Source organism: Streptomyces canus (assembly GCF_001514145.1).
Taxonomy (GTDB): Bacteria; Actinomycetota; Actinomycetes; order Streptomycetales; family Streptomycetaceae; genus Streptomyces; species Streptomyces canus.
In genome coordinates this window covers 59293-116963 of record NZ_KQ948670.1, presented here as the reverse complement: position 1 = coordinate 116963, position 57671 = coordinate 59293, and the positions used below count along the sequence as shown (strand labels likewise).

The window sequence follows — 57671 nt, the reverse complement described above, 5'->3', positions numbered from 1 at the left end:
GTTCCTCGGCCACTCTCCGGCGCGCCTCGCTGTCCCGGCTCTGCTCGGCCCGCAGGGCCCGCTCCTCCACGGCCGCCAGGTAGGCCCTCCGGTTCCGCACCGAGTGACCGAGTACGCCGGCCACCAGCGGGAACGCCGCCACCGCTCCCACCCTGCTCGCGTCCTTCCAGGACAGAGCCCCGAACAGCGGGGTCGAGGCGACCAGCAGCGCCACGGAGATGAGCGCCACCGCGCTCACCGCGCGCCGTTCGGTGCGCGCGGTGAGCGCATAGGAGTAGGCGGTGATCACGGCGGGAGCCGCGATGAGCGGGCTCAACAGGAGGCCCAGGAACGGCGCCAGCACGCCGCTCGCGGTCGTGACCGCCATGGCGGCCAGGGGCGCCCGGTGCCGAACCGGCAGCACGGCACACGACACCACGGCGATGACATAGGCGACGGCGGACGGCGGTGACAGCGTGCTGCCGTCGTCCTTCACCACGCCGCCGAGCAGACAGAGCGCGAACGCCGTCGCCGTGATCGCTCCCTCCCGCCACCACGTGCCGCGTGGTCGCGGGTCACCGCCCCCTGTGTTCGTCATGGCCGGGTCAGTCCCGCCCGACGGGGAGCCGCCGCACCGCCGCGTCCGACTCGGCCGCGGAGGCCGGGACATGCCTGCTCAGTGCCTCACCCTCGATATCCACATTCGGCAGCACACGGTTCAGGATACGAGGCAGCCACCAGGCCCGGTGACCGAGCAGAGCCAGGACCGCGGGGGCGATCGCCATCCGGACCACGAAGGCGTCGAAGGCGACGGCGGCGGCCAGGCCGACGCCCATCGTCTGGATGGTCGGGCTGCTCATTCCGACGAATCCGGCGAACACGCTGATCATGATGATCGCCGCCGCGGCCACCACGCGTCCGCTGTGCCGGAACCCGCTGACGATCGCCTCGCCGGGAGACGCGCCGTGGATGTAGGCCTCCCGCATCCGGGTGAGGAGGAAGACCTCGTAGTCCATGGCGAGGCCGAACACGATGCCGATGATGAGGATCGGCATCAGCGACATGACCGGGCCGGTCTGTTCGATGCCGAGCAGGTCCGCCGCCCAGCCCCACTGGAAGACGGCGACGAGGACGCCGAACGCGGCACCCACCGACAGCAGGAAACCGAGCGCGGCCTTGACCGGGACCAGCACTGAGCGGAAGACCACCGTCAGCAGGAGCACCGCCAGGCCGATGACCACGGTCAGATAGGGGACGAGGGCGTCGGACATCGCTTCGGAGATGTCGATGTTCATCGCGGTGGTACCCGTCACCAGGACGGCGGCGCCCGTGTCGGCCTCTACACCCGGGACCGCGTCCCGGATCGCGTGCACCAGGTCCTTCGTCTCGCCGCTGTTCGGCGCGGTCCGGGGAACGGCGGTGAGGACGGCCGTGTCCTTGGTCCGGCTGAGCACGGGATCACCTACCGACGCGACCCCGTCCACTCCGCCCACGGTCTTGACGACCAGGTCCGTCGTGGCCCGGGTGTCTTCGGACGCCGACATGTCCACAACCACGGTCAACGGGCCGTTGAAGCCGGGGCCGAAGCCTTCCGACAGCAGGTCGTAGGCACGGCGCTGGGTGGTCTGCACCGACTTGGACTCGTCGCCGGGCAGCCCGAGTTCGAGGCTCAGCGCCGGGAGCGCGACGGCACCGAGGCCGAGTCCGGAGATCATCAGCACGGCCACCGGCCGGCGCAGCACGAACCGCGCCCAGCGGGTGCCGAGACCGGGCCGGCCGGCCGTGGTGGGCACCGGGTGCGAACGCTCGCTTCCCGGCCGGGTGGCCTTGCGGATACGGCGGGACAGCACCCGCCGTCCGAAGAAGCCGAACAGCGCGGGGACCAGGGTCAGGGCGACAAGTACGGCCAGAGCCACGGCACCCGCACCGCCCATGCCCATCTTGGTGAGTTCGGGGATTCCGACGACTCCCAGCCCGGCCAGGGCGATGATGACGGTCGCGCCGGCGAAGACGACGGCGGATCCGGCCGTGCCCACCGCCCGGCCGGCGGCCTCCTCCGGCTCGCTGCCCTGGGCGCACTCGTCCCGGAAGCGGGAGGTGATGAAGAGGGCGTAGTCGATGCCGACCGCCAGGCCCAGCATCAACGCCAGGATGGCGACGGTGGACGTCAGACCGAGCGGAACGGCCAGTGCGGAGACCAGACCGAAGGCGATGGCCACGCCCGTGAACGCGGTCAGCAGTGACAGTCCGGCCGCGACCAGCGAACCGAGGGCGAGGACGAGCACCACCGCCGCCACCGCCACGCCGATGAGCTCCGTCGTACCGCCCAGTTCCTCCTCCGCATCCAGGGCCGAGCCGCCGATCTCCACGGTCAGCCCCGCGTCCCGGGCCTGGTTCGCGGCGTCCTCGAGGGCGCTCTTCGTCGACCCGGTCAGGTCGACGGCGTCCGCGGTGTAGGTGATCGTGGAGTAGGCGATGGTGCCGTCCTCGCTGACCGCGCCGGTCGTATAGGGGTCGGTGGTCGACGCGACCTGACGGCCCCCGTCCAGCGAGCCGAGCGCGTCCTCGACGGCCGCCTTGTTCTCCCTGGCCGTCACCCGCTGCCCGTCCGGGGCCCGGAACACCAAGCGGGCCTCGGCGCCCTGGGAGTTGCTCTGGGGGAAGCGTTCGTCCAGCAGGTCGAACGCCTTCTGCGACTCGGTGCCGGGCATGGAGAGGTCCTCTTCCTCCCCGGCCGGCGCCATGGCGGCGGCGGCGACTGCCAGCACCAGGGCACCCAGCCACAGCCCACCCACGAGACGGCGCCGCCGGAAGGCCCACCGTCCGATCCGGTAAAGAAAAGTAGCCACCTGTCGATCACTCCAGACGCCGTTGGGCAGGGGGAATGCGCGGGATCCGCACGCCTCCAACCCTTCCTTCCAGCACCCCGCCGGGCATCGTCCTGCGCCGCCGTCTTCCCCTGGTGCACCCGGACCACCCACTCCCGTGTCCTAGTGCCAACGCACCAGGCCGACTTGAGCGTGGACGGGTCCGCCGGATGTACGTTTCCTCCATGGCCGTTGATCAGGAACTCGTGGACGCCGCCGTCGGTCTGGCCCGCCACCGCTTCCCCGGACAGGACTGGTCCGGGGCCGCCGCACTGCGTCTCGACGACGGAGCGATCCTCACGAGCACCGCCCCGGACGCACCGAACAGTGCTGTGGGCCTTTGCCACGAGACGGGCGCCATCTGTGAGGCCTTCAAGCTGGGGCGGCGCGTGGTGGCGTCCGTGTGCGTCACCGCCGCCGACAAGGATCGCGGGTACTGGATCCTGGCGCCCTGTGGTGTCTGCCAGGAGCGGCTCTTCGCCTACGGCCCGGACGTCGAGGTCGCGGTCCCGGAACCTGCCGACCCACGCCGCTGGCGAACGCTGCGGCTTCGGGACGTCCAGCCCCATTGGTTCGCGCGAGTCTTCCCGGACGATGTCTGGCCTTACGAAGCCCAGGACCCGGAATCCCGGAACTGACCCGTACTTCGGACACGGGACGCCGACGCACCCCCCAACTCGACGCGCACCGCCCCCACTTCAGCTCGATACGTCCGTCAGCATCCGCCACCCCGGCGCGTAGTTCCCGTGCAGCACCAGCGACGCCGCCCCTACCGCGCCCACCGTCTCGCCGATCACGCTCTGTTCGACGGCTACCGCGCGGATCGTACGGGCGACGGACGTGCGGTTGACGGCGGCCTCGACCTCCTCGCGGATGATCGGCTCGATGCCGCGCAGCGCCTCGCCGCCGAGGACGACCCGGCTGACGTCGAGGAGGCTGGCGGCGCCGCGCGCGGCCTCGCCGATACGGCGCGCGGCACGCCGTACGACGTCGCAGGCGTCGGGATCGTCCGCGCGGGCCGCTCGGCGCAGGGCCTTCCAGTCATGGTGCACGGAGTCGGGCGCACCGGTGAGGCCGATGCGGTCGGCGGCGGTCCGGCCGTGCAGCCGCAGCAGGTCGTCGATGATCGCGGCCGGGCTGACATACGGGCCGAGGCAGTCCATCGCACCGCAGTGGCAGACACGGTCCCCGGGCTCCACGGCCATGTGGCCGAACTCGCCGGCGTTGCCCGAATCGCCGTGCAGGACCGTGTTGTTGAGGACGATGCCGGCGCCGACGCCCGTGCCGAGGTAGATGAACAGGAAGCTGCCCGCCCGGTCAGCGCCGCCGATCCAGCGCTCACCGATGGCGGCGGCGGTCGCGTCGTTGTCGAGGGCGACGGGCAGGCCGGTGGCGTCGGCGAACATCTCCGCGAGGGGGACGCGGCCCCAGCCGGGGAAGTTCGGCGGGGAGACCACGGCGCCGGTGCTGCCGTCGAGGGGCCCGGGCGCGGCGATGCCGAGGCCGAGCAGGCGGGTGCGGTCCACGGCGCTGCGGTCGAGAAGGCGCCCGGTGGTGCGCGCGATGCGGTCCACCACGTCGGCCGGGTCGCCCGGGTCGGTGAGCCGCAGCCGTCGGCTGCCGATCACCTCTCCGGCCAGGTCGACCACCACGATGACCGCGGCGTCGGGATCGAGGTGGACGCCGACCGCGCACGCCCCGTCGGCCCGGATGGTCAGCAGGGTGCGGCGCTTGCCGCCGCTGGAGGGGGCCTGGCCGGATTCGGCCACGAGGCCCGCGTCGAGGAGCTTGCGGACGACGTTGGAGACGGTCTGGTTGGTCAGGCCGGTGAGGGCGGCCAGCTCGACCCGGCTCACCTGTCCCGTGGTGCGGATGGCGTCCAGGACGACGGCCTGGTTGTAGCCGCCGACCCGCGGCAGGTTCGTCCCGCTGAGCATCGTCACCTGTCGGTCACCTGATCCCCTCACATCCGCCGCCCCCGGCACTCCCACGGCGAAAGTTTACATACTCGAAGCATTGACTTCATCCATCAAATGGATTTAGCTGACGCCCATCAAATTCCGGCCATCCAGGCCGATCAGCGCAGGGTGGCGCAGAGCATGGGGCGTCGTCCGGGCTGGCGTCCCAGGCCGAAAAACTCGCGGCTTTCCCTCAGGTTTCGCGTCCCGGAGGAACCACTGTGCGCTCGAGAATCGTCACCGCCGCGGCCTTCACCGCCGCCACCGCCCTGGCCGCCACCGGCTGCGGTTCGGGCTCGTCAGGCAGCTCGGCCAAGTCCATCAAGGTCGTCTACTGGCAGAACCTGGACAGCACCAACAAGCTCCAGGCCAACTTCCTCGCCTCGATGGTGAAGGAGTTCACCAAGGCCAACCCGGGCACCAAGGTGACCCTCGTGCCGGTGACCGCCTCCGAGAACGACTACTACACCAAACTCCAGCTCATGATGCGCTCCCCCGCGACCGCGCCCGACCTGGTCTACGAGGACACCGCGCTCATCAACTCCGACATCGCAGGCGGCTACCTCAAGCCGCTGGACACCTATACCGCCAAGTGGGCCGACTGGTCGCAGTACGCCAAGGCCGCCAAGGGCGCGGTGACCGGAGCCTCCGACGGCAAGACCTACGCCGTACCGGACGACACCGACACCCGCGGGATCTGGTACAACAAGCAGCTCCTCCAGAAGGCCGGGATCTCCGTGCCCTGGCAGCCGAAGACCTGGGCCGACGTGATCGCCGCCGCCAAGAAGATCAAGGCGAAGCTGCCCGGCGTCACCCCGCTCAACCTTTACACCGGCCAGGCGGGCGGCGAGGCGTCGTCCATGCAGGGCTTCGAGATGCTCCTGTACGGCACCCCGGCCGGCGACAAGTCCCTCTACGACGCCTCCCAGAAGAAGTGGGTCGTGGGCAGCCAGGGCTTCAAGGACGCGCTGGACTTCGTGCACACCCTCTACAGCCAGGGGCTCGGTCCGGCCAAGGAGCAGGCGCTGGGCGCCAACTTCGGGACCGCCGTGGGCACCGAGCTCATCCCCGAGGGCAAGCTGGCCATCGACATCGACGGCTCCTGGATGCCCAACAACTGGAGTTCCGCGGCGGCCAAGCCGTGGAAGGAGTGGCAGTCGGTGATGGGCACCGCGGCGATGCCGACGCAGAACGGTCAGGCGCCCGGCAGTACGAGCATGTCCGGCGGCTGGGCCTGGTCGATCCCGGCGAAGGCCAAGAACCCCGACCTGGCCTGGAAGTTCCTGTCGACCACACTCCAGACGAAGACCAACGCCGCCAAGTGGAACGCGACCAACGCCAACATCGCGGTGCGCACGGACGTCGCGTCGGACCCGACGTACCTGAACTCGGTCCCGACCAACAAGTTCTTCACGGAGCTGGTCGCCGACACCCACTACCGGCCCGGGCTGCCCGAGTACAACCAGGTCTCGACCGCGATCCAGAAGGCGATGGAGTCCGTGACGACCGGTCAGGCCTCCGTCGACAAGGCCGCCTCGACCTTCGATAACGATGTCAAGGCGGCGGTGGGCGACGACAAGACCGCGGAGGGCACTTCGTGACCACCCTCGCTCCGGCGCCTCACGGGACCGGCGGTCACCCCCGCCGGTCCCGCGGGGCGCCCGCCCCCGCCGTCCGCTCGCTGCTGCGCGGCCTGCCGACGGTCCCGGCCGTGGTCCTGCTGGCGGTGTTCCTGGCCGGTCCGATCGCGTACTGCGTGTACTACGCGTTCACCGACATGCAGCTCACCGGGGCCGCCGGCACCCACTTCGTCGGCGTCGACAACTTCACCAGGGCGTTCAAGGACACCGACTTCCTGAACGCGATGTGGCTGACCCTGCTGTTCGTGGTCGGCTCCGCGGTCATCGGCCAGAACACCCTCGGGCTCGCGCTCGCGGTCCTGATGCAGAAGGCCACCCAGCCGGTACGGGCCCTCGTCAACGGCGTGGTCATCGCCGCGTGGGTGCTGCCCGAGGTGGTCGCCGGCTATCTGATGTACGCCTTCTTCTACGACCAGGGCTCACTCAACTCGCTTCTGGACGCGGCACATCTGCCGGACCAGAACTGGCTTTACACGACGCCGATCCTCGCGGTGTGCCTGGCCAACGTGTGGCGCGGCACCGCCTTCTCGCTGATGGTCTTCACCGCCGCCATCAACGACGTACCGCAGGAGCTGGTGGAGGCCGCCGAAATGGACGGCGCGGGCCCCTGGCAGCGGCTGTGGCGGGTCGTGCTGCCGGTCATCAGGCCCTCGATCCTGACCAACCTGATGCTGATCACGCTTCAGACACTCTCCGTCTTCGGGCTGATCTACACCATGACCCGCGGCGGCCCCGGCAACAAGAGCGAGACACTGCCGATCTTCATGTACCAACAGGCCTTCCAGAACAGCCTGATCGGCTACGGCACCGCCATCGCCCTCGTCCTGCTGGTGGTCGGCGCCCTCTTCTCCGTCGTGTACATCCGGCTGCTGAAACTGGAGGACGACTGATGGCCGCCGTCGCCACTCCCCCCGCCCCGCCCGTCTCGAAGACGGTCCCGGCACCCGCCCCTCGGCGTCCGCGCCGGGTGCGTCCCGGTCGCCTCGCGATCAACCTCGTCCTGATCGCCGTGTCGGTCCTGTACGTCCTGCCGCTGCTGTGGATGGTGCTCGCCTCGGTGAGCGACACCAACTCCTTCCGGCTCAAGTGGCCTTCGGCGCTGACGCTCGACAACTTCGACGCGGTACTCAACGTCGACACCACCTACCGGCCGATGCTCAACAGCCTGCTGCTGTGCGGCTTCGGCACGGCGGTGACCGTGGTGGCGTCGGTCCTGTGCGCCTACCCGCTCTCGCGTTACCGGTCCCGGGTGCGCCGACCGTTCCTGTACACGATCCTGTTCTCCACCGGACTGCCCATCACGGCCGTGATGATCCCCGTGTACAGCATGTTCGTGCAGGTGAACCTGATCGACTCGATGCCGGGCACGACCCTGTTCCTGGCCGCGTCCGCGCTGCCGTTCGGGATCTGGCTGATGAAGAACTTCATGGACGGCGTGCCGATCGTCCTGGAGGAGGCCGCCCGGATCGACGGCGCGAACACCATGCAGGTCCTGTGGCGGGTGGTGCTGCCGCTGATGCGGCCGGGTGTCGTCGTGGTCACCATCTTCACGTTCATCGGCATGTGGGGGAACTTCTTCGTCCCCTTCATCCTGCTGCTGTCCCCGGAGAAACTCCCCGCGTCCGTCAGCGTGTTCACCTTCCTCTCCGCCCACGACCGGACGCAGTACGGGCAGCTGTCGGCGTTCTCGCTCCTCTACTCGCTGCCCGTGGTGATGCTCTACCTGCTGCTGGCCCGCAAACTCGGCGGCGGCTTCGCGCTCGGCGGCGCGCTCAAGGGCTGACCCGGACTCGTTCCCCCCACCTCGTAGTACTCGCACGGAGACGGACACCTGATGCACAACGACCGTGAAGTCACCGAACAGCGGCTGGCCCGCGTGCTCAACGAGCGGATACGCCCGGCCGTCCATGCCCGGTCCGTCCCTCTCCATGTGGAGATCTGGAACGCCCCCGGCGAGCCGGTCCCGGTCCCCGAGGGCCTGGCCGCTCCCTACCGGCCGGCCCGGGTCGGCGACTGGTGGGGTCCCGCCTGGTCCACGAGCTGGTTCAAGGTCAGCGGGACGATCCCGGCCGACTGGGCCGGCGAGACGGTCGAGGCCGTACTGGACCTGGGGTTCGCCACCCACTCCGCAGGCTTCTCCGCCGAAGGGCTGGTCTACCGGCCGGACGGCACCGCGGTAAAGGCCCTCAACCCGCGCAACACCTGGCTTCCGGTGACCGAACGAGCCGCGGGCGGTGAGGAGTTCGCCGCCCACATCGAGGCCGCCGCCAACCCGGTCGTCATGCACACCGCTCCCGGCGAGCTCACCTTCGGCCCCACGTCGGTGGGCGGCCGGGCACCGTGGCTGGGCGACCCGGCCGCGGACCCCGGCGCACCCCTTTACCGGCTACGGCGTCTGGACCTCGCCGTGTTCGACCGGGAGGTCCACGAACTCGTCCAGGACCTGGAGGTGTTGGAACAGCTGATGCCCGAGCTGTCCCCCGACACCCCGCGCCGGTGGCAGATCCTTCGGGCGGTCGAACTCGCCCTCGACAAGATCGACCTGCAGGACATCAGCGGCAGCGCGGCCGCCGCCCGGGCCGTCCTCGCCCCCGTGCTCGCATCGCCCGCGCACGCGAGCGCGCACCGGATCTCGGCGGTGGGGCACGCGCACATCGACACCGCCTGGCTGTGGCCGCTGCGCGAGACCGTGCGCAAGGTGGCCCGGACGGTCTCCAACGTCACCCACCTCATGGACGACCATCCGGAGTTCAAGTTCGTGATGTCCCAGGCGCAGCAACTCGCCTGGCTGAAGGAGCACCGCCCCGAGGTGTACGCACGGGCGCAGGAAAAGGCGAAGACCGGGCAGTTCCTGCCGACCGGCAGCCTGTGGGTGGAGCCCGACACCAACATCAGCGGCGGCGAGGCCCTGGTGCGCCAGTTCGTCCACGGAAAGCGGTTCTTCCTGGAGGAGTTCGGGGTCGAGACCGAGGAGATGTGGCTGCCGGACACCTTCGGCTACAACGCGGCCCTGCCGCAGCTGATGAAGCTGGCCGGGGTGAAGTGGTTCCTGACCCAGAAGATGTCCTGGAACACCACCAACAAGTTCCCGCACCACACGTTCTGGTGGGAAGGCATCGACGGCACCCGGATCTTCAGCCACTTCCCGCCCGTCGACAGCTACAACGGCGACCTGTCCGGCGCCGACGTCGCCCACAGCGTGCGGAACTTCCAGGACAAGGCCGGCGCGAGCCACTCCCTCATCCCCTTCGGCTACGGCGACGGCGGTGGCGGTCCCACGCGGGAGATGCTCGCGCGCGCCGACCGGCTCAGGGACCTGGAGGGCTCGGCGCGCGTCGAGATGGAGGGGCCGGTCGACTTCTTCCGGCGCGCGCACGACGAGTACGAGGCCAACGGCGGCGCACCGGTGTGGTCCGGGGAGCTCTACCTGGAGTTCCATCGCGCCACGCTGACCAGCCAGCTCGCCACCAAGCAGGGCAACAGGCACAGCGAACACCTGCTGCGCGAGGCGGAGTTGTGGGCGGCGACCGCGGCCGTACGGCACGGGCAGCCGTATCCGTACGACGCCCTGGACCGGCTGTGGAAGACGGTGCTGCTCCACCAGTTCCACGACATCCTGCCCGGGACATCGATCGCCTGGGTGCACCGGGAGGCCGAGGAGACGTACGCGGCCGTGGCCCGGGAACTGGAGGAGCTGATCGGCGCCGCTCAGGGGGCGCTGGCCGGGGATCCTGGAGGCCCGGTGGCGGGAGGCACGGTGGTCTTCAACTCCGCGCCGCACTCACGGGGCGGTGTGTCGGCGTTCGGCGCCGGCCCGCGCCCCGAGGCCGTCGCCGTGCCGGTGCCGCCGGTCCCGGACGCGGACGGGTTCGTCCTCGACAACGGTCTGGTGCGCGTCGTGGTGGACGCCCGCGGTCTGATCACCTCCGCCTACGACCACACCGCCGGACGGGAGGCACTGGCTCCCGGGGCGGTCGGCAACCTGCTCCAGTTGCACCAGGACTTCCCCAACCAGTGGGACGCCTGGGACGTCGACGTCTTCTACCGCAACAGCGTGCGCGACCTCACCGATGCCGAGTCCGTCACGGCGACCGCCGACGGTGTCCGGGTGGTCCGGGTCTTCGGCGCGTCGAGGATCGAGCAGACCCTGACGTTGCCGACCGGGTCCCGCGTGCTGGTGATCGACACGGTTGTCGACTGGCACGAGCGGGAGAAGTTCCTCAAGGCGGCCTTCCCGCTGGACGTCCGGGCCGCCCACTCCACCGCCGAGATCCCCTTCGGACATGTCGAGCGGCCCACGCACACCAACACCAGCTGGGACGCGGCCAAGTTCGAGACCTGCGCCCACCGTTTCCTGCACGTCGGCGAGCCCGACTGGGGAGCCGCCCTGGTCAACGACTCCTCGTACGGCCACGACGTCACCCGTGACGTGCGCCCCGACGGCGGTACGACCACCACGGTCCGCCTCTCCCTGCTGCGCGCCGCCCGCTTCCCCGACCCGGACCAGGACCAGGGCACCCACCGGCTCGGGTACGCGCTGGTGATCGGCGCCGATGTCACCGACGCGAGGCGCGAGGGGTACCGCTTCAACCTGCCCGAGCGTGCGGTGCCGGGCAGTGCGACGGTCGCCCCGCTGGTGTCGGTGGACCACGAGGGCGTGATCGTGGAGGCGGTCAAGCTCGCCGACGACCGCAGCGGGGACGTCGTCGTACGGCTCTACGAGTCCCGCGGCACCCGGGCCGCGGCCACACTCACCACCGGCTTCCCGCTGGCCTCTTCCCTGGTGACCGACCTGCTGGAACGCCCCTTGGACGATCCGTCGAGCCACCACCATCTGGTGGACGGTGTCCGGTTGACGCTGCGGCCGTTCCAGATCCTGACACTGCGGTTGCGGCCCGCATCGCGCGACTGAGGCTCGCGCGAGCGCGGGTCAGGTGGCGAGGAGGCCACCGTCCATGTGCAGGTCGTGGGCGTTGACGCCGGTGTTGCGGAGCAGGAACTCGGTGGCGTCGGCGATCTCGGCCATGGTCACCAACCGTCCGATCGGCGTCTGGGCCGAGTGCGGCGGGTCGGGAACGTCCCGCCACTTCGGGCTGTCGCCGATCAGGCCGGGGTGCAGGGCGTTGACGCGGTGGGGGGCCATCTCCACGGCGAGGGTCCGCACCAGGCCGGTGATACCGGCGTTGAAGGTACTGACGATGGTGGAGCCGGGGTACGGGCGTTCCTTGGCGAGCCCGCCGAAGAGAACGACGGAGGCGCCGGGGTTGAAGCGCTCGCGCAGCACACGGACGGTCTCGGCGTAGCCGACGAGCTTCATGGTCACGGCCGCCACCGCATCGGTGACGTTGAACTGCGCCAGCGAGTTCGCCGCCTGGCCGACCGCGGTGATGACGACGTGGTCGACCCCGGTCACGTCGGCCAACGCGGCACCGATCGTCTCCGGTCGGCCGAGGTCGAGGGCCAGCCCTCGCGTGCCGGGGCCGATCCGGGCGGCGGTGTCCTCCGCCCGCGCCTTGTCCCTGCTGGTGACGACGACGTCATCGCCGCGGTCGGCGAAGTGCCGGGCGATCACTTCGCCCAATCCGCCACTGCCGCCTACGACGAGTGTGCTGGTCATATGGTGACCGTCCTTCAGCTGCCGGTTGGGCGTGTACCCAACTCTTAATATCCACTTGGATATTAACCATAGCGGCGCCGGTCCTCGACGCCCGGGCCGGAAGTACAGTGATCACATGGAAGAGGGCGCCGCGAAAGGCCGCGAAGAGCCGGGGGGTCCGCCGCGCAGACGCCGGCGGGACCCCGAGGGACACCGGGCCGCCATCCTGGACGCGGCACGCCACGCCTTCGCCGAGCGCGGTTACGCCCGCACCACCCTCAGGGACATCGCCGGGCGGGCCGGTGTCACGCACGGTCTGATCACCCGTCACTTCTCGTCCAAGGAACGGCTCTTCCTGGCGGCGGTTCCGGGCAATCGTGATCTGGAGCAGTCGGCGGCCGGGGACCCGGCGACACTGCCCGACCGGATCGCCGACGCCTTCGTACGGCGGATGGAGACCGACGCCGTGGGCGACCCGCTCGTCGCCCTCGTACGGGGTGCCGCGTCGGACGAACGCGCTGCCGCCGACCTCCTGTCCGCGATGCAGGAGCGCAGTGCCGCCGTCTACGGGTCCGTGCTCTCCCCGGACGGGACGGCGACGCGGGACGACGACCTGGACGCCCGGGTGGCGCTCGTGGGGTCCTTGATGATCGGAGTCGCCTTCAGCCGGTACATCGCGCGCACCGACCCGCTCGCCTCGATGCCGCCGGAACAACTCACCGCATATCTCACGAGGATGCTGCGGCACATCCTCGTCGACTGAGACCGCCGCACAGGGCCCGAGGTCGCCGTGATGCGCGCGCCGGAACCGGGACGCCGCGTTCTTCGAAACCGATTCGCCCCTGACGCTCGTCCTCCCCACCGACCACACCACGCGGGGCCGATCCACGTCCCGCGCCAAGCAGTTCAGGGGGAAACCGCCATGCCGATCCGCGCCGCCGGATCCACCCGTCCCCGAACGCGCACGGCCGCCGTCGTCACCACGGCCGTGCTCGCCGCGGCCGCGCTCTGGTCCACCGCCACTCCCGCCTCCGCGATCAAGGGTGGCAATCCGGCCACGACGAAGGCCCGGCCATACGCCATGTTGATCGAGTTCGAGGGCAGGCAGTTCTGCGGTGGCACGCTCGTCGCGCCCACGAAGGTGCTCACGGCCGGCCACTGCCTGGAGAGCGCGGGTGACGTGTCCACACTGCGGGTCATCGGCGGCCGCACCCGGGTGGACGGCACAGATGGCACGGTGCGAAAGGTCACCTCGGCCCGGATGGACTCGCGTTACGGCGGGCCCGGTTACGCCTACGACGCCGCGGTCCTCACCCTGGACCGGCCGATGCCGTACCGGACGATCCCGGTGACCGGCTCCAGGGACGGCAAGCTGGTCGCCGAGGGCCGGAAGGCCACCGCGCTCGGCTGGGGACGCACCGGACCCGGCATCAGCGGAACGAGGCTCAAGCAGACCACGCTGGTCCTGTCCCCCGTCGCCGACTGTCAGCCGTACACCGACCCCGAGACCGACCCCGCCACGATGCTGTGCGGCATGCCCCGCCCCGGCACCACCGACAGCATCTGCCCCGGAGACTCCGGCGGGCCGCTGATCAGCGGCGGCAAGGTGGTGGGAATCGTGTCGTCCGGCAACAAGTACTGCGACGAGCAGTTCCCGGTGTCCGTCTTCGTCCGCGCGGACTCGGTCGCCACGGATCTGGGCATCCCCACCCACTGACGCCCGAGCCGGGCTCGTGATCGACCGACGTCACACCAGCCCGGGCCGCTTCCACTCCTCGCCGAGGACATGGTGGTCGAGGAAGTTCAGGGCGGTCTCGTACACGAGGCGCAGGTGGTTCGGGGCTCCGATCCCGTGGCTCTCGTCCGGGAAGTACAGGAACTTAGCCGGTACACCCTGGCGTTGGAGGTCGTGGTGGAGGGCCAGGGACTGGCCCACCGGGACCCGGTAGTCCTTGCCGCCGTGCACGATCAGCATCGGTGTCGTCAGGTGCTCCGCGTCGAGGTGGGGCGAGTCGGCCTCGTAGCGTTCGCGCCGGGTGCGCGGGTCGCCGTAGATCTTGCGGAAGTACGTGTGCATGTCGGTGTCGCTCTGGAAGACCTCCATGTTCCACATCCCGGCGTGTGCGACGACTGCTCTGAAGCGGTCGGTCAGGGTCGCGGCGCGGCCCGCGAGATAGCCGCCGAAGGACCAGCCGGCAAGGGCCGTTCGGCCCGCGTCCAGGTCGGCGCGGGCCAGCGCGGCGTCGGTCAGGGCGATGACGTCGCGGTAGGGCCGGCCGCCGTACTGGCCGCGTCCGCGTGCCTGCATCTGCTGCCCGTATCCGGTGGACAGGGCCGGATCGGGCAGGAGTACGGCGTAGCCGCGGGCCACGAAGGGCCAGGGGTTCCACTGCCAGGGCCAGCCGCTCCAGGACGACTGGGGTCCGCCGTGCGCCTCGACGAGGAGCGGTGACGGGTCGTCGGGCCCCGCGCCCTCGGGCAGGATCAGCCAGGCGCGGAGTGCGAAGCCGTCGTCCGCGGTCGTGTGCACCTCGGTCAACGTGCCGGGGAGGGGCCCGAGGTCGCCCGGTGCCCTGAGAACGGTGGGCTGCTGGTCGGGCTCGGTGGCATCCAGGCGGGCTACCTGGGGCGGACTGTCGAGCGCGCTGCGCAGGGCGTAGAGGATGGACCCGTCCGGCGTCACGCAGAGGGAGGAGTACGCGCCGGAGGCGGTGAGCCGGATGACCGTACCGTCCGGGTCACGGCGGAAGACCGGGCAGTGGCCCCGCTCGTCGCCGGTGAACCACAGCGTGGCGTCCCCGGCGACCGGAGAGGGTATCGCCCGTCCCGGCCAGGGCCAGTTGTCGAAGTCCGGCAGGAGATCCGTCTCTTCGCCCGATACGGGGTCGAGGGCGACGAGGGTGACCCGCCATTCCGTGTCGTACGTCTCCTCCCGCTGGCGTTGGCAGATCAGGCGCGTGCCGTCGGCGGTGAAGACCGGGCGGTGGTACTGGTGACCCGGCAGGGAGAAGGTGCGACGCTCCATGCCGGTCGCCGCGTCGGCGATCACCACCGCGTTCGTGTCCGGGGCGGTGCTCGTCGGGGCCCGCGTGTAGGCGACCACCGACCCGTCCGGGGAGAGGGCCATGTCCCCGGCCCCGGCCAGGCCTTGGCCGCCCGCGTCGACCGGCGGGGCTTCGCCACGACGGACGAAGGTGTGCGGTTCGGCGGGGCCGAGGTCCACGCCTCCGGCTCGGGTGGGGGTCGCCTCGTACAGGACCGCGGTGACGCGCGCCCGATGGCGCTCGTGGAGCAGGGCGGCGTGGGTGGCGGCATCCGCAGCACCTGGCAGGAGAGCGGCTGTCCAGGCGAGCGCGGACGCACGGGGGGCGGCGGTCAAGGCGGTCATACCGCCCGGGTGGTGGGCGATCCGCTCGGCCTCACCGTGCTCGGACAGCGCCCACAGCGCGGCTCCCGGCGGCTCGTGCGGGCCACGTTCGGAGAGGAACAACAGGCTGCCGTCGGCGGTGAAGGCGGGGGCGAAGTCGCCCGGGACGGATCCGGACACGAGACGGGCCTCGCGCTCGCCCGCCGGATCCACCTCCCACAGTTCGGACACGTACCGCGTGCCCTCGTCGTCCAGGGTCTGGACGGATGCGATGAGGCGGGTGCCGTCGGGAGCGAGGGCCAGGTCTGTCAGGCGCGGTTGTTGGACGAGGCGGTGGTGGAAGGGGCTCGGGGCGTTGACCATGGTGATCATCCTGCCCATGAAGGAGTGGGTTCCAGACTCGTCCCCTCGTTACGGCTCATGCGGAGAATGAGGCTGGGGTTGGTGTCAGCGCGGTGCGGTGCCGTGGACGATGATCGGTGGATGCGCCCGTTGAAGCACGGCTACACCAACCGCACTGTCGGCGACGGATCGATGGTGGAGAAGACCTACGAAGGGCCCGACGCGGGGATCAGGCGTGCGCGGGAGTACGCGTTGTTGACCAGGTTGCAGGGGAAGCTGCCGGTACCTCCGGTGCGTGGCCTGGACGACGGGGTCCTCACACTCGGGTTCGTGGCCGGTGCGCCGGGACAGGAACTGGTGGAGGCAGGTCACGCGGCGCAGGTCCTGGACGCCTGCGGGTTGGTCCTGCGTCGCATCCACCAGATCGCGCCGAGCGTTCTCGCGGCCGGCACGCACGATGCCGACAAGGTACTCGTCCACGGGGACTTCGGGCCCAACAACGTGCTCCTGGACCCGGTGTCCTTCCAGGTCACTGCCGTGGTCGACTGGGAGTTCGCCCACCTTGGTGACGCGGTCGAGGATCTGGCCTGGTGCGAGTGGATCGTGCGGATGCACCACGCCGAGCACCACCAGGAGCTCGACCACTTCTTCGACGCGTACGGCGGGACCGTGCCCGCGTGGCCGGTTCGCCGAGCCGCCATGCTGTCCCGATGCGCCGAGCTGGAGCAGTTCTGCCACCGAGGAGATCCGAACGGTCCAGGGGTGAGGCAGTGGCAGGAGCGCGCCGCCGAGACGGCGGGCTGGCAGGAGTAGCCCGGTGCCGGCCCGACACGGTCGTACCCGACCCGGGACAGCCGGCATCCGCCCAACCCGTGCCCGTGCACGGCAACTTCATGACGCACACCACCACGCCGTCAGGTCGAAGCCTCGACGGTCCGCGAAGGCACTGCGCAGGGACGCAGCACCATGAGCGAGTCCTCCAAGGTCGCCATCATGGCAAAGGGGAACCGGTCGAGCTCAAGACAGAGCGCGACGTCGTCAGGATGGACTCCTTGACGCACACCCTCCGCCAGCTCGGCGGCGGCGCGTGACTCGCCGGCCCGGCGGAGGAACTCGGCTGCGTCCGTGCCGGCCCCGGTGGCCCTCCGAGCGATGTACTGAGCGCAGGCCAGATCCTCCTCGGCCTGCCCGTCCTCGCCGGTCACCACGAACGTGACATCAGCGCACTTGCGGGTCTGCAGGAGTCGAGCCGTCGCCCCCGCCACGACGAAGCTCGCACACAGCACCAGCGACGCCTCCTTGACCGCGAGGGCGCCGACCGTGCCGGCCGTGGTCTTCTGCACGACGGTCCGTCCGCCGAGGTCGAGGGAACGCAGCAGGCCCGGCGAGTTGACGGTGTCGAACCCGGCCGCGGGCGGACCGTCCTTGAGCGCCACCCAGTCCGGATGGCGGCGCTTGAGTGCCAGGGCCTCGTCCAGCGACTCGGCGAGAACGATCCTTTCCGCCCCCTGGCCAAAGGCCCAGGCAGCCACCGTGAAAGCACGCATGACGTCGACCACGACGGCCACGGGCGGGGTGTCGACCAGCTGAGCGATGCCAAGGAAACGAGCGTCCATCCGGCCATGATCGCGCATGCCCGAACCGAATGCCCCGGAAAGCAGCACGCCCGCCGCCGAACTCGCCGGCATGATCAGCGCCGACGTCCAGGCCGGCGGTCGCCCAGGAACCGACGGCCTCCACGTCAGGAACGTACAAGACTGGCGGAGTCCTGGCGCGGCAGGCTCGAAGCACCGGTTGGAGGGCCTGAGAGGCCGCTCCTGGTTGCCGGCCCTTGAGGAGGGATGCCCGATGTCCGAGTCCGCTGTTCCTGTCAACCTCGCCGACAAACTGGCGCAGTTCAGCGAGCTGTGGTCGCAGAAGAAAGTAGCCGCGCTCAACGACTACGAGGTCAAGCTGGCCAAGCTGAAGGGAGAGTTCGTCTGGCACACCCACGAGGACACGGACGAACTGTTCCTGGTCATCAGCGGGCGGCTCACCATCCAGCTCAGGGATGGCGACGTGGTGGTGGAACCCGGCGAGTTGTTCGTGGTTCCCCGCGGAGTCGAACACTGCCCTCTGGCAGAGGAGGAGACCGCGATCCTGTTGCTCGAACCGGCGGGAACGATCAATACCGGTGACGCAGGCGGGCCGATGACCAAGGCGGCCGAGCTCCTCGGCTGACATCCAGGGCGTGGCGTCAGGCCGCGGCCTTCTCAAGGGGCGTCCGCATCAGCGGACGCCCCTTTTGCTGCGGATGCGACCCCTCACCAACTCGGCGACCCCAAGCGGTCGCAGAGCGCACACCGCGGCGGCGCTGCGCGGCCACCGCCGATCGCATCGGCTGGTCAAGCGTCACCCGCATAGCTCGAATCTGTGTACGTGCACAATCCAATCCCCCAACCAACCTCTCTCTAACCTCCCAGAAATGCTGCCGACACACGTATTTACAGCGCCAGCAGCACCTCCTACTGTGAACGATCACAGAGCTCATCCACATGGTCATGTCAGACAAGGAGGTCGGGATGACCGTCAAAGGTCCGCGCCGCCTCGTGAGAGCCGCCATGCTCCTGGCGGCCCTCGCCCTGCCCGCATCCCTGCTCACCACGCCCAGCGCCTCTGCCGCCGGTTCGCTCACCATGCTCGGTGCCGATGTGTCGACCGCCCAGCGCGCCCTCGACCTCGGTGCCAAGTACTACGACGCGAGCGGCACCGCCAAGGACCCGCTGGACATCCTCAAGGGCCTCGGCGTCAACTACGTCCGCCTGCGGGTCTGGAACAATCCCGCGAGCGGCTACAACAACAAGGCCAAGGTGCTGTCGTACGCGAAGCAGGTGAAGGCCAAGGGGCTCAAGCTGCTGGTCGACTTCCACTACTCGGACACCTGGGCGGACCCGGGCAACCAGAACAAGCCCGCGGCGTGGGCCGGCCACAACATCAGCCAGCTGCAGACCGACGTCTACAACTACACGTACGACGTCTGCAACAGCCTCAAGTCGCAGGGCACCACGCCGGACAGCGTGCAGATCGGCAACGAGATCAACGTCGGCATGCTGTGGAACGAGGGCAAGGTCGTCAACAACGACTTCACCAACCTCAGTCTGCTGCTCAAGTCGGGATACAACGCGACCAAGGCGTGCAACAGCGGCACCCAGGTGATCATCCACACCGCCGACGCCGACAGTGACGCGAACGCCCGCTGGTTCTACGACGGCATCAAGGCCAAGGGCGTCAGCTGGGACATCACCGGGCTGTCCTACTACTGCCCGTGGCACGGCACGATCGCCAACATGGGCAGTGTCGTGGCCGACATGAAGTCGCGCTACGGCAAGAACGTCATCATCGCCGAGACGGCGTACCCGTTCACCTCGGCCAACGCCGACAGCACCGCCAACTCCATAACAAGCGGCTGCTCGGGCTATCCGCTCAGCTGGCAGGGACAGGCGGACAACTTCACCGCCGTGCAGAACGCCGCCCGCAGCAACGGCGCGATCGGGGTCTTCTACTGGGAGCCCACCTGGTACGCGGTGACCGGCAACGGATGGGACCCGACGAACATCAACAACAGCGGCAACGGCTGGGACAACATGGCCGTCTTCAACTGGACCGGCAATGTGAACCCGAACATCAAGTGGACCCCGTAAGGGACGACGTGAACGCAGGAACGGCACCGCCGCAGGGCGGTGCCGTTCGCCGTTCCCCCGCTTCCCAAGAGCGCCGGGGCGATAATCACCCCCCGCCATGAGGGCAGCGCAGCGGGTCACATTACGCTGGCGTAGCGCCTGACCGAGGGAAGGAAGCCATGGGGGTCCAACTGAACAGCGGATCGGCAGCCGGTCACGGGTCGCTGGAGTCGATGAGTCTCGAACCGCTCATGACCCGCGACTACGAACGGGATCCGGCGATCGTGTACGAGCGTCTGCGCCGGGCGCACGGCCCGGTCGCGCCGGTCGACCTGCTGGGGGTGCCCGTCTGGCTCGTGCTGGGCTACGAGGAGGCGTTCGAGGTTCTCCGTGACGACCACGCCTGGCCGAAGGGGCTGGAGAACTGGCGGGCGCGGCGGGAAGGGCGGCTGCCCGAGGACTGGCCGCTCGCGCCGTCGCTGGACGTCAACCACGTACTGATCCAGGGCGGTGAGGGCTACCGGGGCCTTCGGGTGGCCTGGGACACCGCGCTCCGGCCGTTCCAGGATCCCCGGCATCCGGTGGCCAAGCGGCTCAAGGCGAAGATCACCCGTGACGCCGACGAGCTGATCACGCTGTTCTCGCAGGGCGGGCGCACGGGGTGGGCCGATCTGTCGGCGCAGTTCGCGCGGCCGTTGCCGTTGATGGTGGCGAGTCATCTGCTCGGCTTCCCCGGCTCGCAGCACGACGACGCGCTGATGGACATGTGGCGGGTGCTCGACGCGGGGCCGGACGCGGGGCCCGCCCTGGAGCGGCTGCTGGCGACCCTGTCGGAGCTGGGCGCGTCGAAGATGAAGGAACCCGGCGACGACTTCCCCTCCTACCTGCTCGCCTCCCATCCCGGGCTGAGCGTCGAGGAGTTGTCGCGCGAGCTGATGATGCTGCTCGGGATGACCTCGGACCATGTCGGCATCCTGATCTCCAACACGGTCGTCGAGGTCATCACCGGGAACCTCCCCGCGAGCGCCAGTCTGTCGGCGGGGCTGATCAGGGAGACCATGAACCGGGTGGTGATGCAGAAGCCCCCGCTGATCAACTTCGTGCCGCGGTTCCCGCTGACCGACATGCGGCTCGGCGAGTACACCATCGCGGCCGGCGATCCGGTGTGGGTGTCGGTCGGCGCCGCGCACGCGGACCCGGCCTTCGCGGGCAAGGTCTGCCCCGAGTCGACCATCAGCACGCGGGCACATCTGTCCTGGGGTGCGGGCCCACGGCAGTGTCCGGCCCGGGAACTGGCCGGTGGCGCGGCGGCGATCGGGGTGAGCAGGCTCTTCGAACGGCTGTCCGGGCTGGAGTTGTCGCTGCCCGTCGACCAACTGCCCTGGCGCTCCTCGCCGTTCATGCGGGGTCTGCGGTCACTCCCGGTGCGTTACACCCTTTCGGACGCGATGGCCCTGCCTGCGCCCCCTCCCCCGGCCCTCCCCGCGCCGGTCGGCTCGGCTCCGGCCGACGAGACCGCCGTACGGCCGCGTTCGTCGCTGTGGCGCTACCTCGCGGGGCTGGTGCGCCGGCACTGACGGCCCCTGGAACACCGGAGCGGGCCACGAACTCCTATGAGTTCGTGGCCCGCTCTTCGCGGTAGGGCCCGGTCAGCCGGCCGGAGGTGTGCGGATCGCGGCGATGTCGAACTGAAGGCGTACTTTCTCGCTGACCATGGCGCCGCCCTCGGCGAGCCTGGTGCTGTAGGTCAGGCCCCATTCGGAGCGGTTGATGGTGGTGGTGCCGTCGAAGCCGGCCCGTTGGTAGCCGAACGGGTCGGTGACATGGCCTATGTAGGTGAGTTCCAGGACCACGGGGCGGGTGGTCGCCTTGATGGTGAGGTCGCCGCTCATCCGGTACACGTCGGGGCCGACCGCCTCCACGGCGGTGCTGACGAACCGCATGCGCGGATAGGTCGCGGCGTCCAGGAAGTCACGGCCCACGAGGTGGCCGTCGCGCTGTTCCACGCCGGTGTCGACGCTCCCGGTGGAGATGACGATCTCCGCCTTCGAGCGGGACGGGTCACGGCCGTCGAAGTAGAGGCGGCTCTGGTACTCCAGGAACGCCCCGCGCACGGTCGTCACCATCGCGTGGCGTACGGAGAAGCCGATCCTGCTGTGTGCGGGGTCGATGGCCCATTCCCCGGTCAGGGCCGCCAGTCCAGGATCGGGAAGGACGGCTGTGGCAGTGGCCGACGACCCGGTGGGGGGCTGGGTGACGGCGGCGGGTTCCGTGCGGTCCGCGCGACGGAACGGGGTGCCACGGTTGAACAAGTTCATACATCACCTAATTACTGCACGGGAGTTGTTGCCGCAACCCATGATCTGCCGTCGACGAAATATCCACGCATTCGTCACACGATTCCCGGAAGGTGGGAGGAAATTGGCTAGTCGGCCCCGACGAGAGTGCGCACTTCGAAGTCCTCGTAGGTCTCCTTCGTTTCCGGAGGGCTGAGTATCGAGCCCAGCCAGCCGAGGAGGAAACCGGCCGGAATGGAGACGATTCCGGGATTCTGCAAGGGAAACCAGGCGAAATCGGCGTCCGGGTACAGCGAGGCGGGGGCGGAGGAGACGACCGGGGAGAAGACGACGAGGAGGACCGAGGTGAGCAGACCCCCGCAGAGGCTGAGGAGGGCGCCCTGAGCGGTGAACCGCCGCCAGAAGAGGCTGTAGACGAGGGTCGGGAGGATGGCGGAGGCTGCGATCGCGAAAGCGAGGAAGGCGAGGGTCGCGGAGTTGGCGCCCCAGGAGATCAGGGCGAGCGACATGCCGAGGATGCCGATGACGGCCGCCGAGAGCCGGGCCACGGCCAGCTCTTCCGTCTCCGTCGCCCTGCCCTTGCGGATCACCTCGCCGTAGAGGTCGTGGGCGAGCGAGGAGGCGGCGGCCAGGGTGAGGCCCGCGGCGACCGCGAGGAGGGTGACGAAGGCGAGACAGGACAGCAGGGCGGTCAGGATGGCGCCGCCCAGTTCGTGCGCCAGCAACAGCACGGCCGCGTTCCCCGTGCGGTCGTTCTCCGCGATGGTGTCGCTGCCCAGGACCGCGGTGGCACCGAGGCCGAGGATGCCGGCCGCCAGGCAGACGAGGCTGACCAGGCCCATGGCCCACACCACCGAGGTGCGCAGGACGTCGACCGACTTCGGGGCGAGCAGGCGCATCATCACGTGCGGGAGAGCGGCGAGGCCGAGGACGATGGCCAACTGCAGGCTGAAGAAGTCGAGTTTGCTGGTGGCACTGGCGCCGTAACGCAGTCCTGGCTCCAGGAACCGCGCGCCCTGCCCGCTGTTGTCCGCGGCGGCGGCGAGCAGGTTCTCGAAGTTCCAGTCGAAGCGGTGGAGCACCATCACGCCGGCCACGGTGACGCCGCAGATGAGCATGACCGCCTTGACGACCTGGATGAAGGTGGCGCCGGGCATGCCTCCGATGGCGGCGTAGACGATGACGACGGTGCCGATGACGATGACGCACAGGGTGCGGGTGGCGGCACTGGGTTCGCCGGTGAACTGGGTCAACAGGGCGACGCTGCCGACGAGTTGGGCTACCAGATAGAGGGTGGTGACGGCCAGCGTGCACAGGGCCAGGGCGAGGCGGACCGGCCGCTGCATACGCGTCAGCCGTACGGCCAGGGTGTCGCCGAGGGTGAACTTGCCGGTGTTGCGCAGGGGTTCGGCGATCAGCAGCAGGACCATCATCCAGGCGACCGCGGTGCCGCACAGGTAGAGGAGTCCGTCGTAGCCGGTCAGGGCGACCAGGCCGGTGCTGCCCAGGAGGGTCGCGGCCGACAGGTAGTCGCCGCACATCGCCAGTCCGTTGCGCAGCGGGGACATGGCGCGGTTGCCGAGGTAGAACTCGCCGATCTCGTCGCGTTGGGGTGCGGTGAGCAAGGCGGTGAACAGGGTCACCACGACCACGGACAGGAAGAGCACGAGCGTCAGCTGCAGGCTGAGGCGGTCCACGACGGAGGCGCCGAGCGTCACCATGGGCGGTACTCCTCACCACGGGCGGCGGTGCGTGCCTCGAAGGCGGTGCGTTCGCGTTCCGCGGTCTCGTGGTGACGGGCCAGCCCGCGCAGACCGCGGACCACCGGGGTGACCCGGGTGCGCATGTGCACGAGGTAGCGCCACACGATCACGCCCATCAGCACGAACTGCCCAAGACCCAGCGCGAGTCCGACCGTGAGATGGCCGCTCACGGAGGTGTTCATCAGGCCGGGCACGAAGCTGGACAGCAGGACGTACAGCAGGAAGCCGCCGACGGCGACGGACGTGGCCCGGACACCGAAGCGGCGGTGGCTGCGGCGCAGCGACTGATACGCGGGCTCGCGGGACACCGATTGCCGGTCCGCCGGTTCGGGGCCCGTTTCGTAGGGGGGCGGCGGCCCGCCGAGCCCCGTGGAGTGCCGTGACACATGCACCTTCTTTACTGCCGCGCCGGTCGTGGCATCAATGGCACGCCGGAGTCGTGCTCGTGCGGACTTGTGGGGGGTTTCGTGAATCTGGAATTCACGTGCTTCGAATTCGCGCTTGACGACAAGCCTGGTGAGGCGGTCGGCCGGGGAGTCGGGGGTGGCGACGAGGCCAGGACCGGGATTGTTGCAGCGCCCCCGTTGAACTATCAACCGGCCGGTCGAACCGAATCGGTGAACTGACTCATTCACGTGCTTCGGCACTCGTACTCGCCATCCGGCAGCCTGCGAAAAGGCCGACCTCAGGAATAGGTCTGCACCTTCCCTCCGGCCAGGTTGTCTCAAATGCAGTGCACAGGAGGCGTTCCGCCGCGCGCATGGGCCCTTGTCACGCACGGACTAAGGCCGGCCCCTCGGGACTCACCTCGCGCAAACAGAACGGCGTTGGGCTCGGCCCGCCGCGGGGGCGCTGCCATATTCGAAGGCCACTTCGGAGGTGGCTGTGACACTAGAGGTGACGACGACACGTCTGCCGGACCGCACCGCCGACCGCGTCCTCGCGCTCGAGGCCCGACGGGCGCAGGCCGTGGCGGGGAACGGGCCGAGAAGACGGGGCAAGTTCAGTGCCCGGGAGCGGATCGACCTGCTGCTGGACCCCGGATCGTTCACCGAGACCGGTCTGTTCGTACGCTCCCGGCCCATCGGGGACGGTGCCCGTCGTCCCTACGGCGACGGGGTGATCACCGGGTGCGGCACGATCGACGGCCGTCCTGTCTGCGTGTTCGCCCAGGACTCCACGGTCTTCGGCGGCAGCATGGGCGAGGCCTTCGGCGAGAAGACCGTGGCCCTCATGGATCTCGCCCTGCGGACGGGCTGCCCGGTCATCGGGCTCAACGACGGGGGCGGCGCCCGCATCCAGGAGGGTGTCGTCTCGCTCGCCCTCTACGCCGAGCTGGTGCGCCGCAACGTCCAGGCGTCCGGGGTGATCCCGCAGATCTCCGTCGTCCTGGGCCCGTGTGCCGGCGGGGCCGCCTACTCCCCCGCCATCACCGACTTCACCGTGATGGTGGACGGCGCCTCGCACATGTTCGTCACCGGTCCCGACGTCATCGAGGCGGTCACCGGGGAGCGCACCAGCGCCGAGGAGCTGGGCGGCGCCCGCACCAGCAACTCCCTCAACGGCAATGCCCACTTCCTCGCCGCCGACGAGACGGAGGCCCTGGACACCGTACGGGAGCTGCTGTCGTACCTGCCCGCCAACAACCTGGAGCGGCCGCCGCAGTACGCTCCCCTGCCACCGCCCGCCGACGTGCCGCTCGACGAGATCGTGCCGGACCGGCTCGGGCAGGCGTACGACATGCGGGACATCCTGCGGGCGGTCGTCGACGACGGTGAACTCCTGGAGGTCCAGGAGCTGTTCGCGCCGAACATCATCTGTGCGCTGGCGCTGGTCGAGGGGGCGCCCGTCGGCGTCGTCGCCAACCAGCCCTCGCATGCGGCCGGCGTGCTGGACATCGACGCCTCCGAGAAGGCGGCACGTTTCGTACGGTTCTGTGACGCGTTCGGCATTCCCCTGCTGACCTTCGCCGATGTGCCGGGCTACCTCTCCGGGGTGCGGCAGGAGCAGGCCGGGATCATCCGGCGCGGCGCCAAGCTGCTGTACGCCTACGCCGAGGCGACCGTGCCGAAGGTGACGGTGGTGGTGCGCAAGGCGTACGGCGGCGGGTACGCGGTGATGGGCTCCAAGCACCTGGGTGCCGACATCAATCTCGCCTGGCCCACCGCACGGATCGCGGTGATGGGAGCCGAGGGCGCGGTGGGTGTCCTGCACCGGCGTGAACTCGCCGCCGCCGAGGACCCCGAGGCGCTGCGGGCCCAGCTCGTGGACGCGTACGAGAGCACGCACGGCACGCCCTATCTCGCTGCCGAGCGCGGGTACGTCGACGCCGTGATCGCCCCGCGCGACACCCGTGACCACATCTGCCGTGCCCTGCGTGCGCTGCGCGGAAAGCGCTCCCCGATGCCGGAGCGCCGGCACGGCAACATCCCGCTCTGACCTGCTTCGCGAGGAGACCTGCCCGATGGACAACCGCCGTCCCCCGCTCGCCCCCGCGTTCCGGAGCCTGCCGGAGTACGTACACCACTGGGCCCAAGCCACCCCCGACCGCCGGGCGTTCACGTTCGTCGACCATCCCGCCCCGGATTCGCGTGGCGTCCACCGCACGCTGACCTGGCGCCGCCTCGACGTGCGCGTACGGGCGGTGGCCGCCCGGCTCGCCGAGGAGGCCGAGCCCGGGGCTCGGGTCGCACTGCTGTGCCCCCAGGGGCTGGAGTACGTCACCGGGTTCCTGGCGACGCTCGCCGCCGGCCTCATCGCCGTACCGCTGTATCCGCCCGGTCTGCCGGGTCAGGGGGACCGGCTGACGGCGGTCCTGGCCGACGCACGGCCCTCGGTCGTCGTGACGACGAGCCGACACGTGGGTGAGGTACAGGAGTTGTGCGACCGGGTCGTCGCCGTGGACCAGGTTCCTGACGCCGCCGCGCGAGACCTGGAGCCGGCCGACGCGGAGGTCGCCTACCTCCAGTACACCTCCGGTTCGACCCGTACCCCGGCCGGCGTGGAGATCAGTCACGCCAACGTCGTCGCCAACGCCCGTCAGGCGCTGAGCGCCTACGGTGCCGATGCCCATCCGGTGACGTGCGTGGGCTGGCTGCCGCTCTACCACGACATGGGACTCGTCCTGAGCATCGCCGCCCCAGTCGTGCGGGGGCTGCTGTCAGTACTCATGGACCCGGTCGCCTTCCTGCACGAACCCGCCCGCTGGCTGCGGCTGTTGGCCGCGCATCCGCGCGCGCTGAGCGCGGCGCCCAACTTCGCCTACGACTACTGCGCCTCCGCGGTGACCGACGCGCAGAAGGCGGAGCTGCGGCTGGACGGGGTCGCCGCGCTGATCAACGGCAGTGAGCCGGTCCGCCCCGGCACGGCCGACAGGTTCCAGGCGGCCTTCGCCGGTCAGGGGCTCGTCGCGCAGACCCACTGTCCCTCGTACGGGCTCGCCGAGGCGACCGTCTTCGTCAGCGCCGCCCGGCCCGGGGAACCGTTGCGGCGGTTCGCCCTCGACCGGGACGCGCTCGCCCAGGGGAAGGCGCTGCCCGCGCGCCCCGACGATCCCCGGGCCGTGCTGCTGGCGGGCTGCGGCACTCCGGCGGGGCAGCAGGTCCGCATCGTCGATCCCGCCTCCGGCGACCGTCTGTCCGAGGGTGAGGTCGGTGAGATCCAGGTGCGCGGTCCCAACGTGGGCCGCGGCTACTGGAACCAGGAGGAGCAGACCCGGCGCGTCTTCGGAACCGACGGCCGGCTGCGCACCGGTGACCTGGGAACGGTCCTGGAGGGGCAGTTGATCGTCACCGGTCGGCTGAAGGACCTGATCGTCGTCGACGGACGCAATCACTATCCGCAGGACCTGGAGGCCACCGTCCAGGACACCCATCCGGCCATCCGGCGCGACCGGCTCGCCGCGTTCGGGGTCGCGGGCGGCTCCGGTGAGCGGGTGGTCGTGGTGGCCGAGCACACGCGGACCACGAGCCTCGCCGAGATCGACGTACCGGCTCTGGTGCGGGCCGTGCGTGCGGCCGTCTCCGGACGGCACGGGGTGCGTCTGGCCGACGTCCTGCTCGTCCCGCCGGGCACGGTGCCGCGGACGTCGAGCGGCAAGGTGTCGCGGGCGCTGACACGTGAACGGTATCTGACGGGTGTGTACGCGGCGGACGGCGCCGCGTGAGGGCCGTGGACGCGGGTGCGGTACGCCGCCTGGTCGCGGAGCGGGTCGCCGCGTGGACCGGTACCCACGTCGCGGAGGTCGCGATGGACCGGCCGCTGGCGGATCTCGGCATGTCCTCGCGGGACGCGGTCGTGCTGGCCGGGGAACTCTCCCGGCTGACGGGACGGGAGCTGCCGGCGACGTTGCTGTGGGAGGCGCCGACCGTGGAGGCTCTGGTGGCGCACTTGTGCCGCACGCCGTCGCCGACCACGCCGTCGGTGCCCGCCGTGGTGGCTCCGCCCACCTCGGAGCCCATCGCCGTCATAGGGCTCGGCTGCCGTCTCCCCGGCGGCGTGCACGGCCCGGCCGACTACTGGCGACTGCTGACCGACGGCGTCGACGCGATCGGACGGGTCCCCGAGGACCGTTGGCGCGACTTCACCCCCTTCCCGCCCGAGGACGCGCTCCCCCACGGCGGCTACCTCGACGACATCGCCGGGTTCGACGCGGACTTCTTCCGGATCACCCCGCGCGAGGCCGCCGTGATGGACCCGCAGCAGCGGATCCTCCTGGAGGTCGTCCACGAGACCCTCGCCCATGCCGCCGTCCCGGCCGCGTCCCTCGCGGGCACCGCCACGGGTGTCTTCGTCGGGGTCTCCGCCCCGGAGTACGGCTCGCTGACCGGGGCCGACCCGGCGGCCGTCGATCCCTGGGCGCCGGCGGGCGGTGCGCTGAGCGTGACCGCGGGCCGGCTGGCGTATGTGCTGGACACCCGTGGGCCGAGCATGGCCGTGGACACCGCCTGCTCTTCCTCGCTGGTCGCGGTGCATCACGCCTGCGTGAGCCTGCGCACGGGCGAGAGCGACACGGCGATCGCCGCGGGCGTCAACCTGCTGCTCTCCCCCACCGTCACCGTGGCGTTCCGGCGGGCGGGTGCCCTCGCGCCGGACGGCCGGTGCAAGCCGTTCTCACCGGACGCCGACGGCATCGGCCGCGGTGAGGGCTGCGCGGCGGTGCTCCTGAAGCGGCTGTCCGACGCGGAGCGGGACGGCGATCGGGTGCTCGCCGTCATCCGCGCCACCGCCGTCAACTCCGACGGCCGCTCCAACGGCCTCCTCGCCCCCAACCCGGCCGCCCAACAGGCCCTCCTGACCACCGCGTACGCCCGGGCCGGGCTCACCCCCGCCCACGTCGACTACGTCGAGGCGCACGGCACCGGCACCCCGCTCGGCGACCCGATCGAGGCGGGCGCGCTCGGCGCCGTCCTCGGTGCGGGCCGTGACCCCGACCAGCCGCTGCTCCTCGGCTCCGTGAAGTCGAACCTGGGGCACCTGGAGTCCGCCGCGGGCATCGCCGGGCTGGTGAAGACCGTGCTCGCCCTGCACCACGACGTCATCCCGCCCTCCCTGCACTGCTCCGAGGGCAGCGCCCTGGACGACGTGCGGCTGCGGGTGGTGTCCGAGGACGAGCCGTGGCCGCGGTACGGCGGTACGGCCACGGCCGGGGTCTCCGGGTTCGGGTTCGGCGGCACCAACGCCCATGCCGTGCTGGAGGAATGGCGACCCGGCGTGCTGCCCGCGCGACCGGGCGAGGAGCCCGGGGCCCGGCTCCATCTCCTGTCCGACGTGGACGAGGAGCGGCTGCGGGACACCGCGGCCCGGCTCGCCGACTGGCTCCGGACGGCGGCCGCGCATCCCGCCGACGTGGCGCGCACGCTGGCCGGACGGACCGGCCGCGGAGGTGTGCGGGCGGCGGTGGTCGCCCGGGACCGTGCCGAACTCGCGGACGGGCTGGACGCGTTGGCGCAGGGGCGACCGCACGGTCAGGTCGTGACCGGTGAACGTGACCTCGTGGGACCGGGCCCGGTGTGGGTCTTCTCCGGGTACGGCAGCCAATGGGTGGGAATGGGACGCCGGTTGCTGACCGAGGAGCCCGCCTTCGCCGCCGCCGTGGAGAAGCTCGACGCGGAGTGCGGGCTGTCCCTGTACGACCGTCTCGCGTCCGGGAGCGCACTCGACCGGCTGGAGGTGGCCCAGCCCGTTCTGTTCGGACTCCAGGTGGCGCTGGCCGAGTTGTGGCGTTCCTACGGCGTCGAGCCCGCCGCCGTCATCGGTCACTCCCTGGGTGAGGTGGCCGCCGCGGTGTGCGCGGGTGCGCTGGACGTGTCGGAGGGTGCCCGGATCGTCGCCGTACGGGCCGAACTGCTCAGCAGGCTGCAGGGCGGGGCCATGGCGGTCGTCGACCTGGACGACGGTGAACTCGACGTGCTGGCCCGGGACTTCCCCGGTGTGCATGTCGCCGTTCACTCCTCGCCCGGGCAGAAGGTCGTCACCGGTGAGGAACCGGCGGTGGCGCGGCTGGTGCGATGGCTGGAGCGGGAAGGACGGGCGGCTCGGTCCCTGCGGGTCGTCGGTGCCGGGCACTCGCCCCAGGTCGAGCCGCTGCTCGCTGAGTTGACCGAGTCCTTGGCCGACGTGGGAGGCAGAGCGCCCCTCGTGCCGGTCTACTCCACCGTCCTGGACGACCCGCGCGGCGACGGTGTCTTCGACGCCGCTCACTGGGCCGCGAACCTGCGGCGGCCCGTGCGGCTGGACCGGGCCGTCGCCGCTGCCGCCGCCGACGGTCACACCGCCTTCGTCGAGATCTCGCCCCACCCGGTCCTGGCCCGGGCCATCACCGACAACGTGCCCGGTGCCCTCACGATCGGCTCGCTCCGGCGGGAAGCCGACGGATGTGCCGACTTCCTCACGCAGGTGGGGACCTTGTACTGCGCGGGCGGACGGCTGCCGCTGCCGCCGGGGCGGGTCGTCGACCTGCCCGCGCCGCGCTGGAAGCACGTGCGGCACTGGTGGACGGACGGGCGGGGGTCGGCACCCACGAAGACGCGGTGCGAGGTGCCTGCCGACCTTCCGGCAGCGGCGTCCGCGAGAACCCGGGCCGAGGTGCCCGAGGACACCACCGTCGCCGCCCGCCTGTGCCACCACATCGCCGCGGTCACCGGCCACCCCGCGGGCCGGGTCACTCCCGCCGCCGCGTTGGCCGACCTCGGGCTGGACTCGCTGATGGCGGTCCGTGTCCGCACCGCCGTCGAGCGCGAGTTCGGCATCGAGCTGCCGCTGCGCGACCTGCTCGGCGCCACCACCGTGCAAGAGCTGGCCGACCGTGTCCGGCCGGGGCCGGTACGCCCGCTGCGCGTCACCGCCGGCCGTCCCCCGCTCTTCCTCGTGCACGCCGCCGGCGGAACGACCGACGTCTACCGGGCACTGGCCGAACGGCTGGGCGAGAAGCTGTCGGTGTACGGTCTCGAACGCCTCGAAGACGCACCCACGGTGACCGAGAAGGCGCGCCGCTACGCCGAGGCCGTCACCGCCGTCCACCCCGACGGGCCCTGTCTGCTGGGCGGTTGGTCCTTCGGCGGCTTCGTCGCCCAGGAGACCGCGCGGCAACTGACCGCGGCGGGGCGGGACGTGGAGCTCGTGGTCCTCATCGACTCCGTACGCCCCCTCCCCCAGCCGGACCGGACACCGGCCGAACGGCTGCGCGCCCACTTCGAGGGGTTCGCCGGACACGTCCGCGACGCCTACGGTGTCCGGCTCGAGCTGCCGTACGACGACCTCGTCGCGATGGACGACGACGGAGAACGCATCGACACCGTGCTGGAGATCCTGCACGCGTCCGCCGATGTGCCGCCCGCCGCTTTGGAGCATCAGCGCTCCTCCTACCTGGACCTGAGGATCGGCGAGGCCCACCGGCCAGGCCGTCACGACGGGCGGGTGGTCCTGTACCGGGCCACGGAGCCCGCTCCGCACACCGTGCGTGACCCCGCCTACGAACGCGACGACCAGACGCTGGGCTGGGACGAGGTGTGCCCGCGCCTGACCGTCGTACCGGTCGCGGGACACCACCTGTCGCTGCTCGACCCGCCGCACGTCGACGAGATCGCCGCCCGTCTTCGGCGCGAGCTCGCCGAAGTGACCCGCTGAACGTGATCCGAGGAGAGCCGCCATGCACCGTCGCACCACCGGAGTGTCCCGACGTACCGTCACCAAGGCCGCGGCCGGTGCCGGTCTGGCCGTCCTGTTCGGCGCCCGGACCGCCGCCGCACTGGGGTCACGCACCGTCGACGTGTCCGTGTCCTCCGCCGCCCTGGGCCGCAGTGCGCCGGTGCGGCTGATCCTGCCGTCGGGCTTCGGTTCGCAGCCCACCCGCACCTACCCCGTGCTGTATCTGCTGCACGGCGCCCACGACGACTACACGTCCTGGACGCGGGAGACGGACATCGAGGCGTTCACCGAGGGCCGGGACCTCATCGTGGCGATGCCCGACGCGGGGCCCACCGGGATTCCCACCTCCTGGCGCGGCGGGCCCGACTACGAGACCTTCCAGCTGAAGGAGGTTCCGGCGCTGCTCGCCCGGGACTACCGGGCCTCCGGAGTGCGGGTCGTCGCGGGGGTGTCCACCGGCGGCTACGGCGCCATGGCGCACGCGGCACGGCACCCGGGCATGTTCACCGCGGCGGCCTCCTACAGCGGGATCCTCGACACCATGGCGCCCGGTGTCCCCACCCTGATGGACGCCATCGTGGCCCGCGAGAACCTGGTGCCCACGTCGTTGTGGGGCAATCCGTTCCTGAACCTGCTCACCTGGCTCGACTTCAACCCGCGGAACCGGGCCGCGGGACTGCGCGGCACCGCCCTGTACGTCTCCAGCGGCAGCGGGCTGGCGGGAGGCACGGGTGACTGGCTGCCCGAGGCCCTGGAGAGCGCCCTGTGGCCCTCCGCCCACAGTTTCACCGACACGCTCGCGCTGCAGCGCATCCCGGTCACCACACACTTCTACGCGGGAGGAGGGCACAGCTGGGCCTACTGGAAGCAGGAGTTCACCGCGTCGTGGCCGATGCTCGCCCGAGGTCTGGGGGTGCCGCAGTGATGTCGGTACCGTCGGGACACGGAACGCAACGCAGGGGTCGTCCGTCCAACACAGGACTTACCCCTCGCCCCACGGGCAACGGCCCGCGGGTGAGCCGCTTCCGGGTGAAAGGAGGGCCCCCCTTGGCCACCCCCGCCCCGCACGGCGTCCCGGAGGGCCGCGGCGCCGCCGCGGTCCCGCCCGACCTGGCCGAACTGCTGCGCGCCCAGCTGGAGGAGGTCGCCGACGAGGTCGAGGAGGAGGTCCGCCGGCAGGTGCCCGAGTACGCGCGCCCGGCCGACGGCACCTACCGCGAGAACCTCAGAGCCGGCGTGGTGCAGGCGCTGACCTTGTTCGTCGACCACATCGCCGACCCGCGCGGCCGCGGTGACGCGATCGCGGCGACGTACTACGAACTCGGGCGCGGTGAGGCCCTGGAGGGGCGCAGCCTGGACGCGTTGCAGTCCGCGCTACGGGTCGGCGGGCTGCACGCCTGGCGCCTGATGGGCCGTACGGCCGAGCAACTCGGCCTCGACTCCGCGGTGGTCACGGCGCTGGGCGAGCTCGCCTTCCGCACCGTGCACGAGGTCGCGGAGGCGGCTGCGGCCGGGTACTCCGAGGCCCGCGCGCACAACACGGACGAGCTGGAGCGGCGCCGCAGACGCCTGCTGGACCTGCTGCTCGGCGAGGGGCCGGTCGCACCCGCGGCGGTGCAGGACATGGCGCACGGTGCCCGGTGGTCGGTGCCCAGGCAGGTCGCGGTCGTCACGCTCGCGGCCACGCCGGACCACCGGGAGGAGGAGTGGCCGCTGGCCGCCGCGGGGGCACTGGTGGACATGGAGTCGCGGCCGCCCCGGATGCTGATCCCCGACCCGGACGGCTCCGGGCGCTTCGGGGGCCGGGCGTTCAGCCTCGCGTTGCGCGGGCGGCCGGCCGCGATCGGGCCGACGGTGCCGCTCGCCGAGGCCGCCCAGTCGCTGCGCTGGGCCACCCGGGCGCTGGGATTGATGGGACGCGGGATCCTTCCCCGGCAGGGGGTGGTGCGCTGCGCGGACCACCTGTCGACCCTGCTGCTGCACAGCGACGAGCCGATGCTCGACCAACTGCGGGGGCGGGCCCTCGCACCGCTCGACACGGTGTCGGAGGGGCAGCGCGAGCGGCTCGCCGAGACGCTGCTGGCGTGGCTGCTCAGTGGCAGCAATGTGCCCGACGTCGCCGCCCGTCTCCATGTCCATCCGCAGACGGTGCGTTATCGGCTGCGTCAGCTGGAGAAAGTATTCGGTGACGCCCTGCACGATCCAGGCGCCCGTCTGGATCTCATTCTGGCACTCACCACGGCACAAAAGAGCGAGGAGTTTCTGAATTCCCGTCCATAACACCGGGCGCGGTCAAGCGAATAAGTTTCGGGACGTCCTTTCCACAGGCGTATCACACGCCCCACCCTCAAAGGATCCCCATGCGTATTCGCTTGTACCTCGCCGCGCTCTCGCTGGTCGGCGGCGCCGGTGTGGCCACCGTCTCCGCACCATCGGCATCCGCCGCGGCCTGCTCGGACATCGACGTCGTCGCCGCTCGCGGCACGTTCGAGCCGGGGAACCTCGGCCTGATCGTCGGTGACCCGGTGTACTCCGCCCTCCAGAAGAAACTCACGGGCCGGAATGTGACCAGCTACAAGGTGAACTACCCCGCGGACCTTTCCCTCACCTCGGCCGCGCAGGGCAACGCGGATCTGGTGAACCACGTGAACAGCCAGGCAGCCGCCTGTCCGAATCAGCGTTTCATTCTGGTCGGCTATTCGCAGGGCGCGAACGTCGTCGACAACTCCATCGGTATCAGCAGCGCCGGTGCGGTGGTCGGAAGTCCGATCGTGGCCACCATTCCCGCCGCGCTGGAGTCACGGGTGGCCGCGGTGCTGCTGTTCGGCAACCCGATCCGGGCGATCGGCAAGAGCGTCACCGGCACGTACCAGAGCCGCACCATCGACTTCTGCGCCAAGGGTGACCCGGTCTGCGAAGCGGGAGGCAACGACACGCTGGCGCACCTCGGCTACACGGCCAACGCCGACGCGGCGGCGACCTTCGCCGCGGGCAAGGTCTGAGCGACGGCACGCGGAAGGGCCCGGGAGGAGTTTTCCTCCCGGGCCCTTCCGCGTGCGTCGGGCTATCGAGGTGTGCGGGCGAACCCCGTCAGGGCGGTGGACACCGGCTCGGGCCGGCCGTTGTTCTGGACCGGCGCCGCGGTCAGCACGTCGAGGTGCTGGTAGCCGTCCGCGACCACCGGGTGCAGGTCGGCGGGGACCCGGCCGGCGAGCAGTCCGTCGCCCGCGAGGACCGTGAGCGTCGGGTTGGCGGTGAGCCCGTCGGGGTGCACGACGAGCCGCTTCACCTGCGGGGAGGTGGCCAGTTCGAGGTCGGTGACCAGCTTGGTCGGGAAGTATTGCTCGGTGAAGTCCAGCGGCTGAGCGGCCATACTGCGCGCCAGCTCCTGGATGTCGGTGACCTCCTTGCCCGCCGCGGTGAACGGCGTCCCGTCCGACGACCGGTACCCGGGGTCGTCCGGATCGCCGACCCGGTCGTAGTTGCGCCAGGTGTAGAGCGGACCGTGCGGCTCGGCGGGAATGGCCTTGTACTCGGTGCCGAAGAGGCCCGGCTGCGACGAACTGCCGTTGGCCACGGGGAAGTTCTTGTCGGTGATGGGCCCGCCGTCGAAGAAGCCCACGCTGCTCTGGAGGAACGCGAGCGGCACGGACTGATCGTCCATCAGCGAACCGAGGATCGCCTCGTTGGTGAGCCGGAAATCCTTCACCGCTGGTGAGCCGGTGAGGAAGGTGGCGGTGTCCTTGGAGAACAGGAAGCGGTTGGTGGCCTCGATGTTGGTGTTGGCGGGCAGGTAACTCGGCAGGTCGGCCTCGCCGCCCGGATTCTGCAGGGCGCCCACGCCCGCGATGGCGAGCAGGGTCATGGTCTCGGGGTTGAGCAGGACGGGCGCGGACAGCGAGCGCGGGAGCAGTGCGCTGTCGAGTCCGGCCTGGACCACGCCGTAACCGAGGCCCACGTCCGGCAGGTTGGTGTCGTCCGGGATGCTGCCGCTCAGGTCGCCGAGCGAGGTGGAGACGGTGGTGTCGAGGGCGAAGTAGCCGGCGCACTGGTTGTGTCCGGCGTCGGCGGTGGTGGCGGGGTCGCCGTCGAAGTCGGCGGTGGCGAAGTACCCGGTGATGACACCGCCGAGCGAGTGGCCGCCGCACAGCACCTTGTCCTTGCGGACGCCCTGGTCGGGCAACTCGGCGGCGAGCAGGGTGTATTCGTCGCGTACGGTCTGCTCGATGCCGAGCTTCGCCATCCATCCGAGCTTGTCGTTGCCGACGAACCCGGCGAAGGTGCGGCCCTGGACCTGTTTGCCGCGGTAGTAGTAGTCGACGGCGGTGTGCTGGTCGCCGGAGGCGATTCCGGTGCGGTCCTCGAGGCAGTTGGAGCGCCGGTCCAGAGCCCAGAACTCGATGTGCCGGCCCTGCTCGGCGGCGCGGGTCACGGTGTTGCGGGCGACGCTGTCGAAGGCTCCGGCGCCCTCCAGGATGCCCGGTTGGGCGACCAGGACCCGGTCGGCGTCCGCCGAGGACGCGGGCCCCGACGAGGACCGGTAGCGCAGATACGACAGCCACTCGCACGCCTCCGGACGGGCCCCGAAGGACGCCGGAAGGGGTGCCTTCACGCGTACGACGGTCTCGGTCACACCCCCGCTCGTCCCGACGGGGGTCTCGGTCCTCGCGCTGTCCGCGGACGCCGACGGGGTGAACGCCCCGGTGGTCAGCAGCACCGCCAGCGCCGCGACACGGAGCGTCCTAGGGGTTCTTCCTCTGCTGCGACTCGTGTTCATGCTGGGACCGTAGGGCTGCGCGGGCACGCCTCTCGGCGGTTGCTCACAAGAACGCAGGGCCCGGTGGACGCTTTGTCACCAGCCGCAGAGGGGCGTCAGCCGTCGTGCAGGGTACGGCGCGGTGAGCGGTCGTAGGAGTGCCGGTAGAGGGTGGCGAAGCGGCCCGGGTGGTAGAAGCCCCAGCGGGCGGCGATGTCGGTGACCGTGGCTCCGTCCTCGGGGTCTGCGGCCGCCAGCTCGTCGTGGGCGTGGGACAGGCGGGCCTGCCGGAGGTACGCGAGCGGGGTGCTGTCCAGGTGCCGGCGGAAGGCGTACTGCAGCGCGCGGACGCTGATGTGGGACGCCTCCGCGATCTGGGCGACGGTGAGGGGCCGGTCGGCGTGGTCGTCGATGTAGGCGAGGGCGCGGCGCAGTGCGGCGGGGTGGGCGTCCTGGCGCTCGGAGCCGGTGGGGTCGGCGGAGGCCGTGTGGGGGAACGTGGCCAGGACGGTCGCGGCCAGGTGCTGGGCGGCGGTGGAGGCGACGAGCGGCTGGTCGGCGACCGCGGGATCGGACAGCACGTGGTCCTGCACATAGCGGATGGTCGACCGCAGCCGGTCGCCCGCGGCGGGGGTGTGCGGCCGGTGTCCGGTCAGCCGGACCGGTTCCGGGCGCCGTCCGCCCGTGGCACCCGCGACCTGGGTGAGCAGCTCCGGGTCCAGCATGGTGATGTTGTAGCGGGCCGCTTGGATGCGGCCCGCGTAGGACAGTTCCGGAGGAGCGAAGGACACCACGTCGCCGGGGCCGAAGGAGTCCGAGACACCCTGGTAGACGTGGTCCTCGATGGTGCCCTCGTGGACGACGCACAGGCAGATCCGGCCCAGCGGGGTGACGGCGTAGCTCATGTCGAAGTCCAGGTCGAGTTCGTCGACGCTGACCGAGTCGATGGCACTGCGGTGGATCCTGGCACGACTGCTGTCCGAGGTACCGCTGCCGATCCGCATCTTCGCGTAGGCGTGACTGAGGAATTCCTCAGTACGGTCCAGGTCGTCGCTGTCGAACGTCAGCGTCTCCATCGCAGCCAGGTCCTCCCGCTCTCGGCTCGGCTCCTCTTCGCACATACCCGCGAATCCCACGATGCTTCGCGACCGCGTTTCGTTTTCTGTCCTTCCTGGTCACAAGGTGTGCGTCCGGTGGCTCGTCACGGACGGTCCCCTCCGTCGAGGCTGGAGGGATAGCGACCGCGGAGGTCGCCGGGCAACAGAGGAGAGGGCGACAGGACTGCATGCCGCAACACGAAGAGCTGGTTGAGAAGATCGAAGAACTCCAGGAGGAAATCGCCCAGCTCCGGCAGGCTCTCGTCTCGCACGCCGTCGTCGACCAGGCGATCGGTGTCGTCCTCGCCCTCAGCGGTCTCCGTCCCGACCAGGGGTGGGAGGTCCTCAAGACCGTGTCCCAGCGCACCAACACCAAGCTGCGGGACGTCGCCCGGCACGTCGTGCGCTGGCCCGACCTGCGCAGCCTGCCGTCCGAGATCCGCCCGGCACTGCGCATCGCGCTGGCCGAGGCCCACGCGGCGCACGGAGGCCGGTCACTGATACGGCAGGAACAGCGGTGCAAGACCTACGGCAGGGCCCCCTCCGGGAAATCCGAGTGACGGGCGGGGACACCTGTGCGTACCGTTGACCGCATGGAGATCAGCAGCTGTACCCACACCGCAGCCGCGCGAGCGACCAGCTCGCCGGCTGCCGACGCCTGACCTCCCCCACTCCCCCGGCGGCCGGAAACGGACCGCCGGTGCACGACCTCTGGTCGCCGTCTGTTCCCGCGGTCGTTTCCGGTCCCACGAGACCGAAGGACCACTGCCATGGACACGGACCGGACCGTACGCGTCTTCATCGACTTCTACCGCGAACGCGGACACCACCTGATCACGGGCAGCACACTGCTGCCACCGCCCGGCGACCCGGTGCTGTTCACCACCTCGGGCATGCACCCCCTCACCCCCTATCTGGAGGGCCGCCCCCACCCCCGGGGCAGCCGCCTCGTCAATGTGCAGCGCTGTCTGCGCACCACCGATCTCGACGAGATCGGCGACTCCACCCATCTGACGGTGTTCGAGATGCTCGGCTCGTGGTCGCTCGGCGACTACGGCCCCTCGCAGAGCCTGCGCTGGGGCTACGAACTGCTCCGTGACGGTTTCGGCATCCCCCGGGAGAGACTCCACGTCACGGTCTTCGGCGGTGACGAGCAGGTGGGCCCCGACCTCGAATCGCTGCGCACCTGGCAGGAGTCGGGGGTGCCCGTGGAACTCACCCGGGAGGACAACTGGTGGTCCAACGGGCCCGTCGGCCCGTGCGGCCCCGACTCGGAGATCTTCGTGTGGACCGGCGACACCCCGCCTCAGGGCACCCCCACCACGGACCCGCGGTGGGTGGAGATCTGGAACCACGTGTTCATGCGGTACCGCCGCCTCGAGGACGGCTCTCTCCGGCCCCTCGGGCGTCCGGGCATCGACACCGGCATGGGCCTGGAGCGCCTGGTCACCATCCTGCAGGGACATGACTCGGTCTACGACACCGACCTGTTCGAGCCGTGGATGCGACTCTTGCCTCCCCTGTGGGAGCTCGACGAGCCGTCGCTGCGTCTGGTCTGCGACCATCTGCGCTCCGGTGTCGTCGTGATCGGCGACGGGGTACTGCCGTCCAACACCGGCCGCGGTTACGTACTGCGCCGCGTCGTCCGCCGCCTGCTCACCACCCTGCGGCGCGACGACCCGTCCCGCACCCTCTCCGACCTGCCGGTGGAGCTCCTCCAGCACACGCTGGACCACTTCCGTACGAGCTGCGGGACAGGGCTCGTCCATGACGTGCTGCTGGAGGAGGAACGCCGGTTCGACAGGCTGCTGGAGCGGGGGCGGCGCCTGCTGTCCGGGCCGCGGTACCGGGGGCCGCTGAGCGAGGAGGACTACGACTACCTCCACGACACCCACGGTCTGCCCCGCGACCTGGTTCTCGGCCTGCGCCGAGAGGGGTGAGGGCTACTCCGTGCGCAGGGCCGTCGCCGTGCGGGACTTCGCGGCCCAGCCCGCCGGGAGCAGCGCGCCCAGCAGGGCGATGGCGAGACCGGCCAGGCCCAGCAGGAGCAGCTGCGGGGTGTCGTAGACATCGAGGACGGACCTGGGCAGGCCGGTGCCGGCCGCGTGTCCCATCACCGGGAGCACGAATCCGTGCAGGGCGTATCCGGCGGGGACGCCGACCAGACCGCCGAGCACGCCGATGCCGGCCACCGAGGCGAGGACGAGGCTCACGGTCTGCCGGGGTGACATGCCGAGCGCCTTGCACACGCCCAGGTCGTGGACGCGCTCCCGGGTGTCCAGGACGACGGAGTTGAGCACGCCGAGGCCCGCCACGGAGACGAGCATCAGAGTGAGGAGCGCGGCCATCGCGTTCAGGATGAGCACCAAGCCGTCCTGCTGGGAAGGGGAGTTGGCCCGTGCCTCGGCGCCGAGGGGCTCGATCCGCGCGCCGAGCTTCTCGGCGTACGAGACCGCGGAAACGCCCGCTTTGATGTTGACCAGGAACTCCTGAGGCCTGGCTGCGGGGAAGTCCGCCAGGTTCGCCTGTATTTCCAGTTCGCCGCCCGAGCTCTCGAAAGCCACACCGACGATCCGCAGGCCGGCCGATTCCTTCCCGACGGTCACGCGTACGGTGTCGCCGATCTCGGTGCCGGTGGTCTCCAGGAACTGGCCGGGCACGACGACCTGGCCGGCGCCGGTGAGCCAGTGCCCGGAGATCATGGCGTAGCCGCCCCGACGGGAGTCGCCCTGGTAGAGGGTCGCCCGGACGGTTCCGGAGACCCCGGCCACCGTGGCGTCCTGCTGGCCCATGCCGTAGGACGAGGCGGTGCCCGACTGCGCCTTGATGGCGGCGCTCACCTGTGCCGGGTCGGCTGGTTCGGGCTCCGGGGTGCCCGGAGCGGGGACGTGCTCCCCGCCCGCGACGGACGGACCGCCGGTGAAGACGGTCACCGCGGAACGGCTCTCGGGGTCCTGTATGGAACTGACCTCGTTCAGCGAGGAGGTGAGGCCGACGGCGAAGGTCGCCGCGATCGTGCCGAACGCCACCGCGAGCAGCATCGCGAGCGTGCGGACCGGATGCGCGAAGGGGCTGGCGAGACCGTAGGTCACGGCCCTGGGCAGCGGCAGCCGTCCCGCCGCGCGGTGCGCCCACTGGCCGCGTCCGGTGCGCGGGGCCCGGCCCACCGCGATGGCCTCGACCGTGCGCAGCCGCCCGGCCCGCAGCGCGGGCACGAAGGCGGCGATCCCGACGACCAGCAGCGCGCCGGCGGGGACCACGACGTCCACCCACCAGGCGACGGACAGAGTGGCGGTGCCGTACGCCTGCTCCGTGTCGTCGAGGAGCGGCACGGCCAGCAGGTTGCCGAGGACGACTCCCAGCGCGATGCCCACGGTTGCCGGGATGAGCGCCTGGGCCACGTAGGCTCGGACGACTTCGCGTGGGGTGAAGCCGATGGCCTTGAGGATGCCGATCCTGCGGAGGCTGGTGCCGACCGCGCCGCTGATGACGCTGCCGACGATGATCACCGACATGACGATGCCGAGGACTCCGAAGGCGACCAGGAACGGGATCGTCGGGGCGGCGCCGTGGTCGGCGGCTCGCTTGGTGTCGAGGTAGGACTGGGTCCCGAGGAGTGCACCGGACGGGACGGCGGCGAGGAGCTTCTTGCGGTCTGCGGCGATGTCGCCCTTCGAGCCCGCCGAGTCGAAGCGGTAGAGCATCTGGCTGGTGACGGGGTGTTCCTGGGAGGCAAGGTCCCTGACCTGCGCGGGAGTTGCCCACAGGTCGGCGGTCTTGCTGGCCGAGGTGGCGAAACCGACGACCGTGAGAGTCGTGCCGGAGGCTGTCAGGGTGTCGCCCAGCTTGAAGGCGGGTCCCTGGTAGGAGGAGGTCAGCACGACCTCGCCCGGTTTCCTCGCCCACCGTCCGGCCGTGAGGTCCAGGTCGTCGACCTCCGCGTGCGGACCGGTGCGTCCGACCAGGGTCATGGCCGGGGGCCGGTGGCCGGACGAGTCCGTCGCCTCGATGACCGTGGCGGGGTACGGCCCGGCGCTCGCGGTGACGTCGTCCAACTGCCCGGTGGCCCCGAGCTGTTCGGCGGTGACCTTCGCCGGGTCGAACTCGGCGGTGAGGTGGGCGCCCTGCTGCGCGGCGAAGGCGTGGTCGAAGGGAGCGTTGGAGACGACCATGAGGGAACCCGCGACCACGGCGGCCGCCACGGCCATCATCGTGGCGATGGCGATGACGACGGTCTGCACACGGCGTCGGCCCACTCCGGAGCGGACGACACGCAGGAGCGGTCCGGTCATCGCACGGCCTCCGCCCGGGAGTCGAGGGCGACATGGCCGTCGACCAGGTGGACGGTGCGGCTCGCGCAGGCCTCGGCGAGGGCCGGGTCGTGGGTGACGAGCACGATGGTCTGTCCGCCGCGGTGCAGGTCGACCAGCAGGTCCCGGACGTCCTGGCCCGAGGCGCTGTCGAGGGCGCCGGTCGGTTCGTCGGCGAGCAGCAGTGAGGGGCGGTTCACCAACGCCCGTGCGACGGCGACTCGTTGGCGTTCGCCGCCGGAGAGGCGGCCGGGGTAGGCGCGGGCGTGCTTCTGGATGCCCAGCACCTCCATGAGCTCTTGCGCCCGCGCCTGGGTCTTGCGCCGTGAGCTTCCGGTGAGCTGGGCGGGAAGCTGGATGTTGTCCAGGACGGTGAGGTCGTCGAGGAGGTTGAAGAACTGGAAGACCATGCCGATCCGTTCCCGGCGGAACCGGGCCAGGGCGTGCTCGCCGAGCCGGTCGACCTGCTGTCCGGCGACCGTCACGGTGCCCTCGGTCGGCTTGTCGAGGCCCGCGACGAGGTTCAGCAGCGTGGACTTGCCGCTGCCGGAGGGGCCGGTCACGGCGAGGGCCTCACCCTGGGCGACGGAGAGGTCGAGCGGTCCGAGCGCGGGTGCGCCGGCGTTTTCGTAGCGCTTGGCCACGCCCTTCAGTTCGATCACTGCGGTCATGGGAGGTGCCCGTCCTGTCGGTCGTCGGGTCGTGTCCTTGTCGGCGTGGCGAAGGTACGGGCGGGCGGGTTGCGGGCGCGTCGGCCGGTACACCGACATGTGGCCCTCCGCACGGAGGAGCCGGCCTGGGGTCATCCCTGCGAAGTACGCCCGCGGGAGGGCGGGTTGGTCGTCGAGACGGACGCGCGGCCGGGCACGGCACCGCACAATGTGCTCATGGGGACGGAAGACCTGCGCCGATGGCTACGGCAGGTGCGTGTCGCGCTGCGGCCGGAGGCGAAGGGCGCCGCGCTGTCACGGCGGTCGCTGTACTTCGACGTGCTGCTGGCCGTGCTGCTGACGGTGGTCGCCGTGGTGGTCGCGTCGCAGTATCCCGGCGACGGGCCGGTACAGATGTCGCGGATCGAGTACGGGGCGCCGGTTCCGCCCCGGCCCCCGGTTCCTCCGGGCGGGTGGCCCGAGCCACCGGTCGACACATCGCCCTGGAGCCTGGTCGTGTTGTCGGCACTGCCGCTGGCCGCACGGCGGCGGTTTCCGCTGACCGTGTTCGCCGTGGTGGTCGGCGCGGCGCTCGCCATCGGCGACAACGCCTCTTGGATCAACGTCCTGACCTGCGTCATCGGCACCTACAGCGCGGTGACGCACAGCCGGCACCGGGTGGGCGCGATGGTCGGGCTCGTCGTCGCCGCCGTCCTCGCCGGTGTGGCCTTCCGGTCGACGCAGCCGGTGCTGCCGGGGTGGTCGAGTCCCGGGGTGGTGTTGCTGGTGGCGGGCGTGGTGGCCGGCGCGGTCCGGTTCGGGCGGCGGCGCCTCGCGGCCGGCCGGGACCGGTTCGCCGCGCTGGAGCGGGCGCACGGGGAGGCGACGCGCAGGGCCGTGGAGGAGGAACGGGCGCGGATCGCCGCCGAGTTGCACGACGTCGTGACCCACAATGTGAGCGTGATGGTCATCCAGGCGGGCGCCGCGCGCAAGGTCATGGACGCGGCCCCGGAGCGGTCCAAGGAGGCGCTGCTCGCGGTCGAGGCCGGGGGCCGGGCCGCGATGGCCGAACTCCGGCATGTGATGGGCCTGTTGGCCGCGCCGGACACCGGCCGCCCGGACTCCCCCGCCGACGGCCTCGAACCGCAGCCGGGCCTCGGGCAGTTGGCCGCGCTGGTCGACCGGGTGCGGGCCGCCGGGACACCGGTCGGCGTCGCGGTCTCGCTGCCCCCGGAACCGCTGCCGCCCGGCGTGGACCTCACGGCGTACCGAGTGGTCCAGGAGGCGCTGACCAACACCATCAAGCACGCGCCCGGCGCCGAGGCCGTCGTCACCGTCGGCTGGTCCGGCGACCGGCTGGAGATCGAGGTCATGGACACCGGCGGAGTCCGCGACGGGGTGCCCGCCGACGGGAACGGCCGCGGGCTGATCGGTCTGCGGGAGCGCCTCGCGGTCTACGGCGGCGAACTGACGGCCGGCCCGACCCTCGCCGGGGGCTTCCGGATCAGGGCGGAGGTGCCGTGGCGGACGGTATGAGGGGCGGTTCGGCGGGGTGGCTTCGGCGAACGGCACGAACAAGGAGTGGCTGCGTTGGCTGATGGCGTGAACGGCGACAGGTTGCGGGCCGTCATCGCCGACGACCAGGCCCTCGTACGGACCGGGTTCGGGATGATCCTGACCGCGGACGGCATCGAGGTGACGGCGGAGGCGGCGGACGGCGCGGAGGCGGTTGCCGCGGTCCGGCGGACCCGCCCCGACGTCGTCCTCATGGACATCCGGATGCCGGGCATGGACGGCATCGAGGCCACCCGGCGGATCCTCGCGGACGACACCGCGGGCGACATACGGGTGATCATCCTGACCACGTACGACCTCGACCACTACGTCTACGCCGCCCTCACCGCCGGAGCCAGTGGCTTCCTCCTCAAGGACGTCACGCCCGAGCATCTGGTGGCCGCCATACGACTGGTGCGGTCCGGCGACGCCCTGCTGGCGCCCACGATCACCCGCCGCCTGATCGAGCGCTTCGCCCGGCGTGAGGAGGCCGCTCCCTCGGCCGACCCGCGCCAGGACCTGTCCGGGCTGACCCCCCGTGAGCTGGAGGTGCTGCGGCTGCTGGCGACCGGGCTCAGCAACGCCGAGCTCGCGGAGCGACTGTTCCTCAGTCCGACGACGGTGAAGACACACATCGGCCGGATCCTGTCGAAGCTGGAGCTGCGCGACCGTGTCCAGGCGGTGGTCCTCGCCTACGAGAGCGGGCTGATCACACCGGGCGGCGCCGCGGACGGCGCCCTCCGCGACAGCTAGGACATCAGTCCTGCCGCGACCGTCGCCCCCAGCTCCCAGCACGCCTCGATGTCGGTCTTGGCCGGTTCGCCGGTGACGGTCACCGGGTCGGCCGCACCGCGCCAGCCGAGACCCTTCGTGATCGACTCGATGCCGCGCAGGGCTCCGGTGACGTCGTTGCCGCCGTGCACGTAGACGCCGAACGGGCGGCCGCGCGTCTCGTCGAGACAGGGGTAGTAGACCTGGTCGAAGAAGTGTTTGAGGGCTCCGGACATGTACCCGAGGTTGGCCGGGGTGCCCAGCAGGTAGCCGTCCGCCTCCAGCACGTCCGAGGCCGTGGCGGACAGGGCCGCGCGGCGTACGACACGGACGCCCTCGATCTCCGGCGCCGTCGCACCGGAGACGACGGCTTCGAACATCGCCTGGCAGTTGGGCGAGGGCGTGTGATGCACGATCAGCAGGGTGGCCACGGTCGAACACTGCCCGCCTCGGCTTTCGTCCGCAAGCCGTGCCGGGGTCGGGCACTGCCGGGCTACGATGCCCGGACACCGCGAGGGGGGAGCAGGTCGTGGCAGACAAAGGGCAGCGGGCAGCAGCGGCTTTCGACGCGCTGGGGCTGACGTACGAGAAGGCGTTCGCGCGTTCCGAGGCGCACCTGGCGTCCCTGGAGTGGCTGCTCGGGAGGCTCGGCCCCGGTAGCCGGGTCCTGGACGTCGGCAGCGGAACCGGCCGTCCCACGGCATCCACGCTGGTGGCCGCGGGCCACGAGGTGCTCGGAGTGGACGTCTCTCCGGTCATGGTTGAGCTGGCTGGCCGGCAGGTGCCCGAGGCCGAGTTCCGCCACGCGGACATCCGTGAACTGCCGTTGGAGAAGGCGTCGTTCGACGCGGTGTGCGTGTACTTCTCGCTGCTCCAGATGTCCCGGGCGGAGCAGTCGGAGGTGCTGGGGCGGCTGGCGCGGGCCCTGCGGCCGGGCGGGAGCCTGGTGCTCGCCACCGTGCCCGTGGACGTGGAGGACCTGGCGGTCGAGTTCATGGGCCAGCCTGTCCGGGCCACGAGTTTCGCCGCGGAGGACATGCTGGCCGTAGTGCGCGACGCGGGTCTCGCCGTGGAGCACGAGCAGGCTGTGGAGTTCACCCCGGACCATCCCGAAGGCGCCACCGAACCGCATCTGTTCCTGTACTGCGGGCTTCCCGCGTAACAAGAGCGCGCCCGGCACGGGCCGGGCGCGCCCTTCGTCGTCAGCGCACAGCCGCCTGCACGTACGGCACGAGTCTCACCGGCCCCACCAGACCGTGGTCCTGGCGGGCGACCCCGCCGAACACCGTGGGTTGCGCGACCCTGAGCCGGTTGATGAGCGGGGTCGCCACCTCGATCTCGAGCGTGTTCTCACCGCGCCGCAGGAAGGGGCCGAGGTCGACGACGGGGTGGAGCCGGTCGGCCGTGGGCAGGCGCCTGCCGTTGACGCTCACCCGGAAGGTGTCGCTGACCTGCCCCAGCTCCAACTCGGCACCGTGGGACGACGTCCAGCCGGCCGGCAGGGTGACCGTGGCGCGGTACCGGCCGATGCCCGCGGAGTCGGACAGCTCGGGGATCTGCGACCAGGGCCGCAGCGTCTCGAGGGTGACGCCGCGCCGGACGTGATCGGTCCGGGTGGCGTCCGGGCCCGGGTACCAGTCCTCGACCTCCAGCTCCCAGCGGGCCGGTGTGATGGGCGCGGGCACGGCGGGGGTCCTGGTGGTGGAGGTACGGCCCTGTGACAGGCGGGTAGTCCAGGTACCGGCGGTGCGGGCACGCAGGGTCAGCCCTCGGTCGGTGAACAGCACCGCGTCGGCGTCGGTCGCCTCGGCGTGCGCACTGGTGCCATGGCGGTCGCCGAACAGTCCCGGCCGGCCCAGGGCGACGATCGTGGTCTGCCCCGGCTGGAGCGTGACCCGCAGGGTGATGTCGGCCCCGTCCTCGGTGTATTGCGCGAGCCGTACCGCCTCGCCCGTCCAGGGATCGAGCAGATACGGCACGGTCCTGCCGCCGTGGGTGCGGCGCAGGGTGACGTCGTGGTCGATCGCGGCCACGGGCGGCTTGACCGTCTCGGCGTGCTTGCCGTTGCAGAGGTAGTAGAAGTCCGCGTCGGCGGTGACCCGGTGGGCGTTGAGGAGCGTGGACGCGGTGGCGTGCCGTACGTCGGCGCTCACCCCGAGCCCGGCGAGGGCGTCGCCGACCGCCGCCTTGTCGGTGACCCGGACGACGTGGGGCAGCGTGAGCAGCCGGGCGAGGAGGTCGCGCAGCCGGTCCGTCTCCCCCTGGTCCGGGACGCCGGGCGTCAGCGCCTGGTCGAAGGCTCCGAACAGGACGACGGGAAGTCCCGCCTCGGCCAGGGCGAGGATCTTGCGGGCGTCCTCGACTGCGAGGGTGGGGGTGGAGCCGTAGAAGAAGTCACCCTCGACGAACAGGGCTTTGTAGGCGGGGCCGTCGGGGGCGAGCCGGCCGTCCGTGACGGTGGCGGAGGGCAGGTCGAGGAGGGGTCCGCTGAGGAACTGGTGGGTCCAGCCGAGCGGGACGCCGGTGGCCGTGAACCAGGAGGCGCCGATTCCGGTGGCGGTGTAGCCGGTCTGCCGGAACACGGCGACGTCCGCTCTGGCGGTACCGGTCTGGAGCACCTGGTGGACGCGGCCCAGGTATCCGGAGATGTCCTGGACGTGCCGCCAGGTGGGCTGGCGCGGGCCCCACGACTCGCCGTAGCCAGCGGTGCCGTTGTACGGGCTGAAGGCGGCGAATCCCGGCCAGTTCACCCCGGGGGCGGTGGCGTAGGAGAAGCCGTGCACGACGGTCTGGTTGACGCCGGCCGCGTAGGCGCCGCCCATGGTGCGCAGGAAGCGGTCCCAGGTCGTGCTGTACGCGGATCCGTTGTAGGCGCCCGCCTCGCAGGACAGGACTCTCCGCCCGGCCATGTCCCGGCCGCCGGCCAGACAGCGGTAGTCGTCCAGGTTCTTGAAGCCGAGGGACTCGCCCTCGGGGATGTCGAGGATCGCAGCCGAGGCGATGGCGTCCGTCTGGAGGCCGTAGGGCTGCGAGCGCAGGGTCATGCCGAGGGGGTGCGCCCAGTCCCGCAGGGCCGTCAGGTGGTTGCGGTTGAAGAGGCCGGAGACGGTCTCCCAGAAGTCGTGCCGGATCTGGCGGGTGAACTGGGCCTCGAAGGCGAAGACCTGGTTGCTGTTGTCCAGGACGAGGGCGGGCAGGTACGGCAGCAGCGGCCGTCCGGTGTGCTTCTCGAAGGCCTCGGGCAGCAGGGGTGTCCAGGTCAGGCCGTCGGTCTCCAGCTCCACGGAGTCCTCGAAGAAGGAGCCGCCCGCGGCTCGCAGAAGGCGCCGCAGGGAGGGGGTCAGCAGGTGGTCCTGCCAGTAGGAGGTGACCGCGGTGGTGCCGGCCGGGCTGAAGTGGTCGACGGCGTAGGCGGCCGGGGCGGAGTGGGGGCCGGACTCGGGCTGCTGGCCCGAACCACGCACCCAGTAGGAGATGAGCACCCAGTCCCCGCCCTCGGGCGCGGTCCAGGTCAGTGTGCCGTCGGTGACGGTCGCGGTGAGGTCCTGGACGCTGTCCGGATCGAGTCCGGTCTCCTTGCGGGTCGAGTGGGCGGGCTCGACCCGGGCGGCCTGTACGGCGAGGAGCTGCTGACGGGTCACCCCCGCGGCCGCGGCGTGGACGGGGGGCGGTACGGGCCCCTGGTAGGTGCTCCCACCGGTCAACGGGGCGCGGCCGTGGGCGAGTTCCTTGGCTGCGGCGTCGTCGTCGGGCGTGAGCCCGGGGACGGCCACGGGCCAGCTGGGGCCGAGGGTGAGGTCGACGGTGAGACCCCGTCTCGCCGCGCGACGCAGCGCGGCCTCGACGCCGTCCCGCCAGGGTCTGCTCCCCCAGCCGTGGTGTGCGGTGTCCAGGACCGACTTGTCCTTGATGCTGTGGTGGACGGCGGCGATCTCCACACCGCCGAAGCCCGCGTCCGCGATCTGGTCGACCTCGCGGGCGATCTCGTCCGGGTCCACGAGACCGTCCGGCCACCACCAGCGGAACCTGGGCCGCACCGAGCGGGCGGGGGCCGCGAACCAGTCGACGGCGCCGCCCGTCCCCGCCACCGCCGACGCGGCCCCCGCCCCGAGGGCCAGGGCGGCGCCCGCGGTCAGTCCGGCGGCCAGGACCGCGCGTCGGGATATGCCGTCGCGCTGCGGGTCGGCTTCATGCATCTGGGCGCCCCCAAAGTATTGAATCGTTTCAATCACTGGCAAACGCCGGAACGTTAAGCCGCCGCTCCGGCCGAGGTCAAGAGGCGTGCGGTGCGAGCGCCGCTGCGAGCGCGTCCAGGTGGTCCGCGACAGGACCGGCGGTGAGCAAGCCGCTTGCGGCGCCCGCGAGTTCGCCCCTGGCGGATTCGAGCGCACGCAGGGCTCGCCGCATGAGCGGACGGTCGTCCACCTGGATGGCCGCGCGGGCGAGGAGGCTCCACAGGGCCTCGTACAGGAGGTCCCCGGGCGGGGAAGGCACGGAAGCCAGCAGACGTACGGCGTCCTGGTCGCGCCCTTCCGCGAGCAGCAACAGGGGGCGCACCCACGGCTCGTAGGGGCCCCAGTCGGTGTGCGGGTCGGCGGTGACGGGGAGGCCGTGGTGCAGCCGCAGGCACAGCAGGGCGAGCGGCAGCAATCCCTGCTCCAGGCCGGGCATTCCGGCGCCCTCGAGGGACTTGGCGGCGGCCCGGTACGCGGATTCGCCGAGCCGCGGGGGCTCTGTCGTCGCGGTGCGCAGGGCGCGGTACCACGTGGTGAAGACGGCGACGAGAGGCAGTTCGTGCCGTTCGGCGAGTGTGGCGGCGGCGGCCGCGTGCTTGTCGGCCGCCGTGAAGTCGGCGGTGGCGCAGTGTGCTTGGAGCAGGATCAGGTGGCCGAGGACCTCGTAGGTGAACAGGCCGTGCCGGGCGGCCACTTCGGTGATCTCCGCGCCGATCTCCGCCCGCCGGGTGGCGAGTCCGGCTCGTTCGAAGGTCTGCATGAACAGGCCGTTGAGGGCGAAGACGAGCAGGTTGGCGTCTTCGAGCCGGCGTGCGCTCTCCACGGCCTGGTGGGCGGCCTGGAGGGCGCGCGTTCCCTCGGGGAGCGTGCCGCGGGACTCCACCGCCACGGTGGCCAGGAGCCGTGCCCTGGCCGCCTCCGGCGCGCCCGGCGGCAGGTGGAGCAGGGTGCGTTCCGCCGCACCCACGAGCCGGTCGGCCTGGGCGGGGTCGTCGGAACGGGTCCAGACGGCGGGGACGTCGTAGACGCCGATGACCCGTGCGGTCAGCTCCGGATCACCCAGCTGCTCCGCCGCCGCCACGGCCGCCGCGCGGTGCCTGCGGGCCGCTTCCAGTCCGCCGCCCCCGGTGACGGCCAGGTCGCGCATCAGCCCCGCGGTGGACTCCAGGCGGGTGCGTGCCCGCGCAGGGACCATGCTCGCGTACGACGCGGAGGCCTGCGCCCAGACCTGCGCGGCCGGGTCCGAGGGGCCCGGGTCCAGGTGGTCGGCGTGCCGCAGGATGTCCTGCTCTGTGCGGCTGAGCCGCGGGCCGGGCTCCACACCGAGGTGCTCGCGCAGCAACTGTCGGGCGCGCCGCAGGACGGACAGGGCGTCGGCCTGGCGTCCGCAGCGGTACAGGGCGAGGGCGAGCAGCTGCCAGGCGTCCTCCCGCCAGGGGTGCTCGGCCACATGGGCGTCGAGGTCCGCTGCCGCGTCGGCCGCGGCGCCGAGGGCGAGCCGGCCCTCGGCCCGGCGCTCGACGGCGGTCAGCCGGAGCTCGGCGAGCCGGGAGCGTTCCGCGCGCGCCCAGCGCTCCTCGGCGAAGTCGGCGTAGGCGGGTCCGCGCCACAGCTCCAGAGCCTCGGTCAGCCGGGGCACCGCCTGCGCGGGAGGCAGGTCCGCCGCGGCGGCGACGGCGCGCTCGAACCGCCGGGCGTCGACATGGGCGGGCTCGGCGCGCAGCGCGTAGCCGGGGCCTTCGGTGACGAGGAGGCGGGACGGGGTCCGGCGGGGCCGCTCGGGTTCCAGAGCGCGCCGCAGCCCGGCGACGAAGGTCCGGACGGTGCCCACGGCATCCGCCGGCGGGTCCCCCTCCCACAGGTCCTCCACCAGACGGGGAACGGGCACGACCCCGCGGCGGGCGATGAGGAGGCGGGCCAGCACCGCACGATGCCTCGGGCCCTTCAGGGCGATCGGCTCCCCGGTCTCGTCCCAGGCCGCCACCGACCCCAGGACTCCGAACTCGACCACACGCACATGCCTCAACGTACACGCGTTCATTCGTTGCTCATTCGCTCCCCGGATCCTGGGGTTCATCGGCGCCCCGGGCCCGGACACCGATGCCTCCCGTTCGCCGTACGACCGAAGAGAGCCCCGCCGTGAGACCCACCATCGCCGGATTCGAGTACCAGCGCGTGTCCGTCGCCGAGGACGTGTCCCTCCATGTGGCCGTGGGAGGGACCGGCACACCCGTGGTCCTGCTGCACGGCTTCCCGCAGACCCACCTGATGTGGCGCCATGTCGCGGCGGACCTGGCGGCCGACCACACCGTGATCTGCCCCGACCTGCGCGGTTACGGCGACAGCGACAAGCCGCGCGAGGACGGCCCGCACACCTACTCCAAGCGGACCATGGCGCACGACGTCGTCACCCTCGCCCGCCGGCTGGGCCACGCCCGTTTCGCGCTGGCCGGGCACGACCGGGGCGCACTGGTCGCCTTCCGGGCCGGCCTCGACCATCCGGACGCGGTCAGCCACCTGGCCTGTCTGGACGTCCTGCCGACCCTCGACATGTGGGACGCCCTGCACGGCACGTCGGCGGCGGTCGCCTTCCACCTCTACCTCATGGCCCAGCCGTCCGGTCTCGCCGAGCGGATGATCTCCGCGAGCGCGGACGCGTTCTTCGGCCACTTCCTCGACGTGTGGGCGAACCGTCCCGACGCGATCCCCGCGGAGGTCCGTGCGGAGTATCTGCGGGCCTGCCGCGAGGCGGTGCCGTCGATCGTCGCCGACTACCGCGCCTCCGCGGGCATCGACGTCGAGCACGACGAGGCCGACCGGGCCGCGGAGAACCGGCTGGGCATGCCGGTGACCGTGCTCCAGCAGGACTGGGGAGCCGCGCTCGGCTACGAGGCCACCGCCCTGTGGGAGGCCTGGGCCGACGACCTTCGCCATACGACCGTCTCGTGCGGCCACTTCATGGCGGAGGAAGCGCCGGCGGACGTGGCGAAGGCCCTGCGGGAGCTCACTCTTCGTTGAGTGTGGCCCGAGGCCGGGGCGCGTGTGGCGTGACGGCCGTGAAGTGGTGCGGCTGAACGCCTGTTGGGCGACGCCGGGCGCGGCCGCCCGTGGCGCGACGACACCCTCGTCATGCCGTACTCCCTGTCCAAGTCCTTCGTCACGCTCACCGCGCCGGCGGCCGTGCGCGACGGCGCCCTGACGCTGGACGAGCCGATCGCCGCGCACTGGAAGGCGTACGGAGTCCACGGCAAGGAGCGGACCACCCTGCGCCAGGTGCTCACCCACCGGTCGGGCCGGCCCCGCTTCACCGCCGAGGCGGCCGGTCGCGATCTGTCCCCGGCGCAGCTCCCGGGGAGCATGCGCTGACCTACGGCCATCTGTCGACGGGGTCCTGCGGGCCGCCGCAGGGACGGCTTCGGGGCAGCTCTTCCACGAGATGGGGCGGCCTTCCGGACGACTCGCTGGAGCGGGTCGCCGACCTCGAGTACGCGCGTCCCGGCTGGCCCGAACAGCTGCACGCCAGACCGTGGTTGGAGATACCGGGCGGCGTTCTGGACCCGGCCGGGACCAACTCCCGGGCGTGGCGGCAGTCGGTGTTCGGGGCCGCCAACCTCCAGACGACGGCGAGTTCGACGGCGGAGTTCTTCTCGCGTCTGACCAGCGAGGACGGGCCGGTGCGCGGTCTCCTGGGGGCCGAGCTGCACGCCGAGCTCCTGGCCGCCCAGGTCACCGGCTTCGACGAGGTCTTCGGCACCCGGGCCACCTGGACGCTGGGCTTCGTCCGGGACAAGGGAAAGATCGCCAAGGGCGGGATCGGCGGGTCTGCGGCCTGGTGGTCGCTGCGGCACGGGCACGCCTGCGCCTGTCTCACCCGCCGGCTGGACGACGATGCCCGGGCCGCACGGATCGCCGCGGCCCTCGGGGACGCCCTCACCGTTGTGGGCGAGGACTGAGCGGCAGCTCGGCCATCCGCAGATTCCAGCGGCCGGTGCGCCCCGTGAGTTCGACGGTGGACAGCGGGGGGACGTCGATTCTCCAGAACGCCTGGCGCGGCGCCCCGAGCGCGTGGACCACCGCGGCCCGTGCCACGGCCTGTTCGACCACCGCCAGTACGCGTCCCGCGTCGGACGGCAGCGCGTCCAGCCAGGAGGCGATGCGGTCGCAGATCTGCTCCACGCTCTCTCCGCCGTGCGGCGCCGCCTCCGGATCGGTGAGCCAACTGGCCAGTCCCGAGGCGTCGGTTGCCGCGATCTCGTCGAGTGTGCGGCCGTACCAGGAACCCATGTCGAGGTCCCGCAGCGCCGGTTGCGCCGTGACGGTTTCCCAGCCAAGAGCCTCGGCCGTCCCGGTGCAGCGGAGAGAAGGTGCCGTGAAGATCGTGCCGGCCTGCGGGATGGTCCCGGCGGCGGCCTCCGCCCGGCACAGCGCGCGCTCGTCGAGAGGGTCGTCGGCGAAACGTACGGCGCGTTCCGTGCGGGCGGCGGCGCACAGGAAGGTGAGCCGGACGGTCATGGGGGCCCTTTCGTCGAGTCGGCGGGGGCGGTTCATCGTAGGTGGCGTACGCCATGTTGGCCGAAGCCCGTATTACCCCTACCATCTGGGGCGACAAGGACGACGGCGCCACGGAAGTCCGGTGCAAGCCCGGCACGGTCGCGCCACTGTGTGCCACCCCTCGGATGACGAGGTGGTGGTGAGTCAGACCCAACGCCGTCGTCGAGTGCTCCACCACGATGCGGGACGCGTTGTTCCCGAGGAGGTCTCGCCATGGCGCAGTCCACTGCCGCCCCCACGCCCACCACCCCTGCGATCACCCCGCTGCCGGTGCGGGCGCTCGTCCCCTGGGCCGTCTTCTTCGGCGTCCTGATGCTCGTCCTGCTGTACTTCGTCGGCGCCGAACAGGGCGCCACCGCACTCGTCTCCGGCGAGGGCGTCCACGAGTGGGTGCACGACGCACGCCACCTGCTCGGTTTCCCCTGCCACTGAGGCGGGGCGGAACACCATGAACTCCACAGTCGTACGCACCCTGTTGGTGCGCGGCATGCTCGCGGGGCTCGGCGCCGGCGTCCTGGCCTTCGTCTTCGCCTACCTGGTCGGTGAGGGCCCGGTGGACGCGGCCATCGCCTTCGAGGAGGCCGGCTCCCACGAGCACGGCGAGGAACTCGTCAGCCGTTCCGTGCAGTCGACGGCCGGACTCGCCACCGGGGTCCTCGTCTTCGGGGTCGCCATCGGCGGCATCCTGGCGCTGGCGTTCTGCTTCGCACTGGGCCGGATCGGCCGGTTCGGAGCCCGGGCGACGGCGGGTCTGACCGCGCTCGGCGGCTTCCTCACCGTCTATCTCGTGCCGATCCTCAAGTATCCGGCGAACCCGCCCGCGGTGGGCGACCCGGACACCATCGACAAGCGCACCGCCCTGTTCGTCCTGATGATCGCGCTCAGCGTGCTCCTCGCGATCGGCGCGGTCCTGCTGGGCCGCAGACTGGCCCCGGCCTGGGGCAACTGGAACGCCTCGACCGCGGCCGCCGTGGCCTTCGTCGCCGCGGTGGCGGTGGCGATGGTCGCCCTGCCCGCCGGGGACAACACCCCGAAGGGTTTCCCGGCCACCGACCTGTGGGAGTTCCGCCTGGCCTCGCTCGGCGTCCAGGCCGTGCTGTGGGCGGGATTCGGGCTGCTCTTCGGCTATCTGGCGGAGCGGGTCCTCGAGCCGGAACGGGCTCACGGCAAGGTCTCGGCGGTGGTCGCCTGACGGTGTGGGTTCTGCCGGGGGCGCGCCCGGCAGCACCTACGACGTGCCCTGCAGCTGCCGTATGGTCCCGCCCAGCTTGTTCCTGGCCTGTTCCAGGTGTTCCGCCTTGGCGCTGACCACCCAGCGCGGGCCCACGAGGTACTTGCCGCCGTAGACACTGGCCGCGTCGAGCCACGCCTCCTTGTACTTCTCCGCGGGGAAGGTGGTGATGCGGTAGTCGGCCTGACCCGAGTGGCAGAGTCCCTCACGCAGTTCGTCGGCCTCGATACGGATCTCGGCCTTGCAGCCGGCCAGTCCGGCGATCACCTCGATCCTGGCCGGGGCCACGATGCCGGCCGCGGGCGCGGCGGAACTCCTCGACGGCCGTGGGGTCTTGGCGGTGTCGTCCTCGCCTCCGCCACAGGCCGTGACCAGCGCGAGGCTCCCGACGAGGGTGCCAAGGCGTAACACGGTGTTCCGATGGTTGCGTCCTCGTCGCGGCACGAGCCTCTCCGTATCCGGTCGGTGTACGACTACACCCTGGGGTACGGAAGATCGGTTACGCCTGTTCAGTCCCTGTGCGCCTTCTCCCGGACGGCAACGCGACGTCCGCGCAGGATGGAAGGGCCGGACACCCGTCTGTCCGGCCCTTCCGCACCTACCGGGTCAGCCGCCGTTCAGCCGGGCGCGCAGGAGCCCCTTGCCTATCTCGGCGCCCTTGCGGCTGTCCGCCTGGGCCTTGCGGAACAGGTCGGCGACCTCGGTGTCCTTGTCGCGTTCCGCGTCCTGGATGTAGCTCTCCAGGCGCAGCGCGTTGCTCAGGCACGCCTCGACGTACCAGATGAGGTTGTAGTCCTTGTCCGGCGTGCCGGTCGCGCCGCCGGTCTCCGTGCTGCTGGTCATTCGGGCCTCCTCCGGCGGTAGACGTTCCGGAGGGGACGAGTACCCGTCGTGCGCAGGTCAGTCCACATCGGTGCCGGAAGACCGAACCAGTGCCGGTGGCGTGGGCGAGGACCGGCGGGAGTCGCGGGAGACACGTCACAGGGGGCGCGACCGGTCCCCCGTTCCGGTCGTTCCCCCTGCGGTGCGTCGAACTTACGTGACCTGCGCACCCTTGTGAATCGCGTCGATGCCCGCTGTGCGCGGCACAGGGCTCACCCGTGCACAGGTGCGTCCGGATGGCCCGGATTGTCCCGGAGCAGGACGGGGTGTTCGAGTTCGCCGGTCGCCAGATGGGCCAGCACGACCTCGTAGAGGTCGCTCCCGGAGGCGATCAGCCGGCGTTCCAGAACCGGCTCGGCGCTGCGGACGTGTTCGCGCACGGTCTGCGGGTGCACGGCCAGTGTCTGCGCGGCCCGCTCCGCGTTGCCGCCCGCGGCGATCCAGCTGCGCAGGGTGCGGCGCAGGTCGCGGGCGTCGCCGTCCAGACGGCCCAGCAGCTCCCGCGCCCAGGTCCCCAGCGCGGGTCCGGCCAGCAAATCGCCGAGCCGGGCGCGGGCCTGCGGGGTGCCGCCGTGATCGCCTTGTCCGTCCGCGAGGCTGACCTGGGTGCTCAGGGCCAGGTGGACGGTCGCGCGGACGGTGAGGTCGGTGAAATCGGTCCGCAGCAGGGACTCGACGCGTTCCATACGGGCGCGGACGGTGTTGCGGCTGACGCCGAGGACCTTGGCCGCGCTCACGGCGGTGAACTCCAGTCCGAGCCGGGTGGTGGCGAGCAGTTCGGCGCGGGTGTGGTGCGGCAGGGTGTCGAGCGGACGCAGCAGCCGGGCGGTCCATTCGCGCAGCGCGGCCGGGTCCATCAGCCGTTCGGGGTGGGTGCGTTCGGCGTACACGGCCGCCTTGTCCGGCCGTACCCGCGCCACGGCGAGGGCGCTGACCGCCTGCCCGTAGGCGGTGGCCGTCCGGGCGAGGCTCTGCCGGGAGCTGCCGCCGAGCAGGGTGCCGGGGTTGCGGTCGACGAGTGAGCGCAGGGCCTCGCCCGCCGCGTCCGCGGTGGTCACGATGATCACGTGCCCGTCCATCGCCGGACAGCGCACCACGAGTGCGCGGTCGCCGGTCACGCCGAGGCACTCCTCCGCGAGCCGGTCCCGTTCCGCGGCGTCCCCCTCGAGGACGTAGACGCATGCCGTCTCGGTGTCGAGCAGGCCGGGCCAGAGCCCCGCGGCGACACGACGGGCGGACACGGTGTCCTCCACCATGAGCAGCTGGAGTATCGCCAGGCGCAGATCGGACGTGGCCCGCTTCAGGCGCCGCCCGGCCGCGGTCGCCTCACGGGCGCGCAGCAGAAGTTCGAGGACCTGGACGGTGTGGGTGAGGATGTCGGAGGCGCGCCGGTCGAAGGGTTCCGGGCGGGCCACCGCGAGCACTCCCGCGGACGCCTGATGCGGCTGCTCGATCCTGACCAGGCGCAGGTGGCCGTCCTCGTCGGCCGCGGCCGCGGAGGCGATGCGACCGGCGAGGATGTCGGCGACCAGGCCCTCGTCCAGCGGGAGGCGTGTTCCGGCGACGAGGGTTCCGGTGTGGTCCTGGAGCGAGGCCGTGCCGCGCAGCGTCTCCGCGAGCCAGGCGACGATCCGGCGGACGTCACGTCCGGTCGGCCGCAGATGGTCGAGGAGTTCCTGCGCCCATGTCGGGGTGCGAGCGTCCGCCGCCCGGCTCCGACCGAGCCCGCCCTCCTGACCTGCCACGTCACCCTTCTCCTCGCCCTAGCGTTCTGCATGGCACACCGCTCGGGACGTTACCTCACGTGCGGCGGGCGGGAGACGGGCGTGGGGGTGCCCGTCGGGCAGGAGTGCGATGAGGGCGTGTCGCTGCGCTCTTGCCGGTGCTGTGGAGGGGTTCACGAAGTTGTCGAAGGCATGGGAGGTCAGTCCACGGCGCGCGGGGCCACGCCCTTGCCTCGCGCGAGCCCGGCACCCAACCTCGCCGGCTGACCGTGTATCGCCCTCGTCGTGCCTCGA

At 71.2% G+C, this 57671-nt stretch carries 48 protein-coding genes (2 of these 48 only partly in view); 27 read left to right on the top strand and 21 right to left on the bottom strand.

Annotated elements, in window-relative coordinates; translation table 11 throughout:
- Together AQJ46_RS37425 and AQJ46_RS37420 are read right to left on the bottom strand one after the other, a co-directional pair.
- On the bottom strand, positions 1-577 hold the 5' portion of the coding sequence (locus AQJ46_RS37425; RefSeq protein ID WP_059209801.1) for a sensor histidine kinase. Its footprint begins 755 nt before the window's first position; the window shows 577 of its 1332 coding nt (coding positions 1-577); it begins with the start codon at positions 575-577; its stop codon lies beyond the left edge, outside the window.
- Positions 578-584: 7 nt separating this feature from the next.
- Complete coding sequence (locus AQJ46_RS37420; protein ID WP_059209800.1) at positions 585-2828, bottom strand: MMPL family transporter; 2244 nt, start codon at positions 2826-2828, stop codon at positions 585-587.
- A 203-nt stretch (positions 2829-3031) separates the two neighbouring features.
- Here AQJ46_RS37420 and AQJ46_RS37415 point away from each other — a divergent pair, with 203 nt between their 5' ends.
- Positions 3032-3484, top strand: coding sequence for a cytidine deaminase (locus tag AQJ46_RS37415; protein WP_059209951.1), 453 nt, complete (start codon positions 3032-3034; stop codon positions 3482-3484).
- Positions 3485-3544: 60 nt separating this feature from the next.
- On the opposite strand, the gene AQJ46_RS37410 is transcribed toward AQJ46_RS37415, so the two are convergent.
- Positions 3545-4783 carry an ROK family transcriptional regulator gene (locus tag AQJ46_RS37410; RefSeq protein ID WP_059209950.1) on the bottom strand — a complete coding sequence of 413 codons (1239 nt, stop codon included), beginning with the start codon at positions 4781-4783 and terminating at the stop codon, positions 3545-3547.
- 242 nt (positions 4784-5025) lie between these two features.
- Here AQJ46_RS37410 and AQJ46_RS37405 point away from each other — a divergent pair, with 242 nt between their 5' ends.
- The 4 genes from AQJ46_RS37405 to AQJ46_RS37390 are packed head-to-tail and all read left to right on the top strand — an operon-like array spanning position 5026 to position 11356.
- Positions 5026-6405, top strand: coding sequence for an extracellular solute-binding protein (locus AQJ46_RS37405; protein WP_059209799.1), 1380 nt, complete (start codon positions 5026-5028; stop codon positions 6403-6405).
- Positions 6402-7334, top strand: a complete 933-nt coding sequence (locus AQJ46_RS37400) for a carbohydrate ABC transporter permease (RefSeq protein ID WP_059209798.1) — start codon at positions 6402-6404, stop codon at positions 7332-7334. The genes AQJ46_RS37405 and AQJ46_RS37400 overlap by 4 nt, the downstream gene beginning before the upstream one ends.
- Complete coding sequence (locus AQJ46_RS37395) at positions 7334-8227, top strand: carbohydrate ABC transporter permease (protein ID WP_079072578.1); 894 nt, start codon at positions 7334-7336, stop codon at positions 8225-8227. The genes AQJ46_RS37400 and AQJ46_RS37395 overlap by 1 nt, the downstream gene beginning before the upstream one ends.
- A 51-nt stretch (positions 8228-8278) precedes the next feature.
- On the top strand, positions 8279-11356 hold the full coding sequence (locus tag AQJ46_RS37390) for an alpha-mannosidase (RefSeq protein ID WP_059209797.1): 3078 nt from the start codon (positions 8279-8281) through the stop codon (positions 11354-11356).
- A gap of 18 nt (positions 11357-11374) precedes the next feature.
- Here AQJ46_RS37390 and AQJ46_RS37385 read toward each other — a convergent pair whose 3' ends face one another.
- The gene (locus AQJ46_RS37385) at positions 11375-12061 is read right to left on the bottom strand and encodes an SDR family oxidoreductase (protein WP_059209796.1); all 687 of its coding nucleotides are present in this window, start codon (positions 12059-12061) and stop codon (positions 11375-11377) included.
- Between the two features lie 115 nt (positions 12062-12176).
- Between AQJ46_RS37385 and AQJ46_RS37380 the strand changes: the two genes are divergently transcribed.
- Both AQJ46_RS37380 and AQJ46_RS37375 read left to right on the top strand, forming a co-directional pair.
- Positions 12177-12803, top strand: a complete 627-nt coding sequence (locus AQJ46_RS37380) for a TetR/AcrR family transcriptional regulator (RefSeq protein WP_059209795.1) — start codon at positions 12177-12179, stop codon at positions 12801-12803.
- Between the two features lie 159 nt (positions 12804-12962).
- Positions 12963-13757 carry a S1 family peptidase gene (locus AQJ46_RS37375; RefSeq protein ID WP_059209794.1) on the top strand — a complete coding sequence of 265 codons (795 nt, stop codon included), beginning with the start codon at positions 12963-12965 and terminating at the stop codon, positions 13755-13757.
- Positions 13758-13787: 30 nt separating this feature from the next.
- Here the strand turns inward: AQJ46_RS37375 and AQJ46_RS37370 are convergent, their stop codons facing one another.
- Positions 13788-15788, bottom strand: coding sequence for a S9 family peptidase (locus tag AQJ46_RS37370; RefSeq protein ID WP_318656732.1), 2001 nt, complete (start codon positions 15786-15788; stop codon positions 13788-13790).
- Between the two features lie 102 nt (positions 15789-15890).
- Between AQJ46_RS37370 and AQJ46_RS37365 the strand changes: the two genes are divergently transcribed.
- Complete coding sequence (locus tag AQJ46_RS37365) at positions 15891-16562, top strand: phosphotransferase family protein (protein WP_059209793.1); 672 nt, start codon at positions 15891-15893, stop codon at positions 16560-16562.
- 101 nt (positions 16563-16663) lie between these two features.
- On the opposite strand, the gene AQJ46_RS37360 is transcribed toward AQJ46_RS37365, so the two are convergent.
- A complete protein-coding gene (locus AQJ46_RS37360; RefSeq protein WP_059209792.1) occupies positions 16664-17365 on the bottom strand; it encodes a 2-phosphosulfolactate phosphatase in 702 nt (233 codons plus the stop codon).
- Positions 17366-17597: 232 nt separating this feature from the next.
- Between AQJ46_RS37360 and AQJ46_RS37355 the strand changes: the two genes are divergently transcribed.
- The 3 genes from AQJ46_RS37355 (at position 17598) to AQJ46_RS37345 (ending at position 20985) form a co-directional block, all read left to right on the top strand.
- Positions 17598-17969 (top strand): cupin domain-containing protein, encoded by a 372-nt coding sequence (locus AQJ46_RS37355; protein ID WP_059209791.1) that lies wholly within the window; start codon positions 17598-17600, stop codon positions 17967-17969.
- A 341-nt stretch (positions 17970-18310) separates the two neighbouring features.
- Complete coding sequence (locus AQJ46_RS37350) at positions 18311-19429, top strand: glycoside hydrolase family 53 protein (protein WP_107117398.1); 1119 nt, start codon at positions 18311-18313, stop codon at positions 19427-19429.
- 158 nt (positions 19430-19587) lie between these two features.
- Positions 19588-20985 carry a cytochrome P450 family protein gene (locus AQJ46_RS37345; RefSeq protein WP_059209790.1) on the top strand — a complete coding sequence of 466 codons (1398 nt, stop codon included), beginning with the start codon at positions 19588-19590 and terminating at the stop codon, positions 20983-20985.
- Between the two features lie 72 nt (positions 20986-21057).
- Here the strand turns inward: AQJ46_RS37345 and AQJ46_RS37340 are convergent, their stop codons facing one another.
- The 3 genes from AQJ46_RS37340 to AQJ46_RS37330 all read right to left on the bottom strand — a co-directional run bounded on the left by AQJ46_RS37340 (position 21058) and on the right by AQJ46_RS37330 (position 23854).
- A complete protein-coding gene (locus tag AQJ46_RS37340) occupies positions 21058-21726 on the bottom strand; it encodes a YceI family protein (RefSeq protein WP_059209789.1) in 669 nt (222 codons plus the stop codon).
- A 107-nt stretch (positions 21727-21833) separates the two neighbouring features.
- On the bottom strand, positions 21834-23426 hold the full coding sequence (locus AQJ46_RS37335; RefSeq protein WP_059209788.1) for a solute symporter family protein: 1593 nt from the start codon (positions 23424-23426) through the stop codon (positions 21834-21836).
- Positions 23420-23854 (bottom strand): DUF485 domain-containing protein, encoded by a 435-nt coding sequence (locus tag AQJ46_RS37330; protein WP_059209787.1) that lies wholly within the window; start codon positions 23852-23854, stop codon positions 23420-23422. Before AQJ46_RS37330 ends, AQJ46_RS37335 begins: the two co-directional genes overlap by 7 nt.
- A gap of 511 nt (positions 23855-24365) precedes the next feature.
- Between AQJ46_RS37330 and AQJ46_RS37325 the strand changes: the two genes are divergently transcribed.
- The 6 genes from AQJ46_RS37325 (at position 24366) to AQJ46_RS37300 (ending at position 34618) form a co-directional block, all read left to right on the top strand.
- A complete protein-coding gene (locus AQJ46_RS37325; protein ID WP_059209786.1) occupies positions 24366-25907 on the top strand; it encodes an acyl-CoA carboxylase subunit beta in 1542 nt (513 codons plus the stop codon).
- Between the two features lie 25 nt (positions 25908-25932).
- Positions 25933-27633 (top strand): fatty acyl-AMP ligase, encoded by a 1701-nt coding sequence (locus tag AQJ46_RS37320; RefSeq protein ID WP_059209785.1) that lies wholly within the window; start codon positions 25933-25935, stop codon positions 27631-27633.
- Positions 27630-31595, top strand: coding sequence for a type I polyketide synthase (locus tag AQJ46_RS37315; RefSeq protein WP_059209784.1), 3966 nt, complete (start codon positions 27630-27632; stop codon positions 31593-31595). Before AQJ46_RS37320 ends, AQJ46_RS37315 begins: the two co-directional genes overlap by 4 nt.
- Before the next feature lie 22 nt (positions 31596-31617).
- Positions 31618-32541 carry an alpha/beta hydrolase gene (locus AQJ46_RS37310; RefSeq protein ID WP_059209783.1) on the top strand — a complete coding sequence of 308 codons (924 nt, stop codon included), beginning with the start codon at positions 31618-31620 and terminating at the stop codon, positions 32539-32541.
- Positions 32542-32663: 122 nt separating this feature from the next.
- A complete protein-coding gene (locus tag AQJ46_RS37305) occupies positions 32664-33896 on the top strand; it encodes a PucR family transcriptional regulator (RefSeq protein WP_059209782.1) in 1233 nt (410 codons plus the stop codon).
- Between the two features lie 80 nt (positions 33897-33976).
- Positions 33977-34618 (top strand): cutinase family protein, encoded by a 642-nt coding sequence (locus AQJ46_RS37300; RefSeq protein ID WP_059209781.1) that lies wholly within the window; start codon positions 33977-33979, stop codon positions 34616-34618.
- A 62-nt stretch (positions 34619-34680) separates the two neighbouring features.
- On the opposite strand, the gene AQJ46_RS37295 is transcribed toward AQJ46_RS37300, so the two are convergent.
- Together AQJ46_RS37295 and AQJ46_RS37290 are read right to left on the bottom strand one after the other, a co-directional pair.
- Positions 34681-36393 (bottom strand): hypothetical protein, encoded by a 1713-nt coding sequence (locus AQJ46_RS37295; RefSeq protein WP_059209946.1) that lies wholly within the window; start codon positions 36391-36393, stop codon positions 34681-34683.
- Positions 36394-36488: 95 nt separating this feature from the next.
- Positions 36489-37448, bottom strand: a complete 960-nt coding sequence (locus AQJ46_RS37290) for a helix-turn-helix transcriptional regulator (protein WP_059209780.1) — start codon at positions 37446-37448, stop codon at positions 36489-36491.
- Between the two features lie 209 nt (positions 37449-37657).
- Between AQJ46_RS37290 and AQJ46_RS37285 the strand changes: the two genes are divergently transcribed.
- The gene (locus AQJ46_RS37285) at positions 37658-38029 is read left to right on the top strand and encodes an ANTAR domain-containing protein (protein WP_059209779.1); all 372 of its coding nucleotides are present in this window, start codon (positions 37658-37660) and stop codon (positions 38027-38029) included.
- Between the two features lie 210 nt (positions 38030-38239).
- A complete protein-coding gene (locus tag AQJ46_RS37280) occupies positions 38240-39409 on the top strand; it encodes an alanine--tRNA ligase-related protein (RefSeq protein ID WP_059209778.1) in 1170 nt (389 codons plus the stop codon).
- Positions 39410-39412: 3 nt separating this feature from the next.
- On the opposite strand, the gene AQJ46_RS37275 is transcribed toward AQJ46_RS37280, so the two are convergent.
- Positions 39413-41761 (bottom strand): ABC transporter permease, encoded by a 2349-nt coding sequence (locus AQJ46_RS37275; RefSeq protein ID WP_059209777.1) that lies wholly within the window; start codon positions 41759-41761, stop codon positions 39413-39415.
- Positions 41758-42450 (bottom strand): ABC transporter ATP-binding protein, encoded by a 693-nt coding sequence (locus AQJ46_RS37270; RefSeq protein ID WP_059209776.1) that lies wholly within the window; start codon positions 42448-42450, stop codon positions 41758-41760. The genes AQJ46_RS37275 and AQJ46_RS37270 overlap by 4 nt, the downstream gene beginning before the upstream one ends.
- A 216-nt stretch (positions 42451-42666) precedes the next feature.
- Here AQJ46_RS37270 and AQJ46_RS37265 point away from each other — a divergent pair, with 216 nt between their 5' ends.
- Together AQJ46_RS37265 and AQJ46_RS37260 are read left to right on the top strand one after the other, a co-directional pair.
- Entirely contained in the window at positions 42667-43965 is a 1299-nt protein-coding gene (locus AQJ46_RS37265; RefSeq protein WP_059209945.1) for a sensor histidine kinase, read from the top strand.
- 54 nt (positions 43966-44019) lie between these two features.
- Positions 44020-44736, top strand: coding sequence for a response regulator (locus AQJ46_RS37260; RefSeq protein WP_059209775.1), 717 nt, complete (start codon positions 44020-44022; stop codon positions 44734-44736).
- On the opposite strand, the gene AQJ46_RS37255 is transcribed toward AQJ46_RS37260, so the two are convergent.
- Positions 44733-45185 (bottom strand): flavodoxin family protein, encoded by a 453-nt coding sequence (locus AQJ46_RS37255; protein ID WP_059209774.1) that lies wholly within the window; start codon positions 45183-45185, stop codon positions 44733-44735. The two genes, AQJ46_RS37260 and AQJ46_RS37255, sit on opposite strands and share 4 nt — an antisense overlap.
- 98 nt (positions 45186-45283) lie before the next feature.
- Between AQJ46_RS37255 and AQJ46_RS37250 the strand changes: the two genes are divergently transcribed.
- Positions 45284-45916 (top strand): class I SAM-dependent methyltransferase, encoded by a 633-nt coding sequence (locus AQJ46_RS37250; protein WP_059209773.1) that lies wholly within the window; start codon positions 45284-45286, stop codon positions 45914-45916.
- A gap of 40 nt (positions 45917-45956) precedes the next feature.
- Here AQJ46_RS37250 and AQJ46_RS37245 read toward each other — a convergent pair whose 3' ends face one another.
- Together AQJ46_RS37245 and AQJ46_RS37240 are read right to left on the bottom strand one after the other, a co-directional pair.
- Entirely contained in the window at positions 45957-48950 is a 2994-nt protein-coding gene (locus tag AQJ46_RS37245; RefSeq protein ID WP_059209772.1) for a glycosyl hydrolase, read from the bottom strand.
- A gap of 76 nt (positions 48951-49026) precedes the next feature.
- Entirely contained in the window at positions 49027-51030 is a 2004-nt protein-coding gene (locus AQJ46_RS37240; RefSeq protein WP_404828503.1) for an AfsR/SARP family transcriptional regulator, read from the bottom strand.
- Between the two features lie 98 nt (positions 51031-51128).
- Between AQJ46_RS37240 and AQJ46_RS37235 the strand changes: the two genes are divergently transcribed.
- The 3 genes from AQJ46_RS37235 (at position 51129) to AQJ46_RS57600 (ending at position 52942) form a co-directional block, all read left to right on the top strand.
- Positions 51129-52007 carry an alpha/beta fold hydrolase gene (locus tag AQJ46_RS37235; RefSeq protein WP_059209770.1) on the top strand — a complete coding sequence of 293 codons (879 nt, stop codon included), beginning with the start codon at positions 51129-51131 and terminating at the stop codon, positions 52005-52007.
- 111 nt (positions 52008-52118) lie between these two features.
- A complete protein-coding gene (locus tag AQJ46_RS57605; protein ID WP_263972890.1) occupies positions 52119-52355 on the top strand; it encodes a serine hydrolase domain-containing protein in 237 nt (78 codons plus the stop codon).
- Between the two features lie 164 nt (positions 52356-52519).
- A complete protein-coding gene (locus tag AQJ46_RS57600; protein ID WP_059209768.1) occupies positions 52520-52942 on the top strand; it encodes a serine hydrolase in 423 nt (140 codons plus the stop codon).
- Here the strand turns inward: AQJ46_RS57600 and AQJ46_RS37220 are convergent.
- A complete protein-coding gene (locus tag AQJ46_RS37220; protein WP_225887485.1) occupies positions 52920-53537 on the bottom strand; it encodes a histidine phosphatase family protein in 618 nt (205 codons plus the stop codon). The two genes, AQJ46_RS57600 and AQJ46_RS37220, sit on opposite strands and share 23 nt — an antisense overlap.
- Positions 53538-53753: 216 nt before the next feature.
- Here AQJ46_RS37220 and AQJ46_RS37215 point away from each other — a divergent pair, with 216 nt between their 5' ends.
- Together AQJ46_RS37215 and AQJ46_RS37210 are read left to right on the top strand one after the other, a co-directional pair.
- Entirely contained in the window at positions 53754-53972 is a 219-nt protein-coding gene (locus tag AQJ46_RS37215; RefSeq protein WP_037712826.1) for a CbtB domain-containing protein, read from the top strand.
- 16 nt (positions 53973-53988) lie between these two features.
- Positions 53989-54732, top strand: coding sequence for a CbtA family protein (locus AQJ46_RS37210; protein WP_059209766.1), 744 nt, complete (start codon positions 53989-53991; stop codon positions 54730-54732).
- A gap of 36 nt (positions 54733-54768) precedes the next feature.
- On the opposite strand, the gene AQJ46_RS37205 is transcribed toward AQJ46_RS37210, so the two are convergent.
- From AQJ46_RS37205 to AQJ46_RS55645, 4 genes are all read right to left on the bottom strand, one after another.
- Positions 54769-55182, bottom strand: coding sequence for a hypothetical protein (locus tag AQJ46_RS37205; RefSeq protein ID WP_107117403.1), 414 nt, complete (start codon positions 55180-55182; stop codon positions 54769-54771).
- Positions 55183-55377: 195 nt separating this feature from the next.
- Positions 55378-55614: a hypothetical protein gene (locus tag AQJ46_RS37200; RefSeq protein ID WP_059209764.1), complete on the bottom strand. Its 237-nt coding sequence runs from the start codon at positions 55612-55614 to the stop codon at positions 55378-55380.
- 251 nt (positions 55615-55865) lie between these two features.
- The gene (locus AQJ46_RS37195) at positions 55866-57398 is read right to left on the bottom strand and encodes a helix-turn-helix domain-containing protein (protein WP_059209763.1); all 1533 of its coding nucleotides are present in this window, start codon (positions 57396-57398) and stop codon (positions 55866-55868) included.
- A 179-nt stretch (positions 57399-57577) separates the two neighbouring features.
- Positions 57578-57671, bottom strand: the 3' end of a protein-coding gene (locus AQJ46_RS55645; RefSeq protein ID WP_159064099.1) for a hypothetical protein. It continues 206 nt past the right edge of the window; 94 of the gene's 300 nt are visible here — the last part of the coding sequence; the start codon falls outside the window, past its right edge — the gene reads right to left on this strand; the stop codon is at positions 57578-57580.

Excerpts from the sequence above, each read along its gene's own strand:
- AQJ46_RS37415 (WP_059209951.1), top strand. The coding sequence starts at position 3,032 with ATGGCCGTTGATCAGGAACTCGTGGACGCCGCCGTCGGTCTGGCCCGC.
- AQJ46_RS37410 (WP_059209950.1), bottom strand. The coding sequence starts at position 4,783 with ATGCTCAGCGGGACGAACCTGCCGCGGGTCGGCGGCTACAACCAGGCC.
- AQJ46_RS37395 (WP_079072578.1), top strand. The coding sequence starts at position 7,334 with ATGGCCGCCGTCGCCACTCCCCCCGCCCCGCCCGTCTCGAAGACGGTC.
- AQJ46_RS37390 (WP_059209797.1), top strand. The coding sequence starts at position 8,279 with ATGCACAACGACCGTGAAGTCACCGAACAGCGGCTGGCCCGCGTGCTC.
- AQJ46_RS37385 (WP_059209796.1), bottom strand. The coding sequence starts at position 12,061 with ATGACCAGCACACTCGTCGTAGGCGGCAGTGGCGGATTGGGCGAAGTG.
- AQJ46_RS37380 (WP_059209795.1), top strand. The coding sequence starts at position 12,177 with ATGGAAGAGGGCGCCGCGAAAGGCCGCGAAGAGCCGGGGGGTCCGCCG.
- AQJ46_RS37375 (WP_059209794.1), top strand. The coding sequence starts at position 12,963 with ATGCCGATCCGCGCCGCCGGATCCACCCGTCCCCGAACGCGCACGGCC.
- AQJ46_RS37370 (WP_318656732.1), bottom strand. The coding sequence starts at position 15,788 with ATGGGCAGGATGATCACCATGGTCAACGCCCCGAGCCCCTTCCACCAC.
- AQJ46_RS37365 (WP_059209793.1), top strand. The coding sequence starts at position 15,891 with ATGCGCCCGTTGAAGCACGGCTACACCAACCGCACTGTCGGCGACGGA.
- AQJ46_RS37360 (WP_059209792.1), bottom strand. The coding sequence starts at position 17,365 with ATGGACGCTCGTTTCCTTGGCATCGCTCAGCTGGTCGACACCCCGCCC.
- AQJ46_RS37355 (WP_059209791.1), top strand. The coding sequence starts at position 17,598 with ATGTCCGAGTCCGCTGTTCCTGTCAACCTCGCCGACAAACTGGCGCAG.
- AQJ46_RS37350 (WP_107117398.1), top strand. The coding sequence starts at position 18,311 with ATGACCGTCAAAGGTCCGCGCCGCCTCGTGAGAGCCGCCATGCTCCTG.
- AQJ46_RS37345 (WP_059209790.1), top strand. The coding sequence starts at position 19,588 with ATGGGGGTCCAACTGAACAGCGGATCGGCAGCCGGTCACGGGTCGCTG.
- AQJ46_RS37340 (WP_059209789.1), bottom strand. The coding sequence starts at position 21,726 with ATGAACTTGTTCAACCGTGGCACCCCGTTCCGTCGCGCGGACCGCACG.
- AQJ46_RS37335 (WP_059209788.1), bottom strand. The coding sequence starts at position 23,426 with ATGGTGACGCTCGGCGCCTCCGTCGTGGACCGCCTCAGCCTGCAGCTG.
- AQJ46_RS37320 (WP_059209785.1), top strand. The coding sequence starts at position 25,933 with ATGGACAACCGCCGTCCCCCGCTCGCCCCCGCGTTCCGGAGCCTGCCG.
- AQJ46_RS37310 (WP_059209783.1), top strand. The coding sequence starts at position 31,618 with ATGCACCGTCGCACCACCGGAGTGTCCCGACGTACCGTCACCAAGGCC.
- AQJ46_RS37300 (WP_059209781.1), top strand. The coding sequence starts at position 33,977 with ATGCGTATTCGCTTGTACCTCGCCGCGCTCTCGCTGGTCGGCGGCGCC.
- AQJ46_RS37295 (WP_059209946.1), bottom strand. The coding sequence starts at position 36,393 with ATGAACACGAGTCGCAGCAGAGGAAGAACCCCTAGGACGCTCCGTGTC.
- AQJ46_RS37290 (WP_059209780.1), bottom strand. The coding sequence starts at position 37,448 with ATGGAGACGCTGACGTTCGACAGCGACGACCTGGACCGTACTGAGGAA.
- AQJ46_RS37285 (WP_059209779.1), top strand. The coding sequence starts at position 37,658 with ATGCCGCAACACGAAGAGCTGGTTGAGAAGATCGAAGAACTCCAGGAG.
- AQJ46_RS37280 (WP_059209778.1), top strand. The coding sequence starts at position 38,240 with ATGGACACGGACCGGACCGTACGCGTCTTCATCGACTTCTACCGCGAA.
- AQJ46_RS37275 (WP_059209777.1), bottom strand. The coding sequence starts at position 41,761 with ATGACCGGACCGCTCCTGCGTGTCGTCCGCTCCGGAGTGGGCCGACGC.
- AQJ46_RS37270 (WP_059209776.1), bottom strand. The coding sequence starts at position 42,450 with ATGACCGCAGTGATCGAACTGAAGGGCGTGGCCAAGCGCTACGAAAAC.
- AQJ46_RS37265 (WP_059209945.1), top strand. The coding sequence starts at position 42,667 with ATGGGGACGGAAGACCTGCGCCGATGGCTACGGCAGGTGCGTGTCGCG.
- AQJ46_RS37245 (WP_059209772.1), bottom strand. The coding sequence starts at position 48,950 with ATGCATGAAGCCGACCCGCAGCGCGACGGCATATCCCGACGCGCGGTC.
- AQJ46_RS37240 (WP_404828503.1), bottom strand. The coding sequence starts at position 51,030 with ATGAACGCGTGTACGTTGAGGCATGTGCGTGTGGTCGAGTTCGGAGTC.
- AQJ46_RS57605 (WP_263972890.1), top strand. The coding sequence starts at position 52,119 with ATGCCGTACTCCCTGTCCAAGTCCTTCGTCACGCTCACCGCGCCGGCG.
- AQJ46_RS37220 (WP_225887485.1), bottom strand. The coding sequence starts at position 53,537 with ATGAACCGCCCCCGCCGACTCGACGAAAGGGCCCCCATGACCGTCCGG.
- AQJ46_RS37215 (WP_037712826.1), top strand. The coding sequence starts at position 53,754 with ATGGCGCAGTCCACTGCCGCCCCCACGCCCACCACCCCTGCGATCACC.
- AQJ46_RS37210 (WP_059209766.1), top strand. The coding sequence starts at position 53,989 with ATGAACTCCACAGTCGTACGCACCCTGTTGGTGCGCGGCATGCTCGCG.
- AQJ46_RS37200 (WP_059209764.1), bottom strand. The coding sequence starts at position 55,614 with ATGACCAGCAGCACGGAGACCGGCGGCGCGACCGGCACGCCGGACAAG.